Genomic DNA, 52,433 nt, shown 5'->3' on the forward strand with positions numbered 1-52,433 from the left:
CTGAGTGGAAATGGTCACGCATCCGGAAGCTAGTATCGTTAGAAAGATAGAGCCTATTATTAACTTAAGGTCTGAAATTTTCATATTTACTTAATAGGATTTGGGATTTCTCTTGGCCCGTAAATTTCTCTCTGCTTCTCGGAGATTTGATGCAAATGTTCGCTGCCTCGCTGCTCATCTATGCCATAATACCTTATTCTATCCCCGTCCTTCACAATAAAAACACAGCCATTTAATATAATTGCTACTATCACGAACAGAACAAACCTTACGATAAATCTTCTCTTTTTCATAACCCCTGCCCTCGCTATCTCAATACTCTTATAGAGCCTATCGGCTACTATTTGATAAATTAGTTTTTCTGATTCTTAAATAACAGCAGCCGAACCTCCATCCCGGCATGCTAAAAAAACTCTTCATCAGTATTATGTTTTTCTTCCTCCTGCCGTAGAGTCCTTAAGCGGCCAATTATCGGCTTAATCTCATTCCATGTTTTATCCGGAAGATACCGCTCGAGGGTCGCCAACTGGATTTTGCTTTCTAGCTCTTTAATATTCTGTTCAATTTCGGACAGAAGCTTCTTGTTTTCAGCGCAATCTTTCTTATGGCGTATCAGCTCTGCCTGTAATTCCTCGTTCCTTTTTTCATAGAAAACATACCTTTCATGCATACCTATCAACTCTTTACGCGCAGAAAATAAACAAAAACCCAGAATACCAGCACATACTACCAACAAAACAATAATTGTTAGCTTCATAATAATTAACCTGACCAACAAAATCGTAAAATACAAATAAAAAAAGCCATCTCGCACTCATGTGCAAGATGGCGGCCCGACCATCAAAAACCTCCAGAAAATTATTCTCTGGACCCTGAATATAATTATTGTTATGTAATCATCGCCTTATTGGTTCATATTATAACTTATTTTCTAAAATAAGCAACTTAAAAGGTAACGGTTTTATTTTTCCTGCCTTGGCTGCCTTCCCGTTTTAGGAAACATAGCCGTCCGCTTTATCCCAAATTGGATATTCAAAATGATTCTATAAAACATCATGAGATGACAAGGGACGCTTCATTGTGCACTGCTCCAAATTTTTAAAAGCCTATCCTCTAAGAATATACCCCTTAATTTTATCTCTATTCTTTAGCCTGGTTTATAACGCGATAAACAACAGCACCGATTACAGCGCCAATGATCGGAGCTACCCAAAACAGCCAAAGCTGAGAAACTGCCCAACCGCCAGCCAATAAAGCAACGCCTGTGCTGCGCGCGGGGTTAACTGAGGTATTGGTAACGGGAATACTGATCAAATGTATCAGGGTAAGACAAAGGCCGATGGCTATCGGAGCAAAACCCTGAGGCGCCTTCTTGTCAGTTACTCCCATAATTACAAACAGGAAAAACATCGTCATTACTATTTCAGTGGCAAACCCTGCCAATAATGAGTAGCCGCCGGGTGAATGCGGGCCGTAGCCATTAGAAGCGAAAGTTGAGTATATAAACCCGTCTTTACCGGTTGCTATAAGAAAAAGGACCCAGCCGGCAGCGATAGCACCTAAAACCTGCGCGAGAATATAAGGAGTTAATTTCTTTGCCGGAAAACGTCCGCCTGCCCATAGCCCGATTGAAACAGCAGGGTTAAGATGGCACCCTGAAATATGCCCGATAGCATAAGCCATGGTTAATACAGTTAAGCCGAATGCCAAAGATACGCCAAGCAAGCCTATACCTAAACCGGGAAATGCCGCGGCAAGCACTGCGCTTCCGCATCCTCCAAGCACAAGCCAGAATGTCCCGCAAAATTCAGCAAAAAATGCTTTCATGCATTCCTCCTTTGCTTAAACTGCTTGATCTTTTTTATTTGCCCCATTGCTTATTCAAACCTTTTGAAGCCTTATCAAGCTCTCCCTTTACTTTCTTGCTTTCTTTTTCCGCTTTTTCTTTAGCCTTTTTTGCCTTTTTCTCTGCGTCTTCCTTTGCCTTTTGTGCGGATTCCTTGGCCTTCTTTTTTGCTTCTTCAAGCTGTACCTTGCGTTCCTTTGCTGCTGCCTGTACTCTGGCGGCAAGCTCTTTACCCTTTAACCCTTCGATTTTAGCCTGATGCGCAGCCTGGGCGACAACACTCTTTGCTTCCTTTGCGCTAGCGCCGCTATCAACGAGTGTTTTAACCGAAGAACTTACGCTTGAAGCATCTGCTGCTGCGATAGTCCCGGAATCCTGCAGTTCTTTAGTTACTTGTTTAGCGACTTCCGAACTGCTCTGCGCATAAACAAACGTCATAAGGCCCATTACTAACCCAAATGCTAATATAATTCTTTTCATATCTTCCCCTTTTTTTAATTTGAAAACGTGCTTTTTAAATCTTCTTTTGCCTTTTCCAGGAACCCGCCGACAGCCTCCTCTGCCTCTTTTTTCATCTGGCTACCCACAGACTTGACGTCAAAATTTGCCAGGCCACCTATGCCTATACGGTTAAGGATCCTCTTTAAGACATCCCCTGCGACCCTGGAAGGATTGGTTACATCGTGGAATGTTTCATCTATATCAATATTAAATTCTTTGGACTTTGCGCCCACCGCGGGAAAATAGCCTTTATAGACGACCTTGCCGATCTTAAGCCGCAATTCGTCTATCTTTACTTCCGGAGGTTTTTCTCCTTGCGACTTGGGCAACAACAACGCCAGAGAGTTTACATTGAGTTTTCCTTTTTCGTTCAGAATAATATGACACTCGGTAATATCAATCTTCAGCTTGCGCAGGTGCACCTTGCTTTTAAATAAACCTAACAAATCAAAATCAACATAGACTTCCGGAATATCGGCTAAGAGCCTGTCGCTAAAATCGCCGGGATTATAAATCTTTAGCCCGGTTACTGAAATACCAGAACCCACCAATCCTATATTAATGCCTTTAACATCAACAGCCATCCCCGTGGCGGACTTGACTCCTTTTATAATAGCTATTCTTGCCAGTATGTTTCTGCCGATAACTAAACCGATAACTATGATTAAAACTATTGCTGCGATAATTATAATAAGCTTCTTCATCTTTCCTCCCTTCTCTTCTTAGCAATATAAGGGAATGGCCCTAATTCCCCTGCCTTGCTGCCCACTCTATTCTATCTCTTTTTTATCTTATAAAGCAATAAAAAATAGTAAAAATATAACCGTAACCTTTATTTCTGAATTTTGCTACCCCATGGCGCATGTGCCGCCGCCAAGTTTTGTCTTATACAATTTTTTATTATAAGGCAATTTCATTAGCAGCATACCCATAAGGCAGTTATCAGTCAATCCGGAAAAAACAAGTCCGCAGCTGACAAATACTGCAATAAAAATAAACGCCCAATGCACAAGCCATGATAAGAGTATGCCTGCCAAAACCAGACTGCCAGCAATAAGCCTGACCTGGCGCTCTAATGATATCCCGCCTTCGCCTTTAATAACAGAAAGCCCTTCTTTCTGCCAGCGCAACATGCCTCCTTGCATTACCTTTACGCCGTGAATACCTGATTGTATCAACATATCAGCAGCCATAGGGGAACGGTTGCCCGTGCGGCATAGAACAATAAAACTTTGCTTAGATTGGCTTAGCTCATTGATTTTAGCAGTAAGCATGTCTATGGGGATATTGATTGAATCCTTAATGTGCACCTGGCTGAATTCTAAAGCCGAGCGCACATCCAGCAATTTGACCTGCGGATCTTTTCCCGAAAGAGTTAAAGCATCTTTTGGAGAGATCATCTCCAATGCAGCAGCCTCTCCTCTTTGGTTTAAACGCACAATATTATCAATATTAAAAGGTTTAGGGATGACTTTTGCCCGCATATTCCTGGCAAATACCTCTTTATCTGTTTCTTTTAAGAAGGGATTTTCTTCCTTTTGTTTAGCTAAAGTGGATGAACGTTTTTCATGGTAGTCATGGCCGGGAAAAATGACAGTTTCTCCCGGAAGGTTTTTGAGGTTTTGTAATGTATCAAACATGGATTCAGGAGAACCGTTCTGGAAATCCGTGCGGCCGACACTGCCTATCAAAAGCACATCACCGGTAAATAACCTGTTTTCACCGTATAAACTTATAGCGTCATCCGTATGCCCGGGGGTATATATTACTTTAAGAGTGCTTGAACCTACGGAAACCTGGTCCCCATTTTTAAGGCGCTTGTCTGCCACTTCGGATATTGCTTTTTCATGCATCAATACCTGCGCGCCGGATTTCTTCTTAAAAACCGCGGCTAAGGAAAAATGGTCGGCATGCGTATGTGTGTCTATAATAAATTTGAGTTTGAGCTTATTTTTCCTTAAATACTGGCCATACTCATCCAACAAGCTTATGTGAGGGTCAATTATTAATGCCTCTTCTTTAGAGCTTATAACATATGAATAGCAGCTTCCGGCAATAAATTGTTTAAACATACTATTTCTCCTTGATAAAAATGTGACCGCCCCCTTTATTCGACACAGAAGGTGTCGCACTTGGCTTTCCAATAGGCCAATGTGCATTTTATGCCGTAGTAAGCAAGCCTTCAATCATCTAATAAGCCCCTACGGGGCGGGATGCCCCGACTCTTGCGGGCAGTGCTTCAAAACTAAACCTTTGGCGGGGCGCGGCCCCCACCCCGCGCCCCGCCTAGCGCTATCTTTTCAAAAAACTGGCGAAAATTTTAGGGATCGGCTAAACTTACAATTCTGCTTATAATATCAGTTAAGGTTTTGCTCCCTGCTTTTTGGCTTTTTGCGCACTCCATTAATTGATACAAAAAATACGGTTGTTTTTCGCCGATTTTTAGAGATTCTACTTCGGCTTTGCATATTTTATAAATTTCTTCGGACAACTCTTTTTTTAATTGTGCTGGCAAGTTTTCTTCAAAACATGCAAAAAGTTTTTCTACTCTAGTAGTAGGAAAATCTTCTTCTGTGACACCACCCAATTTTAAAAGAGCTCTATTATATTTGGTATTGCAATCTTTACTACTGCTTTCGCATTTTTTATCTCCATCAAATAAAAAATATACTGGAATATCGAGTTCACGAAATATAAGGACACACCTATCAATATTCGTTTTGCCTCCAATAGGTATTACGGTAATCCCTTTCCCTTCTAGGTCACCTGGATTTTTCAAGGTTCCAAATAAAACTGCTTTATCGGCTTCGCCTTCGACTATTACAACTGCATCTGCAAAAAAACCTTCATTAACATAAGGGGTCAAAAGTGAGATTAACCGCGCTTTTAATGATGCGGCGGTAAAACCTTCTTTCTGTTTTCCAAATATTTCTTCCAACTCTTTGGTTATTTTATCTAAATTCATCTTTTTGACTTTTGTTTCTGGAATTGCCCCTCCTGCAATATTCTTTCTGGCCCTTCTTATTTTTTCTACCCTATCTAAACCAATAAAATGAGGAGAGTGTGTTGAATAAATAATCTGCATCTCATAATCTCGCTCAGGAGAAGGTTGCGCTAGCTCCAACAATACTCTGGATATATGCCTTTGTCTAACTGGATGTTGATATAATTCTGGCTCTTCTATGGCGAGTATAAAATTAGGCCTTATTTCAACTATTTCTCCCTTTCGCTCTCCTTCTTCGTCTTTGGCTTCTTCTTCGGCTTGTTCTTTTTGCGAATCATCAACATGCCGAGCTATACTTAAATGTTGCAGCAACGTCATTATAAAGGCTCTTTGCAAACCATGCCCCTTTTTTGAAATATCTCCCTCAAAATTATCCTCAATCAATTTTACATATGCTTGCGGAAGCGGTATTTCTAAGTCTTCTTTTTCTTGCCAGTTTAATACTACGCCAGCTGATTGAACAAACTTTCTTAAAGTATCATTCAGTTCTTTCTGTAATTTTGGTAGTTCTGGTAATTTCTCAGGATTAGTTAATTCTTTATACTTTTTTATGGTCTCTTCCTTAAATGCTAATAGCTCGGGTTTTCGCTCAATTTCTTTCTTAACGACTAACTGTAAGAGCTCAGTTATTATATTCCCTTTGGTCTCGGTTGCATCTAAATTTGCATCTCTTACAGCTGGTATAAAAATGAACCTAGTAAATCTTTCAAGCTTTCCAACACCTACATTCCGAAAACCAAAAAATTGTCCATCATCTTTTATGCGCCTTAGCTTATCCAAATGCTCTTTTTCCCAAGCTGCCAAATTCGCCTCAATCCCATCTGCACTTGATACCGTTGGCAAAGTATTGAATTCAGGCGTACTTCTTAACTCATTATATTTGGTCCTTTTGTCTGATTTCTGAATAGCTGTTCTTATTTCTTGAAAGTCAGGATACTGTAGTTTTGATCCGTAATATCTTTCTTGTGAAGTAACTCCATTAAACCCAATCTCTTTTTCGATCGTCAAAGTTCCTCTATCAATATATGGCGCAAACTCCTCAAGCTCATATTCTGTTAATTTATAAAACTTAATTATAATTCTTATTGGTTTGCTTGTGTCTTTATTGTAAAAATCTTCCTCATTAACTGTTAACGACTTCACCGTGTTATAAAATAGGTTGAGGGCTTGCAAAAATGTTGATTTTCCCGAGCCATTCGGACCTATCAGAATAGTTAAATCCTCAAAAGTAAGTGTTTCCTCCCTTATAGATCTGTAATTTAATACTGAGATTTCTTCAATAATCATTTAGTTCCTTTATCCATAAAATCCTTTAACTGCCAATTTCTTAGTTTTTAACAATAACCTTCTGTTTCTTTTATCGCTTTGCTATATAAACAATAATCACAGTCTTTGCTATGTCCAGGCACCTTAGGGTTCATCAGGCATTTATGCATTTCAACTATTACAGGATCAATCCAAGAGCTATTTCCTTCATAAGAAATAATTTTAATGTTAAACTCAAGCTTTGCATCAAAACTTTCCTTGTTGGTATTTCCATTACAATATACAAAGTAACCGGTAGAAGAAACATTAAAATCGTTTTTCCTGAATAACCACTGATATATTTCCATTTGTCTTTTATAAGATACCTGCCAATCTGCATCTAAGTTTACCTCTTCCTCTTTGGACGTGCTCTTATAATCTACGATAAAAAGTTGGCCTTCTGATCCGGCCCAGACATCATCCACGGCTCCTGAAAGCAAAAGATTAGTTTGCGGATGTAAATATTCTATTCCGCCACGAAGAGCATCTCGCCAGAGATTTAACTTTTCATGTTGAAAAGGAACAGCCTTTATTCCATAGGTTTGCATAAGGGGGTGGGGCGTTTGTTTACTTCTATGCAAATCGAATTCTTTCTTAAGTAATTTATCCACCGCAGAATTCAAAGCAAAGGGAAATCCTGGAGGCTGCCCCACTCCTAGTCTTCTATCAAGATAAAAACAGCGTGGACAGTTAATAAATAGCTCGATTTTAGAACGGCTTATCTTGAATGGTAATTTATTAAGCGGATCAAATAGATTCCGCGTTCTTCTTCCAGAATAGTATTTTGACATTTTAAGCCTTTGAATAACCTATGAAACAAACTCGGCTGCTAACAAATCCTATTTTGTCTATAAACCTTATAAATATTTCTGCTGGCATAACTGCCCTTTGAATTAGCGGAACACAGCGCATCGTAGATATGTTGGGGTACGTTAAAATACTCATAAAGTGAACCGTCTTTAAACTCTATTTGCAAGATTGCACTATCAGAATCATATCCTATAGAAGCTAAAGTTGAGGAATTAACAGAAATCATATCCACCTTTCTTTCTCCTTTTTGATATGTTTTTCCTCTATGAGAACTGCTGCCATGAAACTATTTCTACTTTTTAAGAATTAGAAATATCTATGTATTAATTATTCCTTTTGAAAATCATTTACTATTGTAAAAATTAAAGCCACGGTTGCAGAAGCAGTAGCCTTAGAAATAGTGTATTTTTTACTCTTTTCTGCAGCTAAATGTACCGAGTTTCTAAATCGTCTAATTGCTGAAGCCAAATTACTGATCTCTTCTTTTAAAAAACCTTTTTTTTGACATATTTCAATTAGTTCTTCAAATCTTTTATTCTTCACATTTTCATTTTTATTATCTAGGAATAATCTTAGCAATTCCTCTATCACTCCACCAGCCAAAATTACAGCTGGTTTATTAAAATCATTTCTGGCTAAAAAATAGGCTTGTTCAACGTCTCTAAAAATAATTTCTCTTCTAAATTGGCTTTTAACAAAGTTAATATTTTTCCCAAATACACGCTTGCTTATTCCAAAGTCTTTTTTTATTCCATCCCAATAATTCTTATTTTCGGCTTGTTTCTTTTTTCTTGAAGATCGGGCATGCAGCCATGAAGAGCTCTCGGGTTGTGGGCCATCTTCACAATACCAACCTTCACTATAATCTAGATATTCTGAAGGACAATCAAGCCGATCAGTTATTGCTACTCGAAAGGAAATAGCATCTAAGTCTTTGTAACGCGCTGGGCTAAAATCAGAAACCCTACCTTCCCAACAGCCTTCTATCTTTCGAGTTTCACGATTTCTTTTTATAAATACCGTATTGGTATTGGCTACTAATTTCCCCTCATTCATAGGGTGACGGAACATTGATTTAGTAAAAAACGCTCTGTTATCTGGTAGCTGATCCCAATGACCCCGCCAATTTGTTACCATTATGTATTTCATATTGGCCCCTTCTTAAAATTAATCTTAATATAAATTAAGGCAACCTCCTATTCTAGAGAATCGCCTTATGTTTTAGTATTCAAACCCCCATTCCCCACCTCTTTGTGCTGGGAATTATTATACTACCATTCTAAGCAATATTAAGCTTTTTTCTTAGAAATTTATGTTAGATTTTGCCATTTATTGCGTCTATTACATTAAAGGTAGATAAACAATTTTCTTGACCTTTTTTACATTTCGTAGTACAATCGAAAAAGAATCGAAAGTAGAGACTAGATATGCTTACAAAACGCAAAAAACAAATATTAGACTTCCTGAAAGACTATATAAATAAACATCGCTATTCGCCCTCCCTAGAAGAAATAAAAAAACATTTCCGATTATCTTCTGTAGCCACGATTCATTACCATATACGCCAATTACAAGAGATGGGGTATTTAGACAAAATGAATAACCATCCTAGAACAATAGATGTCTCAATGGAACAAAAGTTAATACGAATTCCGATTCTTGGTACTATTGCGGCCGGGCAACCCATTGAGGTAATTGAAAACAAAGAAAGCATCGCCATCCCCCAAAGCAAAATTAATTCTAACGATGAATATTTTGCATTACGAGTAATTGGAAATAGCATGATAGATGAAAATATAAATGAAGGGGATATTATCTTAGTAAGAAGACAATCAGTAGCTGAAAATGGACAAAAGATAGTTGCGCTTATTGATAATTATAAAGCGACTCTAAAAAAATTCTATAAAGAAAGAGGACATATTAGACTTCAGCCTGCAAATAAATTCCTTGAGCCAATTATTATAGATAAGAAGAGCGAATTTGTTATACAAGGCGCAGTAGTTGATGTTATAAAGAATACTGCCTCCGAACCCCTAACTATTACACCTCCAATTAAAGATAAGCCCAAAAAACATGATAAATTGCCCTTAAACAAAATTATTTGTGGGGATGCCCTTGAAGAGATTAGAAAGATTCCGGATGAATCCTGTCATGTTATTATTGCTGATCCTCCTTATAATATTGGTAAAGATTTCGGCAATAACCTAGATAAAAGAGATTTGGGAGAATATATTGCATGGTGTAAAACTTGGATTAATGAATGCGCCAGAATAATGAAACCCCGCGCTACAATGTTTATCTATGGATTCAGCGAAATCTTAGCTTATTTATCTGTTGAGATTCCCCTAAACCGGAGATGGCTAATTTGGCATTATACTAATAAAAACGTGGCCTCTCTCCAATTCTGGCAAAGGAGCCATGAAGCAATTATCTCTTGCTGGAAAGATGATCCTGTTTTCAATAGGGATGATGTACGAGAACCTTATACTGAAGGATTCTTAAATGGAGCGGCTGGCAAAGTTAGGGCAGGAACCGCAGGACGATTTAGCCGAAATGGAAAAGAAACTATTTATAAAGCGCATGAAGCGGGAGCGTTGCCTAGAGATGTTATTAAAATCCCTGCATTAGCCGGAGGCGCTGGCATGACCGAACGATGGTTTTTATGCAAAACCTGTGATAACGTTTTTAAGCCAGATGCCCTTAAGAAACATATTAACCATGATATAATAAAACACCCAACACAAAAACCTTTGGAGCTCTCGGGAAAGCTAATTAAGTCATCGATACCTAAGAATGGCGGCATAGTATTGGCTCCTTTTGCCGGGGTAGGCTCGGAATGCGTAGCAGCTAAACAACTTGGACTAGCTTACATCGGAATTGAGCTTAATCCTGAGTATATTAGGATTGCAAATAAAAGGTTGGATAGTATTGAAGTGCAGGATACCCTCAAATTATTCTAATCGTAAAGCGCCTTCTCTTCTTCAAAAATTGTTGGCGTAAAAACTGTAAAACCATTTTTTAGAATCTTGATCTTCCCTGTATCTAACCAATCAGCCTTAAACTCACTATAAGCCTTTTTAAACCCACCCTTCTTTTTATTAGGATCTAGAAGCATGTCAAAATTTGGAACTTTGTAGACGATTTTAATAAATTTTCCATAAAGTTGCTTTTTGGGCTTCTTTTCCGCCCTTACCTCTCTGCTAAAAGTCTCTTTTTTAACCTGGTAATTCAACTTTTTCCCTTTATAAGTAACTCTAAAGTCAGCTCCTTGATGATCTAATTCTGAAGACATCTCTACAGATTTTTCTCCAAAAACCGCTTCGGCTACGTAACCAGCATGAATTTGAGTAATAATACTCGCCCAAGTACGGTAAATCCTCGCAGGCAGACCTTTATAAAAACAGGTTTTGCACATTTGGGTCTTATTACGAAACAATTCTAGATTCTTACGGTATAGTTTCCTATATTCTTCATAGAACTGCTCGTAAGAGATAACCTTTCTTTTATCCCAATATATCTTATAAAGCAAATCTAATGCCTGGATTTCTCTAGGTAAATCCATTTCAACTATTTTAATGGGCATGAATTTCTTACGATAGTTGCCCAAATCAACAATCTCTAAAAACTTTTCAAATTGCTCGTTGTCCATTTTAGCCATATTTTCTCACTATAATAATTCTTTTACAGAAACATTAAGCGCTTTTGCAAGCTTAGCGATATTCTTAAGCGCAACGTTTCTTTTCCCGCATTCAATCTGTCCAATATATGTCCGGTGTAAATCGGCTAATTCCGCAAGTTTCTCTTGGGAGAGATTCTTCTTGAGGCGATATTTACGCACCTTAGCACCAAATTGTTCTAGAATTAATGCCATATTCATCTTTCCTTTATTGACAATATTATATAATTATGTTATATTTAAGTCTACAGAATCCGAGTAACATTATTATAAACAAAAAATGTTCCCTCCCCTAAAATTTTCGCCAGTTTTTTGAAAAGATAGCGCCAGGCGGGGCGCGGGGTGGGGGCCGCGCCCCGCCCAAGCATTTTCTGAAGCACTGAACGCAAGAGGCGGGGCAAAGCGCCGTCCGTATAGTTTTAGCTTGTATCAGGCGCTGCGGCCGAGCTTCTTCCTAAAAAAATTTTGTTTTTAAGGGCTAAATTGAGCTAAAGCGAGGACGCACGCCGCGACCCTGGATTTTTTTATTGTTGTAGCGACGAGCCACGCCGAACACGCACTGCATTACCACGAAGCGAGCGGCCCAGCGAGCGCCATTGCCCGCTCAATGTGGGAGCGCCCCCCCAGGGCGCGGTGCATTTAAGCTGTTTCCTTAGAGGCCGGCTTTACCCCGGTATTAGAAAACAAAAACGGCAAGAGGCGGGGCAGAGTTTAGATATAGCAGCTGAGGTTCTTTCCGGGAAAATTTTGTTTGCAGGGCGCGGGGATAAGGAGATGTTTCAGGGCTTTACCCCGGGATGCACCTTGCCCAAAAGGATGGGCAAGTGCCCGGCTTTCTGCCGGGAGTTTCTCAGGGACGAAAATGCTTTCGATCTATCGGATACAAGGACCCCATTTCTAAATGGGGTCCCATAAGTTCCCCTGTGCGAACACCTAGATTGCTATAATACTTTTTACCTGAACCGGCTAACGGAACCCCGTCGCACGAGGAAGTTTCTCTTTTCTTATAAGCTTTTGTTCCAAACTTGCCACTAATCTCTTCTAAAGCTTTATTATTATAACACTCATCGGCTATTTTTTGTAACGTTTTATTCCATATTTCAGCATTTTGACCTCTACTAAAAGGACGACCGAATAACCCGATCTTGAGCTTGCCAATCCCTTTTTTCTTGTCAGCGATTTCGCAGATAACCGAATTAATTATTCTTGGTAAAATTGCCTGAATACGCTCCCTATTATTTTTATTCATCATATAAAAATCTTCAAATAACTGTAATGTCATAATGTAGTCATGAGCTGTCCCGGCCTGTACCTTTTCTGCTTGAATTTCTGATTTCAGTCTGTTTTCTTCTAAAACTAGCTCAGACTCATCTTGATTTAAAGTCCCTAGTTTCTCCTTAACCATATCGATTCCTGCCAGCCCTTTATCTGTGAGTATATCCACTAAATTTGCAATTTTTGTACGAATATCTTTTAGGCTTGCCTGAACTCTATCCAAATCTTCTTCCAAAATTCCTATTGTTGATGCAGTTGCCTGGTTTGCTTTTTTTACGATTTCGGCGATATTCTCCGGATCTAAATGTAAATTCCGCAGCACCTCGATGATTGCATCGTCTACAGCATCTGCAGCCAAAAGATTAACTTCTCCACAATCAATACCATTAGTCTTAAATGCTTTCATGCACATATAATAGGGATAATATTTACCGCCTTTACCGGTAGCCGGCCTTGTAATCATGGTCGACCCGCAATTACTACATTTAAGCAGGCTTTTGGTAAGGTAAACGTAATTACGATTTGAGCCATTGGGACCGTGATTGGTTGTTCTGTTTCTTTTTAAGACCGCTTGGATTGTTTTATGAACATCCTCACTCCTTATGGGTTCCCAGTTCCCGGTATAAATCTGACCATTGTGCTCCTGCTTTGCAATATAGCGAATATTCTGAAGAATACGCGATACTTGAGGTTTTGAATATGTTTTCCCATGTTTAGATTTATAACCTTTTTGGTGCAAAATATCAACAACCTTACCTGCACTTTTCACTCTCAGGTATAATTGATCAATAAATTCAACATGCTTTCTATAAACAGGATCGGGCACATAGGTAGTCTTACCATTAATATCTTTATTTGTTCGATAACCTAATGGTGGCGGACCTATTGGCCGGCCCTGATTAAGATGTCTTATAACAGTTTCTAAACTATATTGCGATATCCGTTCTGCTTGCCATTGGGCAAGATTAGCGTGATTACGCATAATCATCTGCCCGTCAGGCGTTGATGTATCTATATCAAGATCTAGACAGACAAGCGCAACCTCATTCTCGTTAAATTCAGCTGAAATATCTATATAGTCTCTTGTGTTTCTTGCTATACGATCCAGTTTTGTTACTACAACAACATCAATAAGCCTTAATTTAGCAAGTTCAAGGGCTTTAGCTAATCCTCTTCTGCCTTCACGCTTTGTTGCAGTGCGCCCTTTTCTCTGTCCGTCCGGGCCTTCGTTTTCTACGAATATATCGATAAGCTCCCATTTTTGAGGCGCATGCAGACTTGATTTAGACTTCACCCAATTCTTAAGGACTTCTTTCTGATGATCTAATGATTCGCCTATCTTCTGCGCCTGCTTGTCTGTTGAAACGCGGGCAATGCCAAAAACACGGACAACCTTTGCATCCTTAAAGCTATAAACAGTTGTAACTCTTCTCCAAGATATCTTTTCAGCCATAACCTCCCCTACTTTCGTTTGGGTAACATTATAGCATTTATTCTATTCATTGCAATCTTTTTTATTTCCATAAATATCTCTGCTGGTTTCCCGACATGACTCTGCCCAAAGCAATCCAAAGATTTCATTAAAATCTCTTATCCTGTCTTCGTCTGATAATTGCGTATAGGGATTACTTGGATTAACATACAGTTCAGGAGCAGAGCTGGCGTCACAGATTTCAATCTTAAAAGACCGAATCACTTTTCCAGCATGTTTTTTTTGTTTTATCTTATCAGACTTATCCACAGAATTCACAGCCTCATTTCTTTACTACTATTTCTTTAATATTTTCTTTAAAAGCTTTACAGGGGTTAGTTGACCCCCAAAAATAGGGGCTAATTCACCCCTTATGTGGGGGTAATTTGGCCCCTTCGATATTACGAGTTTTCCACAGCTGCCAGGTTGTGTGATTCGGATTTAAAGCAAGTCTGTTTTTACGGCCATCCTTGCTTTTGATAATGACCTTGGACTGAATAAGCAGATTGATCGTTCTTCTGACATTGCGCTTGTTGAGATTTGTCTCTTTTGCGATATAGCCGTAACTAAGAAGCTTGTTTTCTTTATGCCAGCCGCTGGTCATCCGGATTACAAAAATAATAACCCGGATCTCTGTGCCATTGAAAGGCGACCTGTAAATAGCGCGCAAAACATTATTAGAGATCTTTGTGTAGCCCCCAATATTCTGAAATAAAGTTTCTGTCATAGTAAAAGGCAACAAAAAAGGGGCTGGCATTCCTGAGAGTTTCCTCAGAAACACCAGCCCCTTGGTTCTTCAATAGGACTGTCTTACATTACTACCGAATTGTCAGATCCTGCTTCTTAAAAAATTATACACTATACTTCGATATTGTCAAGATTTTTTAGGAACAAGTCTAACAAGTTTAAATGCAGAAATCTTTTTATAATAAATTACTCGGCGTTAAATGAATCTTTCCTCCGGATTCTCCGTATCTCTTCCTTAAAGGGTGCAACATCTACGGCTTTCTCTTCTTTGATTAATACCGGGACTCCATCTTCAAAGTTTATTTTGATAGAGCCAAAAAAGCGCCCCTTAACCAATGAATCCAAATAATTATTTAATTTCTCCATTTATTTAGCCAAATCCTTCATAACCTCTTCTTCTGCTTTATATTAACCAATGTGCGGTTTTGCTACATAACGTTGTAATTCCGCACATTTTATGGTATACTTTAAGTAGAAATAAGTCAGAAAAAGGTTTAAGTCGATAATAGCAAACCATTCGAAAGAATGGGGCGCAAAGCTATAGAGCCTAACTTCCGGGGGATACCCGGGATAAGGCAGTCAGTTGCCGAAGTTAAACTTTTTTTCTTTTGTGCCCCATTCTTCTGAAAAGAGAAGCAGAATGGGGCGTTTTTGTCTTTAGTATCAGAAGGAGCTCTAATGAAACCTAAGTATGGAGTACTCATAGTCGATGATGATACGGCGCTTGCCCAGGATGCCAAGGAAAACCTTGAGCATGCAACAGAGGTTGATCTTGAGGTGGATATCTGTCCTGACAGCACCCAGGTAATCCCCTGCCTGAGCAAGAAAAGCAAACACTATGACGTAGTGCTCTTAGATATCAAAATGCCTAAATTAACCGGCGCAGAAGTTCTCCAGCTCATCAAAAAGAAATTCCCCGATATCCATGTTATTATCATTTCAGCTTACATGGATGAATACAACCAAGATGAATTCATCCGCCTGGGCGCTTATCATGTGTTTCAAAAACCATGCGACTTTCACAAAGTAAAAGAATTTATTAAACGCGCAATCGATGACATTGAAATAACCACTGTAAGAGTAAAGGGCCTTGACCTAAGAAGAGCTCTGTACCAGGTCTCTAAAGAAATTATCTTTAAAGCATTAAGGCGCAATGACTGGCACGTGGAGAAAACCTCAAAGGATCTTAATATCACGCGCTGGTGCCTGGACCGCTGGATGAAGAAACTCTATATCAAAAAACCGGCTCTTTAAAACTTTTGATATAGTATAACATGGGTTTTTGGTTTAAACTGATTTCGAGGAAAAACAGCAAAAATGCCTATGTGCGAAAATGCTACAAAGAAAGCGCTTTTTGAGCGAAAACGCACATTGCCTATGTTTAACGAGTTTGAGTTATGTAGCACTTTCGCACATTTTGATTTTTTAAAAAAAGATTAAAAATTATCTTGACAGGTTTTTAAAACCAGAGGTGAACCATGGAAGAGATTGATTTCAATAACATTAAACTGGACGATACCGATAAGAAGACTTTTGACGAGATAGAAAGGCTAACTGAGGCTAACAGTATAGGCGAAGCGCTAAGGTGTATTAACCACGCTGTAAACGGATATCTGCACAGGGCACTATTGGCGCTCGAGAATCTTCAGAATGGGATTTTGGATACTGAGGAAAAGCGTAAGGAAGCCTTTACGAAAGTCATTCAGAATTCTCTTAAGGCGTCACTTGCGGCCAAAGAACTAAGAAAGTTCTACAATCTCTAAGTTGATTATAGCTTGATAAAACATATATAAAAAGCAGTCCCGGAAGAGATTAATCCTCCGGGACTTTTACCGGATGTTGGCACCGGTCTCCCTCCGTGGCTGGTGGGAGTTTTATTCTATATGATCGCCGCTCTATTTACTAACTTATCAAGTTCATTAATATCCGGGGGTTTATTGACATAGTGGAAAATGTTTAAGGTTTTCGTTTTCTGTTCTACTTCCTTATCAAATGGATCAGCGCTCATCATTATGACTGTTAATTCCTGATTGAACTCCCGTATTTTTTGCAAAAGCTCCATTCCATTCATTTCCGGCATCCTTCTGTCAAGCAACATGATTTTAAAAGCTCCTTCTTTTATCATCGTAAGAGCCTGACTTCCAGATGAGACAACTGATACATCATAACCAAGATCATCATAATGGAATCGCATGAACTCTCGAACGCCTTCATTGTCATCAACCACTAAAAGCTTAGTTTTCTTATTCATTTAATTACCTCTTTTAGCTCAAACGCTATATCTGTCTCCCTTCTCTTTATTTTATCCTTGCATTCATATCCAACAATAAGTCTACCACCTCGGCAGCCACGGTGAATATAAAGAAATAAATTGCTCCCACTATAAGTGTAACCAACCCCATCCAACGCGGTGTTTCAGGTGTAGCCATACCAGCAAAGATGATCAAGGCGCTGATCACACCTAATACTAAACCTATCCAAGCTAATGTTTTAAAAACCTTTGGCGCTATTGATAATACTTTGTAATCTCCGTACATTTTACTGCCTCCTTTTCTGGTTAAAGCTTACTTAATAACACTCTCTCTGTTTTATCTATAACAGCTAAGCTCTGCATATTCTGCTCAGAGAAACGAACAGGAGTAATTGCCGGAAGGCTCCGCGCAAGCATTATGGTAGACAGATTATCCCGAGTATTAACGCCACTTGTTACGCTCAGCTCGTTCTTTGCATATTGCAGAGGCCTTTCGACATTTCTCGGCATAAGCAGATCACAGGTATATAACAGACTATCTTTGCTCGTTTCTTCTGCAGGGCTGCTGGAAATTTCTGTCAGCCGGATATCTCTTAAATCTACTCCCCCACTAAAATAATGCCTTGTGGTAATGATCATACCAAAAGGACTGCCGAAGGCTTCGGTTTCGCTGAATGAATACTGACCTTCTTTAATGGATTTAAGGTAGCTTTGGTAAATCTCATTAGGAGTTGAGGCATAATCGGTTTCTGTATCATCGAGTACTTTATAATTCACCGTTTGAAGGAGAGAATTATAGCCTGAACCGAACTTCCCCTTATACCAATGGGCCAAGATTAAAGCGTTATACACATCTCTTAAATCGGCGTAGCCATAGGCTTCATTAATGCGCTTATTCAGCTGTGGTAAGACTAATTCTTCCATAAGCTCTGAGGTAAAATCTTGCAGTTCTTTTTCTCTATTGTTCTTAAAAGTTATTCTCTGCGATATATAAGCCGGTTCAAGTTGTACTCTAAGGCTGCTTTTTGTAATGTAGAGTTGGTTTTGTTTCTCATAAACCTGGGCTAAATTGGGTACAATCCAGAGCCTTGTAACCAAAGGTATCTTATCTGCGGCGCCTAGTTCTTCTGCTTTTTGATATAACCTGCGCCAAAATTCCCTGCCCACTTGAGAGGATTGCGGATTTATGATATTGGCCACATCCTCTTTCAGCCTGTAATCGGCATTAAGCATAATCCTGCCTAAATCAGTGTCAGCCAAGCTCGCATTTATGATCCTGTCCGGCTCGTCAGGATTAAGATTAACCCAAAAAGCATCATCGTGCATGGTTAAAGCGATAAACAGATGCTCTAAGGATTTTTGTGCTGCCTTATTGATATCCACAATGCCTTCAAAATTACCGGCCCTCTTAGCTTTAATGGTCATCCGTAAATGATTAACTCCGCTTGAGGTATCAACCACCATAGAAGTAAGCTGCACTGCGCTTATTGCCTCCTGGTCTGTCTCCCCTTTAGAGACACTGGAAAACAGCGATAGGCCAGTTATTATCATCATAACAATTATCCTTTTCACCTTACACCATGCCTTCTAATTCTTTATTGGCTTTATCTAACTTGTCAAGGTACTGCGTATCAACCTTTGATTTTTCGATAGGCTTAAAGATAAGCTGCTTAATCTTGCCTTCATCATCCAGCTGGACTTTACCGGTTTCATCGGTCTTGGCAACAATATATTCCTTTAATTCCTTAGGCAGCTGCTCGTAGAATTTCGGCTCTTTGGCAAGACCGGCAACAATCAGGCCTAAGCTAGAGAGGGTTTTGGTTTCTTCTCCGCGCTTGACTAAGACATCAACCTTTTTGCCCCAATACCTGATATTATCTTCAAAGATAATCCTGATTGAGCCAGCTATTAGATACGGCTCAAGGCTCTTAATAATATAGTCCTGGGGGATATCCGGTATGGTAACTAAGCTCTTAAGCAAATCATCAGTTAAGCCTAAAATTTTGACAATCTTATCCCTATTCAAAGCTGGATCGATATTGATAAGTCTGACGCGTATGTTCTCTGGAATCTGTTTCTTTTCCTGCGCCTGATACAATGAAGCAAGCGCTTCTCTAAAGCCAAGTCCTTTTAGCTGAGGCGTGCCTTTTGAGGTATCGATAAGAGTATCGACATCAATTTCTAGCGTCATTCCGTCATAACCAATACAAAGCATATTAATAGCCTGAATTGCGCTGTTGCTTAAGACTAAATCATTATTCTCATTAACACTAAACAAGGCTCCAGCGAAAGGATCAGCCGTCTTTATTTTTAGCTTCTCTGTATTTTCCCTGTTAAATTTATCCTCAAGGACTTTTATGGCATCGCTGACTGCCTGGTTATCCGGTTCTTTCTCAAAGAGCAGCCTTAAAAACGGCAAGGCTTCAACAGCGCCAAATTTTGCTAAAGCAATGGCTGCATTATTTCTTATTTCCCGACTCGGGCTATATAAGGAATTGATAAGCTTAGAATCTACTTCTCTTAATAACATGACCAAGTCAGCATCGTTTAGCCTGATTTGCTGTTCTTGCTCAATAGACCTTGCTTTCTTGCTTGCCCAATCAACCCTGGGAAGATTACCCAGGTTAATAGTAGTGTTGATAGTACGGAATTCTTGCTCAATGCCCGGAGGCAAAGTCACGGAAGTCTTAAATAATAATCCCATAAACAGCCGTTCCAGCTCCTGATCTGCCGGATGAGAAAGCTTATAGAACGCTGAACCGACCTCATGAACGATAATCCTGAATAAGGCTACCAAAATCTGCTTATCTCTGTTTTTTATGCCCTGGTTTATCTCTTCAACAGTAACCGGCCTTCCCAATAAATCCTCAAGACAGGACCGCTGAATATAAAAGGTATTACCGCTAAGAGTCGCACCAAAGGTTGAACGTCCGTTGTCAATAATGTATATATTTAAAGTCCTGAGGTAATCTATCAGTTCGTTAGCGTGGTTGGGAAATATGCGCGAGAAAAATACTGTGAGTGCAACAAGAAAATCAGGATCCAGCGGCATACCCTTAATTTTTCCCAATTCATAAGATTCTTTTATTTCTCGTGCCATAGGAGGCGGAAAATCTCCAAACTTAGCCGGAAGATTAGTCGTATCTCTGAACATGTTGTCAAAGAATAATTTTCTTAAGCCCTCTATAACACTGTCTCTTGTATCAGGAAAATCAAGGCTAAAATTATTATTAGGCGCCTGGGGCTTCTTTTCTTGAGGCTTAGGCTGAGGAATAGGTTGAGGCGACGGGGTAACCGGCTTGGGTCTTTCCAGTTCTGGCTCATAGACCGGCGGTTCTTCTATTATAGGCCTTACTTGTTTTAGTTTTGGCTTATTAAAATCTAAAATCTCTTCTATTCTTTCATCAAAACGGCTTCCCTTGCCTTTTTCGCTTTTTCCAACAATTTTGATTTCATATTCTTCAGCTAAGCGGGAAACATCCTTAGCCAACTGCTCTGTCCACGGGATCCCTTTTCTTGCAGCGAGTTTCTTCGCTCCTAGAAGAATTGCCTCGTGGGCAAGCAGGACTGCGACTTCAAAAGTATAGAGCTGCTCGTAGGTAAGCTGGTCTATGTAGATTGAATTATTAGAAAGTCCGTTGTGAGCTATCTGATAGGCATTTTCATTGTTTACCAATAAGCCGGGAGGAGAATTATTGTGCGGTACTATCAAGACAATATTTGCTATCGAAAGTATCTCCGGAATATCAACTCTGCCTAATCTTGGAATTTGCACAGAAGGATATCTTTTTAACGACGAGATTACCCAGGCAATATCCTGTGCGTATTTTGCGCAGTTATCTTTCCAGCCGGATGCATCGCCCCAGATAAGGCTGCCCCTTCCTTCTCTTTGCGCTGCTGTAATAACCTCATTGACATCCATGTGTTCATCCGGGCTGAACATACCTTTTCCTTTAGCTGCGCCTGCAAAGTCAGACTTAATTCTATTGGCAAGCAGGTGTAAAGTTCGTTGCCAGCCATGCTCTCCGCCCTGATCGTAAAACTCTACTTCTTCAGGGATATTATGTTTTGCGCCAACGGAATAAACTTTTGCCCCGGGGATAATCATCCTGCGGTCTAATCCTGAAGGCCCGAAGTCGTCTCCCACAATAAGGATCTGTCGTGGTTGTATGTCCTGCGGAAGATAATTCCTGAACATTCCTACTGCCGCAGCTTTATCCACTCCTTTAGAAACTATATGTATAGTCCCTCCTCCAGAGACCAGTATATCTAACTGCCAGCTGCCGGGGATTCTGCGTTTAATTCTTTCTATTAATTCTTTTTTCTGATCCGCTGAAGTGCTTTCTTTGATGCCCAGAGTCAATGAAATATCCCTGTTATGAATAAAGGTAACACCCGGATCCTGGGTTAGAATGGGGCCTAAGACTGGAATATTGCCTTTTGGATTAACCACTTCTTTTATTGCGCTTCTTATGATTTCCTGCAATTCTTTTCTGTGCGCCTCTGTATCAAAAGGCGCTCTTCCCATGGTAGCGTCATCCAAAAGCACTGCCTTGAACTGCCCCTGTGTATAGAACTGCCATAGCTGGCTGCCTTCTGAAGGGCCGATATACAGGCTGCTCAACAGCTCTTCTGAATCTCCTGAGTTCTTAAGCAGGCTGCGCAGCGGTTCTATTAGATATGTTTTTGTCTCTTCCGTGCTTTGCGCGGTGATAATTGCAATCTTTATTTTTGCCTTTAAGAAACCTCTAAGCTGCTCAAGGATCTCCGGCGGTACAGTGCGCAGGGTGCGTGAAAGTGTCTTATCCAAATCGAATATCATTGCCTTCGGCAAGCCGGATGTGTTTGGAGCCTTTGGAATAATATCGTCTATCCCGCAGGAATATTTAAGCATTAAACCAATCCACAAATCTACGTGGTCAATAAGATTTTTTACCTTAACCTTCTCATGGGAATGATTACCCTCGTATGGAGAACGAATATGTAAACCAGCATTTGCATGATTTGGAAAATGGACAAAGTCACCCATACCTAAACCTTCTCTTGTCAGCTCTATTTTTCTACCTTTACTAACGGCAATTTCCCGAACCGTATTTATTATGTCACTGTAGGGCTTCTTCTGGCTGTCCTGACCAGACACTACAACAACGAACGAATTATCCGGATCAGGGATTGCATAATCTAACGGACCATCGGAAGTCAGCGAGAATAACACATTCTTAAACAACTCAGGATGACTTTCACCCAAGTGTCTCGCTCCTTCAAAAGGCGTTTCTTCTTCAGCAGTAATAATGAAAACAATTCTTCTGCGGTCTGCGCCTTTATCCCAATAGTTTGTCTTTATGAATCTTAATGCTTCAAACAACACCGTAAGTCCCGCTTTATCATCTGCTCCGAAAGAACGATCTTGCTTATGATAAAAACCCTTTATCTGATCAGAAATATTCATATCTTCTGGAGTTGAAGAGGGGATTGTATCCATATGAGCATTGATGATAAATCCCGGCTCTTTAGAGAACCTTCCTGTCCCGGGAAATTCTACAACCAGGTTCTTTGGTGTATCCGAGCTGCCGCACTGCGGGCCGCATTCAAGAACAACTCTTGCACCCATGGCTGTAAGGGCATCTTTTAACTGCTGCCTGATTGCCTCTTCGCTTCCTGTGGGACTTCTCTGACGGATCAGGCTGACAAAAGTATCTACGCTTTGGCTTCTGGCTTTTTCATGCAAATAGAGTGAACTTACTTCTTTAGAAATTGCCCTTGCCTTGGCTAACAAGGTGTCTGCCACCGGCTTTATTTCTTCGGCCTTTTTCAGCACTTCTATTTCTTTCTTTAGCTGCGCCTCTTCTTCTTTAAGCTCGGTTATGGTTTCCTGCAAAAGCCCTCTTTGCACATCTAAACCGCGAAGTACAAGCAAGAGCCTCTCGCGTTCTTCATTAAGCTTGGCTGCAGCAGCATTAATACCGTCTAATTCCTGACGTGCTTTATCCCTTTCAGCAACAAGACTGTCCAACTCAGCTTTTACCCCTGCTTTTTCCTGTTCAAGCCTTGAGAGCTCGGCTGCATGCTCTTGTTTCTTTCTAGCGAATTCTTCATCCAGGGCGTTGATCTGGGCTTGGATATCTTGTCTTTGAGCATCAAGCTGTTCCTGCAGCCTCTTCTGTTCTTCGCTTAGAACCTGCTGCTTTTGCTGCGCCTGAGCTTGAGTGGCTTCTTGTGTTTCTTGAACATGGCGCCTTGCTTCCTCAAGTTCTTGTTGTGTTCTATCAACATTTTCTTTTAACGCTGCCCTTTGAGCCTCTAAGCCGCGGATTTCTTCCTGAAGATTTTGTTTTTCTTTTCCAAGGCTTAATAATTCCTGCTTTTTGCTTTCTACATCCTGCTGAACTCCCTTTAAGCCTGTGGTTTCGGCCTTAAGCTTTTCTCTTTCTTCTCTTAAGCTGGTCAGCTCCTGAGTAAGATTTGTTATTTCTTCTTTTATAACTCTTGCTTTTTCCTCTGCCTCGCTTATAGATAACGACAGTTCTTTTTGTTTAGCCTTAATCTCATTTTGCAGCGCAGTTGTCTGTTGGGAGAGTTCATCTTTCTGTCGGATTAAACTTTCTATCTGCTGATCTAGCTGTGTTGTTTTAATTTGAGCTGCGCGCTCGGTTTCCTGTCTGGCCAAAGCGTCTTTTTCTGTTTCAAGGCTAGTAATAGCTTGCGTTAATTCCTGCATTTTTTGATTCAAGGCTGCTATTTCTTTCTGAAGACCATCTTTCCTAGTCTGAAAACTTGCAGCATCTTCTTCAAGCTGTTTTTTCTGTGCATTAAGAGCAGTTGTTTCTTCTTTTACTTTTCTTAAGTTTTCTTCTGCTTCCTGCAATTGCTTATTTAATGCCTCTATCTGAGCCTTAGCAGCTGAAGTATCCTGCAGAGCTGTTAACTCCTGGCGTGCTTTTTCTTTCTGCTGCTCCAAGACCTTCAGTTCTTCCTGATAAGCATCAATTTTTTGCTTTAAGCCCTGGATCGCCTGTTCATAATTAGTTCTTTCTTCTTTGAATCTGGCTGTTGCCTCTTCCTCCTGAGCTGCTGCCAAAGACAAACTCTGCCTCTTTGCTTCCAAATCTTTCTCAAGCTGGATAATTTCCTGTGTTAGTTTTTCTTTCTGCTGAGTTAATTCTTGAATCTGCTGTCCAGCTTGCGCGGACTTCTGGCTTCTTTCTTCTTCAAGCGCAGCAATTGTCTTTTCAAGACCTGCTATTTCTTCTTTAAGACTGGATACCTTTGTCTGTAATTGCGGAATAACTGCTGCATCCTGCGGCTCAACTGCTACTACATCGTCCGGTTTTTCTCCTGCACCCTCAAGTGCCTCAATAGGAAATGGAGTCTTTGGCAAAGGATAGTCTTGTTTGTTATATTCAATTTGTCCTTGCAGGACCTCGGGTTTCACTGCGTAAAGCTCAAATCCTTCAGGAGTAGTTTTTGTGCTAAGAAGATTAATGACTTTTAAATCCAAAATTGTGATGACTTCCTTAATCTTAGAGAGCCTGTATTTGGTTTGGGTGACATTATGGAACTTCTGGAAACGGGCCCATTCATAACGCTGGATAAAATCTATTGAGCGGGGAGTGTAGTTTATCGGTTCGCCCGGAAGATTAAAAGTATGGAGCAATTGATACCAGTCATTATCCCTTAAGAGCCAGGATATCCTCAAGCCATAGATATCATAAAGATGGCTTACTACAGAGAGCTTTTCTTCGCTAGTTAGTTCCTGCCATTCAGGATGTTTTATAATCTGCGTTAATTCTTTTTTGGCAAAACCTCTTTTTGAAGATGCGAGATTTGTCACTGTTAACGGTAATCCTAAGCCTTCCAGAAAAGCCTTCTGATTCCGCAAGGTATCAGGATTGCGTAACAATAAACTTCTGCCATGTCCATTTACGATATCAAGCCCCAGTTCATCATGCAGGAAACGGATTCTATCTTTTACATTGATTTTTTCAGAGCGAAGCAGACGCTGCATTTCTTTGGAAGGAAGCGCTTTTAAGAATTCAACTGACTTATCTATATCTGCATCGCTAATCTTTACTGTCTGAGTCTCGGGCCTTGGTGTGGTGGTAATAGTTTCGGCTTGGGAAGATAGAGTGGCGGATTCTTGTTCTTTCTGTGAAACTTGCGACTTTAATTCTACAATCCTTGCGTCCAGCTCTTCTATGATGTTATTTTTGACCTCTTTTGCCTGAACAAGCTCATCTTGAACTCTTTGGTGTTCTTCTCTTAAACGCCCTAATTCATCGGTTATCTTCTTTAACTCGTCTTCCTGTTTCTTGCTACCTGCTTCTAAATCAGCGGCCTGCGTTTTCTTCTGTTCAATTTCAGCAGCTAAATCTTCTTTTTCTTTTCGTTGAGAAGAAAGCTGCCTTTCTAAGTCATCTGCCTGCTGCTGCAATCCTTTAACCCTGTCAGAAAGATTCTTAAATCTTGACCATCTTCTCCATAAGATGATCCCGCCTGCTAATATTCCTATGCCGGTTAAGCCAAGCAGGATTATTCCTAATTTCCCCTGCCAGGGAAGACTAATCCAGATATTCTTTAATGTAGGTTCGGATTTTATTTTAGCCTCATCTAAAACTGTCTTTGCCTCGCTTATCTGTTGCCTTAAGCCTGATAAATTCTGCTGTAGTTTATCCTTATCCTGCGTTAACTGGTTAACGTTATTCTCAAGGACGCTCTTTTGAGACTGCAACTGCGTTAAATTTTGCTCCCCTTGTTTTTTCTGTGTCTCAAGCTGCCTGACTTCACCTTGAAGATTATCAATTTTCTGCTGGATGCGCGGGGGCTGGCTTTGTAAATGCTTTACTTCTTGGGCGGCTTTTTCTTTTTCAGCAAGAATTCTGTTTAATTCTTCCTGCGCTTGTTGCTGCTGCGCTTCAAGGGTAGCAATTTGACGTTCATAGTCAGCTTTCTTCTCTTGAAGCTGAGTAACTTCTTCAGGAAGTTTTTGTGTTTCCTTTAACTGCTGCAGTTGTTTTTGGGCACCGGCAAGCTGGGCTTTCAGATCAGATACTTCTATTTTAAGATTTGAATCTGTCTGGCGTATTTTATCCAGTTCAGCCTGTATAGATTTTATTTGCTCGCTGATCTGAGTTATAATCTGCTGTGTATCTGGAGCATTATCTTGAGCTTGGTCTACCTGCGCCGGTTTAGGTTTAGCCTCTTCTCTAGCCGGTGCTTTTTCTTGCGAAACAGCATCTTTGCCGGTTTCTTCCACAGAAACCTTTCCGCTTAAATCTAACGGTTTTTGTCCTTCAGGTACATCACTTAAACCAACCTTGGGATTAACCTGTGCAGTAGCAGGGCCAAGCCTGACCTTAGCTTCCGTTGCAAGCTCAACTCCTTCAGTATCACTTTTATTCTGTTTAACTTTTTCTCCCAAAGATGCCTTGGCAGATAAACTTATTGGGGCTTCTTCCTGAGGAACATCACTTAAGCCCACCTTCGGACTTATATCTCCAGTTAGAGGGCCTACACGCATGTTGCCTTGACTCCTGAGCTCAACTCCTTTGGGTGCCTTTTTAACTTCTGGTGTCTTGGCTGTTTCCTGTTTCTTTGCCTTCTCGCCTAATTCGATATTCCCGGAAACGCTTAACGACGCTTCATGTGGTTTAGGCTGGCTAAGAGCAACCTCTGTTCTACTGTGTATAGTCAGAGGTCCTATCCTTGAATTAAATGCAGTGGCGCAGCCACTGGAAAGCAGCAATGCAGCAGCCAATAGAAAGCCGGTGCAGAAGTTCCGGAAAGAATGCCCTTGCTTAGGAGTATTTTTCTTAACCGGCTGTGAATTTGCTTGAACTGGACTGCTTACAGGATTATTTTCCTGCGCGGGGGCTGGCTTCTCTAAAACCGTACCCTCTCCTGAATCAACGGGCTGTATTTCTTGTGTTTCTTTTGGTGTATTTCTTTGCCAGATATTCCTTAATAATAAGGTTTGTCTTGGATTATTTGGATCAACTCTTTTTAAAGAATAGTTCCAATGCGGGCTAAAAGTCTCCAGGTATTCATTGCGCGCTGCATAATTATCCCACAGGCCTAAAGCCTTTAAATGTTCAAAGCCGGTTGTCTTTTCTATTTCCTGTGCTGTAGCAGGATATTTCTGGTCAAAATGGTCGTGTATGGCATTGAAATTGGAAATAAAACTGCTCATTAAAACTTGGCTGAATCCTTGTGAGCTGGCATATTCAACTACCTTCTCTAATACTTTATCCGAAATCTCCTTTACTGAAACCGGCCAAGATCTTCCCCAAACAGGAAGCTGTATTGCATCAACAATTAGAACAGGTTCGCTATCTTTCTCGCCAACAATTGTATAAACATTACCTACCCATTTGTCATCCTGGATAACCCTAAAGACCAATAATCCGGGGTCAAACATAAACTGTGGGATAGTATTGTAGAAAGCCGAGCCGTTTATGGAAGTACAGTCTCCACTTGCCACACCTCTTAAAATATCATCAGCCGTTCTCTCAGAAAGCCTCAGTTCAAACTGGATGTCTTTTGCCTCGCGGATAACCTGCTGCTTGTTTGCCTGGAACGAAGTGCAGCGGTTAAACTGCCAGCGGATATCTTCAATCTCTTTTTGCAAAACCCTGTTCAAGGCATCTTTTAAGCTTGCATTCTCTTCAAGGGAAATAGTCTCCCCGCCGATATCTATGCGGAAAAATTCCTCAAGGACACTTAAGGCGCCAAGGTAGTTTTTCTCAGATAAGAGATCATTGACCTCGTCGAGTTTGGCTTTGCTTTGCAAAGAAACATAAGATAAAAGCAGTTGATAATATGTGTATAGATCAGTCGGCGTTGCGCCTTTATACAGTTCTTTCCTTAACAGGCGCGACCTTTCCTGATGTATTCTTTCTAATAACTCATCAGCAGTGCCTATTTGTGTCCTTCTAATCCTATTTAAATACTGCCCGATAAACTCCTCGGCGCGCCTGTCTTCTTCATAACGAATCTTCTCTTTAGGAACACTAAAAAAGTAGCTCTTGTTTTGAGGCTGATCAAAGTCATCCGTCAAGCTCAATTCTTTCGCTCTTTGCTTAAAGTTATGATAGAAGCTCTTATCCTTAAAGAAATCTATGATGGAACCATGTTTAATAAGACTAGAGTAAAGCAGGCCTAATGCTTTAACAGCCTGATTTCTTGAAATGCCTACTTCAAAAGGAATTCTGATATCGATATTCTTTGGAACAAGCTCACTGGATTCTGCAGATATCTTGGACAAGACTTGAGCAAGTTGTGTCCTTAAATCCTCCGGTAATTTATATTCTTGAAGAACGGGTCTTGGTAAATATTCGGTTTCATAGTATGAATCGCGGTCCGGTTTATGCGGGAAGAGTTTGTAAAAAATGTAACAAACTAATCCGATAAATCCAGCAACACCTGCTACAAATACTAAAGGCGTAAGCGGATTATAGAGCCAATCACCAGAAGAAAAATCCTGCGCCTGGGCTTTATTTGCAAAGAGAAGGCTTGAGAATATTCCTAAAGGAATAAAGGATGCTAATCTTACGCCCAAAGCAGGACTAGATCCCCTGCCGGTACCAAGACCTAATTCAACGCCTATATGCCCAAGCTCGTCCTTCTTCTCCCTAATCTTCATTCTTAATTCGCCCAACTCATATTCTATCTTTTGGGCTTCTGCGGTTTTCTGATCAGAAGCTTCTTTTAAAGCTAAAGCTACAGCATTTTTGCCTGAGTTGGCTGCTTCCTGGCCTCTTCTATTTAACTGAGTTAACTCTTCTCGCCTCTCTTTGGAAAGGCTGGCAAGGCGGGTTTCCTCGCTGGACATCTCGCCTAAGAGTTTTTCCAAATAATCCAAATCTTTCTGTCTCTGCTGAATTACTTGAGGAGTAGTTTTATCTAACTCAATCCTATAGCCAGAGACATCCTGGAAATCATTAGAGATAGAATTTCCATTTATTGTCTGGACAAATTCTTCGCTTACTCCTGCCTCGGAAAAGAATTCTGTCCCCCCTAATTTCTTAAGCTTAAATACCGCCGTTTCATTTTGGCCACTTTTTTCTCTCGCAGCTTTACGTAAGGCATCTTTTATTCCCCGCTGAGCCGGATCAGAGCTTATCAGCAAATAATCAAATCCCTGCGAACCCAGATAGTTCATAAATTCACGAACAAATCTTGCTGCAAATTCTTTTCTTATCTCTTCTTTCCCTTCTCCATTTGTCACTAAAAGGTGGCTTTCGTTAAGTTGAAACATATCTAAGAAGAGATAGAATTTACCGTTTTTGTCTTTAAACGCGAAAGTATAAATATTACCTACCCATCTATTCTCTTCAATCACTTTAAAAAGAAAACAAGCGGGATCCATAACAAAAGCTTGGGTGTCCAAGAAATGCGGATAGTCACCATCGGTATTTTTTGTGCAATCTTGGCTCACAAATCCTTTGAAGAAATCAGCTAAGGTCCCTCCGGATAAATGGAACTGCAATATCTGTTTTCCTTTCTCATCGAGTTTATTGTTTATCGTAGACTTCTTTTGTTCAATAAATTTTGATACAGAAGAATAAAACTTGGACTTTTCCTGTAACCATTTATTCTTTAAAATCAGTTCGCGAACACGTTGCCAATATTGCACAACTGTCCTTAGCTTGTTAAAGTCATCGGTTGCACTGTTTATCTGCGCCCTTAACTCGGCTGTCTCAGAAAAAGCAAGGATTTCCATTATTTTTAAAGTAAATACTGCCCGCTGCTGTTCGGAAAACTGCTGCCAATTTTGCACTTTGCCTAACAGTTGTTGAGCCATCTTTGAAACTGTATCTGAAGTGACAAACTCCTCTAGAGGTCTACCCTTAATTAATTCCCTTTTTGGCTCAATAAAGTTATCATAGAGATTAGGCCATTCCATGCGTAGATATTGAATGAGCTGCCTTAACGCCTGAACGGTATCGCTTATAGGCATTACCTGCGCTTCTTCTTCCCTAGACCACTTTACTATCTCACCTATACAGGATACCCTGAATTTCTCTCCTGGCTGATTGAACCCCGGCTTTAATCCCGTTGCCTCATCAAGAAAACGCCTATAATACGCAGGCTTTTGGCTTTCCGCGTAGCTGTAAACACCATCCCTCCCCATCTTCTCCATAGCTTTTCTTACAGGAGAAAATTCTTGGATAAAGCTTCTAATTGTATCCTCCCCGCCTACGGCCCTGATCAGCTCATCAAAACTTACAGCGTCTCTTAAACCTGCGAGGTTAGATGGCGCGCCTAATTTAACAATTTTCTGGCCAACAATATACTGGTAGGCTTTCTCAACGCGCTTATCTGTATCTATTGATGAATCAGTTAAAATATCCAAAAGGTCTGGTGTAATCAAAACCAGCTGACGATAAGCTTTGTAATATTGATTCAGAACCGCGGGAAGATGATTAAAGTCCCTATCCTTTCCTTTGCTCTTGTAATAATCAAATGTTGTAGCAATATCACGGCAGAAAACCTCTAATACCTCAGGCTTAAGTTCAGAAAGACTCCCAATCCAGAAAACAAATTCTCTTGGATTAATAGCGACATTAGCAATCTTATCTATAGTATTATTAAGCAAACTAATAGTGGCTGGCTTTGTAAAATTAGCAGTTTTATCTAAATTATCCCAAACAGCAGTTAATCTTTGCTGTTCTTCTGGATTGGTAGTAAATCTTGCAGATAGTTCACGCCTCTTTACTATGTAGTTCTTGAGTTCTTGGTATCCGGACAAAACCTGTTTTGTTCCTGCAGCCCACGTCTGTGCCTCAAAATTAACGCACATAGTAAGCCACCATACAAAGTCATTCTTCCTGTAAGGCTGATTGGCAAGTGTGTCAATGTCCTTTAGAATTTCCAAGATTACATCTTTTATTAAGCCGGCGCAGCTCGGTCTTTTTTCTTCTAACTTTGCCTTTAAGGAATCAATAATCCTGCCAAGATCATCTTTCTCCTGCTGGTTAGTACAGAGTTTATCAAGAGCCATTTCTTTGGCTTGCTTAAAACCAGCTAAGTCATTGAAATTATTGATTACCGCTTGAGCTCCTCCACCCCAAACACTAGCATTAAGTCCTATTAATTCGGTTAACCAATAGATAAATTCTTCTTTTGACCTGCACGTTTTGGTTAATTCCGACAGAATATTCTTAAGTAAATCTGAACTATTGCTATCTTCAAGCATACCTGGAAGATGGCGAATACTTTTTTGTGAAAGTTGGTTTTTCAGATTATCGATATCTGAGAGGAATTTCTGGCGGCTTGAATCATCCTGGGTAAACTTAGCTGCAGCATTTTCTTTTGCTTGCTTAAAGCCAGCTTGAACAATGATTACATTTAGCGCCCCTGCCGGCCCATAGCCATTAACGCCTTTCCAGAAATTATCATCGAATGCCTTAAGGAAATTTATATATTCAAAGAATTCTGTTAGGTTACGAGAAACTTCAGTAACCTTAGGAATAATAGTCATAAGTATATAAACATCTGCAGTAACACCTCTTCTTTTTAATTCTTGCCGCAAGCTGTCAACTGTCTGGAACAGTTGGGATGTTTCTTGGGAATTATGGCAAAACTTTCCTGAAGCTTCCTCTTTAGCACGCACATAAGCAATTAGATTCTGTAATAGCCTAAGAAATTCTCCTGAAGACCATGACTGTTTTTCAAACTGCATAACTTCATTTATCCAGAATAAAAATTCATCTAAATTGCGTGAGGCTTTGTTAATTTCGGCTAATGCTTTTTTGAGGATGCCGGGATAATTTAATCCGTCTCTTTCCAGTTTCTGTATAAGGCCGTTTATAGCAGCTCTGGCTCTTGCAGCTGCTTCTTGGTTAGTACCGAACTTATTTAATGATTCCTCTTGAGCACAGTCAAATTCTCTTAGATCGGTAAAGACTGCTAAAACCTGCCTTTGCCCTTGGTCTAAGATATTCTTAGGCAAACTTACAACTAAAGTTAGCCAATGCCAAAACTCATCCCTATTTCTGGATTGCTCAGTGATTTGCGGAAGGATATCTTTAATTAAACCTACAGCATTGTTTGCGCCTTTCTGGGTAAGTTTTTCTTTTTCTCTATCAATACCGTCAAAAATAACCTTTTGCTCCTGGGCAGTGGTGGCAAATTTTGTTGCAGCAACGCGCGATACCCTTTTATATTCTCCGATATCTCCGTAAATCCGTGTCTTCTCGGACTTCCAGTTACCGAATTTGAATAGCCGGGCAATCTTTTCTTCTTGTCCTGCTTCCATCCAAGAGCGAAAGATCTTCTCCAGGTATTCCTTGGACATGCGCGCGTATACGGGGGCCACGCTGCTTATGTCTCTATCTGAGAGCTCATCCGAAAGCAAGAGATTAACTTTTTGCAGTTTTCGGTAAGTAAGAGGGAATGTTAAGAAACGGTAGACAGTTTTTACCACACTGGTAACCTTTTCGCTTACCCAAACACCTGCGACACTTAAACCAGCACCCAGAAGTGGAGCAACTACTATTTCCCCAATCCAAACTACATATCCTAAGGTTGCTGGCTTGTCAGACGTACCTAGCTCCCAATGATGACCGTAGGGAACGTAATATAGGAATATACCTCCTAAGATCCAAGCAACCACGGCGCCTAACCAGGCAACCGCAGTCAAATTGTCGTCATAAGAAAGCTGCCCTATCCAGCCACGTTCTTTCTCAATCTTTAAGGATTCGCTTAATGTCTTAGCATATTCTAGGTCCTGCGGTCTTTGAGATTTAGAGATGTTTCCTGTTTGCTGCAGAATTGCATTTAATTCTTCCGTAACTGAAGAGTCTGGCTTTATTTCCTGGGCACGCTGGAATGCCCTTACCGCTTCTAACAACTGTCCCTTCTTATGCAAGGATCTGCCTAAGTTAGCCAAAACTATCTGGTCATTTGCATCAAGCTCGAGTGAACGCTTATAGCTTTCAATGGCTTTTACATCATCGCCCTTTTCAACATAAACCACACCTAAATTATTATAGGTGGTGCTGTTATTTGGCGTTATTTCCAGGGATTTTCTGTAAGATGTTATAGCGTCATCAAAGCGCCTCTTCTTTCTTTGGCATTCAGCTAAAAGATTGTAATCAACCGCGTTCTTGGAGTTTAGTTTTATGGCCTGATTAATTAAACTTATAGCCTCATCAATATTGCCTTTCTTAAACTCTGAATTTGCTCTCCAATACAACCTTTCATGGGAAATCCCTTTGCCAACTTTGCCGCCAAGAATTCCGCTGACAATTGAAACCGGCCAGGCGATAAGCAGGGTTGCCAGGATCGGCCAGTCTGCCTCTTTAGGATTGGTAAAGACCTCCTGAATCTTTGGGGTCAAATTAACAAAGTAGGCATAATAGCCTGCAACTAATGAACCAACGGCCGCGGTCATACCCAAGGTTTTACCGGCCGTTGTGTTAAACCATTTGTTGAGAATTTTCTTGGTAATATAAAGAGGGGGACCGAATAATACCGTAAATACTGCAACCACTCCTATGGAAAGCGGATCCAAGGCGTATAAGGTTGTTCCACCGGTCTCACCTAATTCCCTGCGCAATGAGTTAATCTGTTCTTCGTATCTTGCTTTCTCCTGCTCAAGACGGCCAAGCTTTTCTTTAACTTTCCTAAGTTTTGAAGTTAAACCGTCTACTGCCGGCTGCAAGGCTTCGATAACAATCCTATCGTTCTGTCTTTTTGCCTCTTCCAGGCCCTCACTTAATTCCCTAAGATCGGTTTGAACCTTAGCAATTGTTCCTTCCTGTTCTCTGAATTTAACCAAGAATTGGTTATAATCATCAGTCAAGGCCTTAAGCCTTGCCCTCTTGCTTTCTGCTTCTCCCATATTAGGAGCGGGCAGCGCTCTTGCTTGCGGTGCCGGAGGCAGTTCAGAGATGCTTTCTTCTTCTGTAACGACAACCTGACCCTCTATGACATCTTCCGGCAAGTTCCTGGCTAATTCTGCCTGGATTTCTCTTCTTACATCGCCTTCGGTTACTTCTATATCTTGAGAGGCTTTTTTTGCCAGATATAAAAGCACGCGCCTGGCTATTTCAGGATTTAGGTATAATGATTTGTTTAGGGCAACTTTGGAATATCCGGTCATCATCTCAGGGAATGCCGGTATCTGCGACATACGGCGTTCTATAGTATTTATCCATTCCTGTACTAAAGGATCATTCTCAATTTGAGGATTATTGGTAAGAATCCACTTTAAATAACGAGGCAATCGCCCATATCTTTCGTTTATCTCTTCGCTAACATAAAGAGTCTGTTCTTCCGTACTTGGAGCATGAAAGCGGATCATGTGCTGAATTTGATTTTCAATAATACGCTGGAATTCTCTTTCCAGTTCTGCTATATAGCCATCCGTTAAGAGCCGGTAAAGCGCCTCATCAGAAAGTCCTTCGTATTGATCCAGCGCTTGCTCGGTAACCCTATCTCGGGCATTGTCAATAGCCCGTTCAAAATCACGCAAAACTTTTTCATCCGTGCCATCCATCATCCGCTGCATATTTTCTAATATATGGATTACCTTATCTCTATCTGAGGTATCCTGATTAAGCATGGATAGGGGCATGGGTAAAGGCAGTTCACCAGGACCCACAGGCCTAAAGCTCCTGGCTAAAGCGTCCTTTGAGCCTTGAGCAATGGAACCGCTTAACTGCTGGATGCGGTTTTCTAACTCTTGGCGCATGGTAACGGGCAAATTATGATTCGGCTGTATACCTTGAGGGTTGCTGATTATGCTTGCCACCGGCCTTGCAACTTGAGGCCTGCTGAAAGTTGTTACTATGGTAGGCTCAATTACAACCGGAGCCACTTCCTGAACAGGAGTCTTTCCCTTCGAAGAAATCTTCTTAATGATGCGATAGGCAAAATATCCAATTGTGCCTGCTATCGCTAAGAAAATAGTCACGCCATGGGTAAATACATCGCTAAATGAGGCGAATATCTTAGAAGACGCAGAATTATCTTGGCCTAAAGCTGTTGTAGAAAAATACAAACTTAGCGTAAAAACACTTATCGCTGTTAAGAAAGGCCGTAAATTTATCTTAATCTTGGGTATCGCAAAGCGAGGGATACTAGCTTTAATTTCAGGCTTTGCTTTTATTGCAGCGGGCTTTTCTTGCGCCGCAGGCGCAGAAAAAGTTACTGTTGGCTCCTGTTTGCCTCCTGCTATTCTCTGTTCTATGAACTTTGCTTCCTTGGCTTTTGGTTTTAAAGATGCAGCAAAGCTTGCGAATTTCTCTAACAGCGTTCCGGAATTTCCGGCTGCCTTTGGCTTAATCTCTGCTCCAGTGAGCACCGCGTTAAAAGCTTCTGCAATATCGATTCCCTGGGCTAAGAATCTTAAAAACTTCCAGGAATTTTCTTTATTATTTGTTTTTACAGACAGCCCATAGGCTACGCAGCCTATAACTTTGCCGTATTTGTAATTCTCAAGACCTGACTTGTATTCAGCCATCAAGTCAGCTATCCCCGGCGTATCCTGCGGCCTTGCGCCTGATTTTAAAGCTGCTGCCAGTTCTTCCGCTTTATCCGCGGTGTCCTTTGCGTTGGCAGCAAGGAATTGTTCAGGATTAGTTTGCAGTTCAAGTAGCCTTAGGAAACCAACTGCGCTAGCAAGATAAGCGCCTTCACCGTCATTTATATATCTGCCGTAGCTTCTAAGGTAATGAGTGGTTTCGTGTGCGATTATTTCTTTAAGATAATCATCTGAAAGATGTTCTCTTAAGGCGACAACTATCTTTTTATATTCCGGTTCAACGGAACCGCCGTGCTGATAATCCAATGTTTGAGAGTGATATAAAGATTTGCTTGAGAAATGGTTTAGAAGCTTGCCGCCCACAGCGTAAAACAATAACGGGCCAAAGGTGCCAAGCTGGATAAATACTTTCGCTACAGATGGATCGAATGCTCCGGTAAAGAAATACCATACCACCATTTCTAATAAGCAGGCAAATCCGAAGAACGCAGGGATACCTGACAAGGCAAGCAGCATATTTCTATTTGCTGTTTTGACCCAGCCGCGTATCTCTTCCTGTGTGTATTTTCTGAAAGGAATGGTATTACTGACTATCTCATCAACCTTATGCTGCGAGATCTCCGGGACCATCCTTCTAGAAACATAGGAAACCTCTTCTTTAATCATATTCCTTTGAGCGGCACTAAACTCAAAAGATACTATTTTGTTCTCGCTTCCTTTATCAAACGAAGAGGCAGCTAAAGGCGAATAAAGATAGAGCGCTACAGCAACTATCCCTGTGGAAATATTCTTGATATTTACTACGCTCTTTATCTTCCCTGTCATAGATAATATAAGCTGAGCAAATCTCTCAACCAAACCAGGGCCTTGCTGGATAGTCGGGGCTTGTTTTATAGGATTCTCCTGCTTTGGTATAGTGGCAGGTACTGTTTCTTCTAGCTGGACAGGTTTATTAATAGGCGAGATTTCCTCTAAGGCGAGGCTTACTGCTTTCTGATCTTCCTCAGATAACTGTAATCTATCTAACTGCGTCTGGAGCTCTTTAACCGAATAATATCTGGATGCCCTGGCAATCCAGTAATTCACCAAGAGTCTCCGAGCTTCCGGATCAGAAATACTGTTTATAATCTGCAAGGTATCAGGATCATTTAAGATATCCTGAAGCGGGAGCCTCTTATCCTTAAGAAGGGCAAAGTAGGTATTTTCCTTCTCCTGGCTTGATTTGATGCTAGGCGCAACCACAACATAAGAGATATCTTTTTCTTTTAGGATTGAAGTGAGGCCTTGGGTATGGAAACCACCGGCAACTATAATGACTGAATTTGAGCTGTAATCGCGGTTTAGACGGTTTAAAGAATTGCTGACTATGGCATTATCCCTGTCGTGGGCAAGACTGTAGAATTTGTCTAATGAGGCTATCTCGCTGTCCCCGGGAAGTGAATTTACGGCAGAGGAATTTGTATATCTTCTTAAAAGACTAGCTATGGCCTTAGAATTAAAAACCTCACGGTTACCTTTAAAGTATTCATAATCCTTAGGCGATAAGTTTATATTTGAAAGCCCTTTTATGATCCTGATTATTGAAGAAAGTTGCTCTATATCCCTTTCTGCTGAGGTAGCAGTAAGCTTATCTTTTACTGCTTCAGCGAAAGCATCAATTTCTTCAAAGACCTTGGAATTATCCAGGTTCTCAGAAACGGATAAATACTTAATATAGGTAAAGAGATTATTATAGGTGCTTACCGGAATACCTGCTTCTTTGGTTAGTTTCTCAAGGTAGGAATAATATTCAACCGGTGTGACTTTATTTGCCTTAAAATCAAGGCTGTTTTTAACCAGCTCTTCAAGGTCTTGCTTGGAAAGCGCCTTAGTGAGTGAATCAATTAAATCCTGGCGCTCGGCTTCAGCTTTATCAAAGTTAATTTTATGCTCAAGTTCTTGGAGATTAATGATTCGGGAAAGATTAGGAAATTTTGATAAATCAACGTTTTGTATTATAGACGCTATATTAAGGTAAGAGATATATTCCTCTAAAGAGATTCTCCCCAGCCTGAAATCTTCAGTTCTGCCGGTAAATTCCCTCAAGTCCTTGGAGTAATATTTATTTTTTAAGGTATCAATTACATCCTCAACTACCTTTAACGACCGGCCGAGCGAATCTGAAAAACTCTGGTTCTCCTTAAAGGTGTTTAAGTGGCTGGCGTAAAGCTCTCTATCCTCTGCGCCGAATACCTTCGGCGGTTCATTCTCGGTAATTAAAAGATAGTCTGTCCCTGAAATAAAGGATTTGGAGAGGAAATATTTGGCGATTTTTTCCCTTACCTTTTTGTCTTTAGGGAAAGACCTGAAAAAATCAGCGTCAAAATCCCCAAAACCGCCTTCAACTGAAACTAGATTAATTTTGTATTTGTCTTTTAGGTATTTTACGAGGCTTGCTTCATTAGTCTGCGCTTCCACATTTGCGTGGGCATCCTGGATATGGATAACCAGCTTATGCGGATTGTATTTTGAGGTATAGGATTCTTTGATTACACCGAGCTCTTGGGGGATTTCAACGGAAGGAGAATCTTGCGAGGCGCGCTTGTTCTTGTTGCTGAAGACCTCTCCTGCGCCTGCCCAGGTTAGGTCATAAGAAAAGAATGTAACTATCAAGACAATACAAATTGTCCTGATAAATATTCTTAATTTAGTATGCTTCTGCCAGTCCAACATCCTTTTAGTCTCATTTTTTCACTCTCGCAGGATTTGGACTTTGTTAAAGTGCTTAAGAACTGCTCAAATAAAAAGCCGAACTGATCCGACCCAAGACCTTTCGTTTCAGTCCGGCACATTCCTTATTTTAAGGAATCCGTGGCAATGCCGTAACTCTTGAAAAATTGTTAAGCAGGTCCTCCTCCCGCTTAACAAGAAAAATCTATGTTTCTTTCTTCGCAAGCGAAGATAATTTTTGCACTATATCAACAAGCCGCTCTTTATGTTTTAAGACCGCTTTTAAGATATCCGTTGTTTCGGCGAGGCGTTCTTTCTCACTCTTCTTTTTATTTAGGCCTTCCTCTTCATCAAGTGTGTAGAGTTCGCATTTATTGATGATATCGCTTGAAATATTTGAGAGATCATGAGCAAGGCGCCTTAAAGAAGTATCTTCTCCCGGCTCCTTAGACATTATTACTTCGAATTTGACTGCCTTTGGATAACTGCGCTCTAATACTTTTTTAATAAGAACTTCCAGCGTATGAATATCTACCGGCTTATGTACAAAATCTACTATACCTAAATCAGCTATATCCTGCATTTCTTGTTCAGACAGGACTGCGCCTGTGACCATGGCTACTTTTGTGTCTTTATCGGTTTCACGCAAGATTCGTAAGACATCCTTACCCTCTAGGTTGCCCTCAAGCTTCATGTCCAAAATAACCAAATCGGGTTTATTCTCTTTAATTAATCTAAGCGCTTCCTCTCCGGTACTCGCGGCAGAAACCGTAAAGTTACGCCGCGAAAAATGATTAACCAAAGACTCGCGTATATCAACTTCATCATCCACAACTAATAATTTTGGCTTTTCTTCCATCTCGCCTTTTATTATACTGCATTTTCTCATAATTGGAACTGATTTTGACTTTAAGTCCATGGGCAAATAAGCTTATGATTAATAATCTTGCAAAAACGGAATATGCTGCATAAGCCGCAGTGCTGCGGCACAACAGTATTTTTTAATTGCCGGGTATAATGCGAATTCACCTGGACAACCAAAGTGTCGAATTCCTCTTTTGAATGGTTTTCTTTTTTAATCAGGGCTTCAATTATTTCCATAATTTATAAGGTTAGAGAAGTTAAATAAATCTAAGATGCTGCGGTCCACCGTTGTGATCCTGTCTTCTCTTTTCTCGCGAATCACTCTAAAGCTCCCTCCGCATTCGCACTTCAATACTTTTGGCGCCGCGGTATAACCCTCTTCGCCACAGATTTTGCATTTGACTTTTACCATCGCATCTTTCCTTTCTCCGTGGCAAAAAGAAAAATTTAAAGCGACCTAGAGGCTCCTGCGAGAGATTAGGGAATTTAATATCTCTTTTGGCAAGATATTATCCCCTGGTACATCCCCCAGGTCGCCAATTTGCTCGCGCGAATTCTGCTTAGGCATAATCCTTATGGAACCGGCCAAACCGATTAAGAAAGGAAGATGCTTTGTAGCTTCGCATGTATCATGAATCAATTTGTGTATGTCCATCTTTCTCCTTGTTTGTTATTTTCGCCAACATTGAGTCAAGGGCGCTAAGAGGAACAGGTTTTTGCATAAACTCTGAAATATTTAATCCACTGAATTGCGGATCCTTTTGAATATCTAAAGGGTAACCGGATATCATAATAACTTTAACCGATGTATTAAACTGCCTGACTATTTTCAATAGATCTGCTCCGCTCATGCCAGGCAAGTTCATGTCTAGAATCATTAGATCTGGATTCTGTTCTTTAATAACAGTGATTGCTTCTTCCGGAGCATTTGCGACCAAAGCATCGTAGCCTTTACGTTTTAAATGAGAAGCGGTGTATTCGCAGACTTCTTTCTCATCATCCACAATTAAAAGTTTTAATTTAGCTTGATCCATTTTGGCTCCTTTAAGTACCTTTTTTAACTTACAGCAGAAGTATAACACACACTTTATCATTTGTCAAGGTTTACTGATAAATATGATAAATAGATATAAATATCTGCTATACATAGTGTTATAAGATAATACTACAAAAGGTGCAAATATTATTTAACATATATTTTATCTTTATACAATAAATGATAAAATTTCTCTTGACAAAACAGGTTCTTAAAGATAGAATTAAATTGGAGGATTTAAAGGTGAAAATTCACGAAAAGATAAGATTATTGATTGATGAAAATAGGCTAAACCTTGCTGTCTTGCATAGAAAGGTTAAAGAGTTATTTGGAGACGAAGCCATTACGTATTTAACTCTTTACAGGACTGTGCATGGACTCACAAAAATAAGGGAATCCTCTCTCTTCCAAATCGCCGCTTCTTTGGACATAGCTCCTATAGAAATAAAAAAAGGAACTGATGAGGATATTGAAGTTGACCGCTATGAGTATTCCAAAAATGCCTATTTTGATGTCTTGACTAAAGACGTGGATTTCCTGCCCATAAAGTTAGTGTTACATCCTAAAGCAAAAACGCTTACTGAGCAGGATCCAATTGAGAAAGGGAATTTTATAAAATGGGTTTACCCGCAGCGCGGAGAGATTACCTGCGTAATTACTACTGAAAACGGGATAGAAAGACACGAACTCCAGAAAACCTCCAAGCCTTTCTGGTTCAAAAGCACCTACCCTCACTATTTTGAAAATACTTCAAAAAGAAAATCAACCTGCCTGGTTATACAGTCTCCTAAATACAGATAGCATTATATAGGTAAGGATTTAAGGCACTACCGGATGGTATTTGTTTATGGCTTTAAGCTTCTCCTGGATTTTCGCCATGAGTAACTTTAAAGCAAGTGGTTTGGGAATATATTCGGCACCTAAGTCCTGGATTTCTTTTGAAACTTCGGCACTATCCCACTTTGTGATCACAAAAACAATCACATCTGGAACTATTTTTTTTGCTTCTTTCAAAACTTCTAAGCCTGAAATCCCTGGCATCTTATAATCCAAAAGCATAAGGTCGCAGCCATTTTCTTTTAGATGCGTCAAGGCCTCGTAACCGTTGGAAGCCTCATAAAGCTCACAATGGAGCCTTTCTGAGATAAATTTATTCAGGGTTTGACGCAATCCATCTTCATCATCTGCAATAATAATCTTTGGTATATTCATAACATCCTCCGGCTTATCAAACTTACTTATAAATCAGCTTAGCCACCACTCCCTCAAGCTCAAGCATATTAAAAGGTTTCTTGATATAATTATTTGCTCCGAGATCCTGCGCTTCCTTACGCGTCGATTCATCGCCAAGAGCAGTGAACATTACCACAGGCGTTTGCTTGTCATTTTCTCTTATGCGCTTTAGCACTTCTAAGCCGTTTATGCCAGGAAGTTTGATATCCAAAAGTACGACATCCGGCTTGTCCTTTTCAAAACTTACAAGGCCGTCTTCTCCGGTAAAACTGGCCAAAATATGACAGCCTCTTGTCTTGAAGAAACCTTTCAAATAAACAACCGTCTCTCTATCATCATCAATAATCAACAATTTTGCCATAGTTATTGAATCTTCCTTTTAATCAAGTAGTCAAGGATATCGGAAACTTTCCTTATTTTTTCTGCATCCTCATCGGGTATCTCGATTCCGTACGCCTCTTCCAAAGCCATAACCAACTCTACGCTGTCTAAGCTATCCATCCCGAGTTCTTCGGTTAAATCAGAATCGATTTTAACCTTGTCCTTATCCACCCCTAATTGCTCGGAGATAATGGAACTTACCTTAAGAAATGTAGTTTCGTTATATGGGCTCATTTTGCAAAAAGTTTGTTTTCAATACAAGTTTCGATAATCCTGGCTTTTAATTTCTCTATGTGCCTACGCCTGCCCTGGGGGCTGAAATCATCAAGCTGCATTTCCGGCACATCCTTCATCTCTTCATAAAGCTGATCCAGTTTATCCTTGTGTTCCTGCTCTAAGACATCCCTTCTTGAATGGACAATGAGAGCCTTGACTATGCCCTTTCCCTGTAACTCTAAAATCTCATCAGAAAGATCAAATGTACCTGAACCTAATTCATCAGTCTTTTTTAGTGGTACAACCATAGCCAGAATCACTATATCCGGCTTAAATTCTTTGATATTCTCCCTTGCCTCTTCCTGGGTGTAAATGAAACGCGTTTCAAGCTGCGCCTTGCCAGTCTGGATTAAATCATCCAAAGGGACAAGCGGCAAAGAAGGCTTAGAGTCTTCTATAAAAAGGATCCTAGCTTTAATAACATGGCCTCCTATTTCTTCGGCTTTTGCCCTCCATGACCAAGAAGGCGGCCTTTTTACCTCTAGAAGCTCTCTCATCCGCTTGATAATCGCATCTAAGCGCACTGGTTTTACAAAAAAACCGTCTACTCCCAATTCTTTAGCCCTTTGCAAGAATGTATCCGCATAACCAGTAATAACCATGATCCTGGTTTTGGGGCTATGCTGTTTTATAGCCTTGATTACTTCTATACCGTCAACCTTAGGCATCCTCATATCCAAAAGCACAAGGTCGATATTGTTCTCTTTAATTATCTTAATCGCTTCATCGCCGTCAAATGCAGAAAACATCTGGTGGCCCCTATTTGTTAATACTTCGCTTAAGGTCTCGTTTATTTCCTTCTCATCGTCTACTACTAAAATCTTCCTTGTTTCAGCCATCCTTACTCCTTTCCATCCTAAAGGTATTGATTCCTCGACTGTAATGTCTCTTTTATTTTATTTAATTCACCAGCGGCCTCCTGCGCTTTGGTTTCAATAATCTTCAGACCTTTTGTAAACTCATCTTTCAAATTTCCTGGTAGATCCGTACGGTCTTTAATTATATCTAGTAAATATCCAGACACAGCGCAAACGCCATTAAGCTGGTTTGCAGCTTCATGGTTCAAATCAGGAATCTTACGAACCTCTTTATTCTCTTCCATTATACCTTATTTCATTACCGACCATATCAAAGATACAACCCAGCCTAAGCCGGTCCACCCTAAAAGAAAATTCAGTAAAAACACTGCAAGTTTATTCTTATGGTTTCTTAATACCGCAACTAAAGTCGGTAGAAAGTATAACACAATAGCCAAAATAATCAGCGATAGTTCCGGCAAACCAAAGCTTTGAAATAACATATTTAGATCTCTCTGTATAGCTTATGTTTTATACAAGCTCTCTTTAATGAGTCGCTTAATTTTTCTAAGATCTCTTTATCCGGAAGCATATATTTAGGATCCAGGGGCGTAGCTACATATGCAAGTCCCCTTTTAATCAAGTTATCCGCCTCCTCCCATTTCATGGCTGGATCGCCAAAAAGGATAATTTCTTTGGGCGGATAAGGAAAATCCATTAGGCTTGCCGCAAATTCTCCGAAAAGCCCCACGAGGGCAACGTCAAAAAGAATAATGTCCGGCTGAAAATGATGAATGGAATCAAGATGTTTGGCGTCTTCAACCATGCCAAACCATTTTATTTCGTATTCCGCCTGGGTACATTCCTTGTTTGAGAAATATTCCTCCAGTAAACCAACCAGCATTTCCCTGGGTTCGATAAGCAGTATTTTTGCCTTAGGGATAATTTTGTCTTCCGGGAGATCCTTTTCGTTTACTACCGGTTCTTTATCTAGGGTAGCTGTAGTCTTAGACCCTATGGTCGGGGCTGCGCCTTTACTGAACAGCGCTTCAATCTTTTCTTTAATGTCACTGACCAGAACTGGCTTTACAAAGAAACCGTCTGAGCCTATCTGATCTACTTTTTTCTTATATTGCGAGTCATAGCCAGTAGTTACCACGACAAACATACCAGGGTAATCTTTACGGATGGTTTTTAATACCTCTAAACCGTCTATGCCGGGAAGCTTCATATCAAGAAGTACAAGATCAGGAGCAGAATCCTTGAGTCGTGCGAGTGCGGTCTCCCCGTCAAAAGCCTGTAAAACCTGGTATCCTCTTAATTGCAGCATACCCGCCAAGGTTTCGGTAACAAGCTTCTCATCGTCAACAATTAATATCTTTTTAGGCATAGTTTTTAATCTTTAAGGTTATTTTCAACCACCTCATCAAGCGTGCTCATTGTAAGAGGCTTGTTCAGAAAAGTTTCTACTCCCATGGTAATTGCTTCTTCTTTAACTTTATCCTCAAGCGCACCTGTTGAGATAATCACCTTAACAGTAGAGCCAGATTCTCTAATCTTTTTTAAAACATCGAGGCCGGTCATCGGGCCTTCTAACTTATAATCAAGAAGCGCTAAGTCCGGCTGCTTCTCCAACAATAATTTTACCGCTTCTTCTCCCGAAGAACAAGAATATACTTCCAGGCCCCTTCTTTGAAAATGGCTTTTGAGAACCTCTGTTACTTCTGCTTCATCATCAACAATGAATAATTTTTTCATTGTCTGTTGTTGGAGACAGTTTTTGCTGCTTGAGCAATAAACTCTTTTAGTTTGGCCAAAGGAATCGGCTTTACCAGAAAATAATCCGCCCCTTGTTGAAAAGATTTTTCCTTAGTCGTTTCCACGTCAAATCCGGTTAATACAATCACGCATATTTTTGGATTAAATGCTTTCGCTTCTCTTAATACCTGTAGACCTGACATATCTTTTAAATTAAGGTCTAAGATGATAATCTGCGGATTTTGTTCCTTAATTAGATCTATTGCCGCTTGCCCTGTCGCTGCCTTTAACACCGCATAGCCCTGATTAGCCAAGTTATCAGCCATTTCATTCAAAATAAGCTCGTAATCTTCTACGATCAAGAGTTTAAGCATTATTTTTGCTTTCCTTAGTTTTTAATAAAGGTAACTCTATGGTAAAAGTTGTTCCTTGTCCGTATTCAGAGGCAAAATCAATCTTCCCCTTATGGGCAAGAATAAATTTCTTTACAACAAATAGACCAACGCCATGACCTCCTTTGCCGTACCCTTGTAGCCCTGTGGGTTTGCTACTGTAATAACCGGCGAATATCTTTCTTTTGTCTTCCTCTTTTATACCTATGCCATTGTCAGTAATGCTTATGATAAGATAGTTATCTTTTACAAAGGCTTTTAATTCTATATGGGGAGCATAGGAATCGTTTTCAGGCCATTTAAGTTCAGGATTTCTCACTCTGATTTTGTCAATCTTTTCATATACAGCATCAAAAGAGTTATCTACCAAGTTGAATACGCAGTCTCTTATTTGGGCGTCTGAGCCAAATACCGAAGGCAAGTTTTTATCAATTTGACAGGAAATATCAACTGGTGGACGTTTGCCTTCGATTTTATCCTGAGAGTGTTTCATTTCTACAAGCTCGAGGCTTGAATTAATAATTGAAGATGGATCGAATTCCTCAAAGTTCGGTGGCGTAGTTCCGGTCAGACTCATTATTCCTTTGGTTATCTCGCCTCCATACTGACACTCATCGGAGATTTTTTTAAGCTTAGGAAGAGATTTCTGCAGGATCTGCTTTGCTTCCGCATCTGAAAGATCGCAAACATTCCTCTCTCCGAGCATATCGAAAATACCGTCACAGGTCATAGATATGGCATAGAGCCGGTTGTTAAACTGGTGCCCGGCGCCGAAGGATACGTCCGAAACAGCCTGTTCTCTGGAAGATTCAACTATTCTGTCTTCTTCCCCTTGCCAGAATGAAGCATTCTCGATAGCAAGCGCTGCCTGATTGGAAAGTACTTGAAGCACGTTAATTTCTTCCTTGGTGAAGGTTTCATCGTTTCTTGATCCGCCAAGAATAAGAAAACCAACCAATTCAAGACGAAGAAGGATGGGAATAACAATATTGGCTTTAAATTTTATCAATTCGTTTTCGAGAGGCACAAGGGCATGGTTTGTTGTTGAAACGATCTTATGCTTAATTTCTCCATATTCAATCGCTATTTTTTCTGTAAAGAGCTTATCAGCTAAGACAGAATCAAAGGGAATATTTTTAGGTAAACCATCTATTTTCGGAACAGCATAATAGGAAACCAGATTGAACTGTTTACCTTTAAGAGGATCATTCTCTAGAAGATAAAAGGCAGCATGCTTTAATTGCAAGATTTTTAAAACATTATGAACAATCAATCCCAGCAAGGTTCTAATCCTAGTAAAGCGCATCATGTAGGAAGAAAGCTCTCGGAGATTATCCTGACGTTTGCGTTTTTCTGCAAGAAGACGAGCTTCCACACGACTAGTTAAATATATAAAAATAAATGGTCCTACTGTAGCCAAAATAAAGAAAATAATTAAAGGACACCAGAACCAACTATTTCCAAATAAACTTATTAGCACATTTTTCCCAAAACCCGTAATTGCAAAAGGTATGCCTAAAACCAATAGATAGACGGATATGAAAACTCCAATTCGACTCAAAGCAACATTAGGATCTACCAAGCGATAACGAAATACAGCATATGCTACAATTCCTATATAGAAACTAATCATTATATTAAAATAAGGAGGCAGATGGATGCTATACCACATAGGCCAGTTTGTGGCGCCTCCAGCGAAACCGAGCATAGCCGATATAGTAAAATATTTAATTTGCGTTCGTTTAATATCAACGCTTTCCCGAAGTTTAACTATTAACCAATAGAATCCATATAAACATTGCCAAAACCAAAAAATCAAATAGAGATGAAAGAAAAAAGTTGGGGTTGGCCAAAAACCAAGATTATAGCGAGGAGCAAGACCAGTGTATAATCTTGAGGTAAGATTTAATATAATAAAAAATATATTGATAAGAAGAAGCACTCGCAGAAGTTTTCTTTTTTCCTCAATTAACCCTAGAAAATAGAAAACAAAGTATAGGTAGGTAATATTTATTAAAATTATACCCACAAATAACACTTTAAACCATAATAAAGCCTGTGATTCTTCTTTAGCTAATTGCCAAAAGAAATAACCAAAACTATAAAGAGCAACACTTAAATTTAGGTTAAAGAAACTGCGATTCAGTGGGTTTTTTATATTCTTAATAACGATAAGAATTGAAACCGCAAGACAGGTAATAAAGTTTATTGCCCCTGTAAATCCTAAAAATGACATTATTTTAGACCTTTTGAATTGTTATAAATAATATTATATTACTTGGCTCTCTAGAAATCTTTATATCGAAACCATCTATCTCGCTTTTAACTATTAGATTTAACAGATGATTCTCTTCTCGCGGATAGAAACTCCAATCACACCACCAATCAGGCGGTAAAGGTTTATATTTGCTTACATCTTTATGTGCGATAATTAATCTACCCTTAGAATTTAACAAGTTAAAACAAAAGCTTATTAAATTTTTTAAAACTCTATCAGGGAGATAATCGGCTAATCCTATACTATAGATTAAATCATACTTACCTAAGATCTCAGAATACTTGCTATTTTGATTAATGTAATCTAATACGTTGTGCTGAAAAAAATGAAGGGGTACCTTGTTAACAACTTCGTTTAAGGACTCTTCTGAAAATTTTAGGGCTTCTTCATCTTGATCAACTAATGAAAAGGAAACATTGTTCTTGAGCAACAATTTTGAGTCAGATAGCACCTCCTTTATTTCTCGACAAGAACCACAAGCTATATTTAAAATTCTAATCTTTGGTAAATGTACTTCCTTAATGATAAAATCCCTTAATATTTTCCCCATTTCATTTTCTCGGTTTCTTACTGCTACAGCATAAGCATTACTTAATAAATATTTATCATAACAATATCCTAAAGCCGATGATAGAGGCTTGTTATCATAAATTATTTCTATTAATTTATAATCCCCAGGATAGCCTCTGGGTTTCTCAAAAGCATGCTTAACGATCTCTGCCTTATAAACCCATGGCCCACAAATCTCCCTGAAAGCCTTCTTAACCTTCTTAATCAGTATTTTATTATTTAACTGATTTTCTAATTCGTCCCCTTTTTGCACGATATTATCGTTAATAGTAACTATCTCCTTATAAATTTTCTCTTTGTCTTCACCCTGTTCTAAAGATTGTGCCATTTTGACTAATTTATTCATATAATCTTTAAAATCTACATTCCAGAAATTAGAAATCAAATCCTGAGTCTTTTTATCACCTACCTTATTTAATAGCGATTTAAGACTATTTTTGATTAAAATGGTACGAAGGTTTTCTAAATCCTTCTCCTTTAGTCTTATAAAACATGCCCCATAAGTAAATTTACCATCAGAAAGTAAATGCTTGTTCCATATTACCTTAAATTCCGTATCAATATATTCTTCTGCAGAAAGTTTTATTTTAGCCTTAGCCCTAGTTAAAAGTAATGGTTTTTGTAAAATGAATTTAAACCCGACCTCGCTTAAGTCAACAGTTGTACCAATAAATTCTGGACTTATTTGTATCGGAAGTTCTGCGTCAATCCTAGGAAAAATCCTTTTTTCTGATTCTCTGTATTTCATTAGCTATCTCTCCTTCTATTTATAGTTTAAATGATTGCAGTATTATCTTGAAACAACATCTGTTTTCCTGCGTCCTTTTTCATGGGTATAATACCTTTCCTTCTCGGCCATCCATTTATCAATCGAGTCTTTATTGAACCGCCATATCCTACCTACTTTTGCCGCTGGGATACGATGTTTAGAGAGAAGGACGTATACCATAGGTTTCGAAAGCTTAACATAACGACACACTTCCTCAAGAGTCATAAATTTTTCTTCCATATCTACCTCTCTTCTATCGGTAAAGATGCGTCATAATTCGATTATTACCGTATATCAGCAGATATAATATCAAACTATCTTAAATAAGTCAAAGAATTTCTCTTTCTTGCTATTATACGGCGAATTGCAACTCTAATTGCGACAAAATTTTAATTCCCGATCAAAGCTGTTACTTTGCAAGTACTCAGCAGCCACCTGCTTAGGCGTCTTATACGCCAGAATTTTTCTTGGATAAGCGTTCATCCAACCTTCTATGTCTTTAATCTGTGACTCCTTAAAGTCGGCGATATCCGTGCCTTTGGGGATAAATCTACGGATCATCCGGTTGTGATTCTCATTCGTGCCGCGTTCCCAAGAACTAAATGAATGAGCAAAGTAGATTGTTGTTCTGCGTCTTTTATCAAAAATGCTGATTTCCAGCGATCTCCAGTCTAAAAATTCAGCACCATTATCAAAGGTTATAGACTTAAACTTACTTTTGAAGCCTTGGCTGTATTTACGCTCCAGTTCATCAATCGCTGCTTTTATCGCCTCCTGCGAAGCCTGCGCCACTTTTATAATAATTTCTTCGCGGCTCTTTCGCTCGGTCAGCGTGATAAGGCTAGTTTTTGATCTCCTGGGCCCTTTTATCGTATCGCCTTCCCAATGCCCATAATCACGGCGCTTTTCAACCGCCAAGGGCCGCTTCTCGATGCTTCGACACATCCGGTTCGTCCGACTCACCCTACCGACTGGACGATACTTTCGGCGTTTCTTGTTGCGCTTCTGCCATAAATCCTTATTGCTTATGCCCGAAAAAATCCCTTTATCTATATAGTTATACAACGTCTTTGTGCAGATCATTCCGGTAAACTTTCGTCCGCTAACCTTAATCTCACCGATAACCGCGTCAGGAGAGAATCGTTCATCTATCAGTTTCACCCGAATGTATTCTTCCAGTTCTTTATCTCTGCCGATCTTTAATGACCGTTCTTTGTTACGCCCTCGCTTTTCATACTCTGCCTGCCCTACATGAGCCCGATATGTTATTTTCTCTGACAAATCATACTGTAGCCGCGCTACTGCGCCTCGCCCGATCTCCCGGTATATCGTCGCTTTGTTCCGGCGAAGCAATTTTGCGATCTCTGCTACTTTTTTACGGTCTGCCAACAATACTTCAATCTTGTAACGCTCTGACTCCTTTAAATGCGCATACCTCTTCTTTGTGCTACAATAGTCTCGCTCCATAGATCTCCTGTTCTTTGTTTGTGTGAGAACTTACAAAGTAACAGTTTTTCTTTGATCTGTGGAGCTTTTTTTAACTCTTCTTGTCGCACTTCAGTTTACAATCTTTATTCTTGCTATTATACTGAGCAATACTTTAAAATCTTTGACGGTTAATTCATCTGCTACCTTCAACCCGCAATCATATCGCAAAAAATGATGGAGTCTGATTATTCTTTTTGTTTCCGTAATCAAAGATTTTGGAACTTTTCTATATCTCATTGTGCCACCTCCTAATATAACTGACGCAGAAAGTAGCCAAATCTAACAAGAAATTATGCTATTTTATCTGCTTCCAATAGCTCCTTTCCCATAATAAAGCTAAACCCATACCCCAATTCCATCTGACATAATATCTTCCCGTCAAACCAATGGCAGTCTTCTCCATCGCTTACAACTTTAATTTTATCTTTCAGGTAGTGCTTGGCTATAATCAGAAAAGTTATCACTGCTAGATCGTACGGCCGAAAAGCAGTTTTCGTACAGTCAAAATATCTGCCGTTTTTTGGTTCGCTGTAATCGGACAGGTTTAATATTCTATCAAATAGAAAAGTCTCGTAAGAACAATCCCCATCACAAACCCGCTTCTCTATCTCGGCTCCTGCAAACCAATGTCCTTTCTGCGCGTCTTCTATAAAAGGATTGGCGATTCCACCGGCATTCTTTGTGGGCCAGGGAATAGTAATTGCTTCATTCTTTGGGTGGCCGCACTTAGATAAGCCGTTAAACCATACCCTATCATAATTAATTACCGGCTGACCCTCACCATGCCCGTTTGCTAAAATAACGCCTGCTTCCTGCATCTTAGGCAAAACTTTCCTGAAATCATCCACTATATTAACAAAATCTTTCTGATCAATTTCCCTTTCCCTGTACCAATAATGAGTGTATCCCATTTGTCTTATCTCCTTTTACCTAATGCAGGAAAAATAGCAGTTCCTGCAATCATCATTGTTATTTTCGCTTGAGCATTTCTCGCAAACTGGCCTTTTATCCAAAGAAGCCATGGACCGTAACAGCAGCTTTTCAACTATCACAGTCATTGGTTTTCCTTGCGATTGCTTTAACCTGTAAAGCGTCTTGATCATTGTCTCGCTTAACACCGGACTATACATTCTGCGCTCACCTCCTTCGGCTCGTCGGCAACCTCAACCCACAATACGCCGTCGATTACTATCCAATCCTGGACTTCGCTCCAAGTTATTTCTTTGGTTAATTTGTCTCTTTGTATCCACATTTTTAGACCTCCTCGTTAGGGAACATCATCGTGATGACACCTCCCTCGTTTACTACCCAAACCTCTACCCCTGCAAACCAGAAAACCTGCAGGCGAAGTTGATTTGTATCATCTTCTTTTCTCGCGTCAACCTGCTGCCAGATTCTCTCGATCTGACCCATGGTCAACTTCTCGGTTACTTGATCTGTAATCTTTTTAATTTCCTGCATTAGAAATCACCTCCCTCGTCAAGCAAATCCTTATGCTTTTCAACAAAGGCTTCCAAGCTTTCAGAGCCGTTTGGCTTAATGCCTTTAGCCATAAGCTTATAAACGTTCTTCATTAGATTTCTTTCTTCCCAGAGAGCGGATAGGCCAAATGCCTGCTCCGGAAGATCCTCTTGATACGTTCTGTATTGAGAATTACGCGGCTTTGAATACCTTTCCATACAGGCATCCGCGCGCAGCACCCCATCCTCAAATTTTTCGTTTTTCTTTAATACTTCTTTTTTTACTTGGCTCATGTAAGCCTCCTTTCTTTTGACGCCTAAAAATCCAAGCCCAATGATTTGAAGTGATTTTTAAGGCAACCCAAAAAATCACGGTCTTTTGTCAAGAAAACAGGTATGCCCGAAAGCAAACGACGCAAGGAGTGAGCTTTCCTGGGAGTCCTTGAGAAAAATTGAGACTCCCCGAAGGGGCAGAATACTTCTGATACCTTGCATCTTGAGGCAGACCACAAGTGCAAGGTAGAGGCGAATTATTCTCAAGGATTTTCTTGCACAAAAGTCAATCTTGGGCTATTTTTACGGCGGAGAAGAAGAAAGAGGCGTAACTTGAAGACAAGGAAAAACAGGAAGAAAATTTGAGGATGGACAAAAAGCGCGGAACCGTGGAAAAACTGAATTCCCAACTATCCGCTCTCTTCTTGAGCTTTGCTTTTATTTAGGCTGGTTTAAGATTTTCTTATTCTCAAACCCTTTTGCCCGGTATTCAATTATGTGGTAATGAATTGAGCCTTCCACATCAACGTACCCAAGCGTTATATCAGCCATTTTGATATCGCTGTCCAAAGCTAAATCATCGAAGTTTTTAATCTGCTTATGCAATTCTTTTAACCAGTTATCGACTTTCATATTTTCCGTCCTTTCCTTTAACGAATTCTTTAAAAATAACTTTAACCCCCAAGCACTTAACGCTCGCGGCGGGCGGTGGCCTAAGAGGCACCTTTTTCAACAACCCCCTCGAAGGCTACCGCACGCCCGTCCCAAACAAAACC

The 52,433-nt window shown here is 40.0% G+C and carries 48 protein-coding genes and 1 riboswitch (1 of these 49 running past the window's edge); of the genes, 4 read left to right on the plus strand and 44 right to left on the minus strand.

Annotation, left to right across the window (positions count from 1 at the left end):
* The 11 genes from C4533_05015 to C4533_05065 form a co-directional block, all read right to left on the minus strand.
* Positions 1 to 84: the 5' end (the start) of a LysM peptidoglycan-binding domain-containing protein gene (locus tag C4533_05015; GenBank protein RJP29160.1), read on the minus strand. The gene continues 666 nt to the left of window position 1, outside the view; 84 of the gene's 750 nt are visible here — the first part of the coding sequence; the start codon lies at positions 82 to 84; its stop codon lies off the left edge, out of view.
* 2 nt (positions 85 to 86) lie between these two features.
* Positions 87 to 293 carry a hypothetical protein gene (locus tag C4533_05020; protein ID RJP29161.1) on the minus strand — a complete coding sequence of 69 codons (207 nt, stop codon included), beginning with the start codon at positions 291 to 293 and terminating at the stop codon, positions 87 to 89.
* A gap of 110 nt (positions 294 to 403) precedes the next feature.
* On the minus strand, positions 404 to 814 hold the full coding sequence (locus C4533_05025) for a hypothetical protein (GenBank protein ID RJP29162.1): 411 nt from the start codon (positions 812 to 814) through the stop codon (positions 404 to 406).
* A 326-nt stretch (positions 815 to 1,140) separates the two neighbouring features.
* A complete protein-coding gene (locus tag C4533_05030; GenBank protein ID RJP29163.1) occupies positions 1,141 to 1,827 on the minus strand; it encodes an aquaporin Z in 687 nt (228 codons plus the stop codon).
* Between the two features lie 34 nt (positions 1,828 to 1,861).
* Complete coding sequence (locus C4533_05035; GenBank protein RJP29164.1) at positions 1,862 to 2,326, minus strand: hypothetical protein; 465 nt, start codon at positions 2,324 to 2,326, stop codon at positions 1,862 to 1,864.
* A 14-nt stretch (positions 2,327 to 2,340) separates the two neighbouring features.
* Positions 2,341 to 3,051 carry a hypothetical protein gene (locus tag C4533_05040; protein ID RJP29165.1) on the minus strand — a complete coding sequence of 237 codons (711 nt, stop codon included), beginning with the start codon at positions 3,049 to 3,051 and terminating at the stop codon, positions 2,341 to 2,343.
* A gap of 144 nt (positions 3,052 to 3,195) precedes the next feature.
* Positions 3,196 to 4,506 (minus strand): MBL fold metallo-hydrolase, encoded by a 1,311-nt coding sequence (locus C4533_05045; GenBank protein ID RJP29166.1) that lies wholly within the window; start codon positions 4,504 to 4,506, stop codon positions 3,196 to 3,198.
* 161 nt (positions 4,507 to 4,667) lie between these two features.
* Positions 4,668 to 6,638, minus strand: coding sequence for a DUF2813 domain-containing protein (locus C4533_05050; protein ID RJP29167.1), 1,971 nt, complete (start codon positions 6,636 to 6,638; stop codon positions 4,668 to 4,670).
* A 47-nt stretch (positions 6,639 to 6,685) separates the two neighbouring features.
* Entirely contained in the window at positions 6,686 to 7,447 is a 762-nt protein-coding gene (locus C4533_05055; protein ID RJP29168.1) for a hypothetical protein, read from the minus strand.
* Between the two features lie 38 nt (positions 7,448 to 7,485).
* On the minus strand, positions 7,486 to 7,698 hold the full coding sequence (locus C4533_05060) for a KTSC domain-containing protein (protein ID RJP29169.1): 213 nt from the start codon (positions 7,696 to 7,698) through the stop codon (positions 7,486 to 7,488).
* A 95-nt stretch (positions 7,699 to 7,793) separates the two neighbouring features.
* Positions 7,794 to 8,615, minus strand: coding sequence for a hypothetical protein (locus C4533_05065; protein ID RJP29170.1), 822 nt, complete (start codon positions 8,613 to 8,615; stop codon positions 7,794 to 7,796).
* A 278-nt stretch (positions 8,616 to 8,893) separates the two neighbouring features.
* Between C4533_05065 and lexA the strand changes: the two genes are divergently transcribed.
* Entirely contained in the window at positions 8,894 to 10,426 is a 1,533-nt protein-coding gene (lexA, locus tag C4533_05070; protein RJP29171.1) for a transcriptional repressor LexA, read from the plus strand.
* On the opposite strand, the gene C4533_05075 is transcribed toward lexA, so the two are convergent.
* From C4533_05075 to C4533_05100, 6 genes are all read right to left on the minus strand, one after another.
* Positions 10,423 to 11,124 (minus strand): TaqI family restriction endonuclease, encoded by a 702-nt coding sequence (locus C4533_05075; protein ID RJP29172.1) that lies wholly within the window; start codon positions 11,122 to 11,124, stop codon positions 10,423 to 10,425. The two genes, lexA and C4533_05075, sit on opposite strands and share 4 nt — an antisense overlap.
* A 9-nt stretch (positions 11,125 to 11,133) precedes the next feature.
* A complete protein-coding gene (locus C4533_05080; protein RJP29173.1) occupies positions 11,134 to 11,343 on the minus strand; it encodes an XRE family transcriptional regulator in 210 nt (69 codons plus the stop codon).
* A gap of 649 nt (positions 11,344 to 11,992) precedes the next feature.
* Positions 11,993 to 13,870 (minus strand): hypothetical protein, encoded by a 1,878-nt coding sequence (locus tag C4533_05085; protein RJP29174.1) that lies wholly within the window; start codon positions 13,868 to 13,870, stop codon positions 11,993 to 11,995.
* 42 nt (positions 13,871 to 13,912) lie between these two features.
* Positions 13,913 to 14,167, minus strand: a complete 255-nt coding sequence (locus C4533_05090; GenBank protein RJP29175.1) for a hypothetical protein — start codon at positions 14,165 to 14,167, stop codon at positions 13,913 to 13,915.
* 85 nt (positions 14,168 to 14,252) lie between these two features.
* Entirely contained in the window at positions 14,253 to 14,645 is a 393-nt protein-coding gene (locus tag C4533_05095; GenBank protein ID RJP29176.1) for a hypothetical protein, read from the minus strand.
* Positions 14,646 to 14,821: 176 nt separating this feature from the next.
* Positions 14,822 to 15,001 (minus strand): hypothetical protein, encoded by a 180-nt coding sequence (locus C4533_05100; protein RJP29177.1) that lies wholly within the window; start codon positions 14,999 to 15,001, stop codon positions 14,822 to 14,824.
* Positions 15,002 to 15,132: 131 nt separating this feature from the next.
* A riboswitch (cyclic di-GMP riboswitch) is annotated at positions 15,133 to 15,226 on the plus strand.
* A gap of 87 nt (positions 15,227 to 15,313) precedes the next feature.
* Between C4533_05100 and C4533_05105 the strand changes: the two genes are divergently transcribed.
* Together C4533_05105 and C4533_05110 are read left to right on the plus strand one after the other, a co-directional pair.
* Positions 15,314 to 15,889, plus strand: coding sequence for a response regulator (locus tag C4533_05105; protein RJP29178.1), 576 nt, complete (start codon positions 15,314 to 15,316; stop codon positions 15,887 to 15,889).
* A 224-nt stretch (positions 15,890 to 16,113) separates the two neighbouring features.
* On the plus strand, positions 16,114 to 16,398 hold the full coding sequence (locus tag C4533_05110; protein ID RJP29179.1) for a hypothetical protein: 285 nt from the start codon (positions 16,114 to 16,116) through the stop codon (positions 16,396 to 16,398).
* A gap of 116 nt (positions 16,399 to 16,514) precedes the next feature.
* Here C4533_05110 and C4533_05115 read toward each other — a convergent pair whose 3' ends face one another.
* The 9 genes from C4533_05115 to C4533_05155 all read right to left on the minus strand — a co-directional run bounded on the left by C4533_05115 (position 16,515) and on the right by C4533_05155 (position 40,040).
* Positions 16,515 to 16,886 carry a response regulator gene (locus C4533_05115; GenBank protein RJP29180.1) on the minus strand — a complete coding sequence of 124 codons (372 nt, stop codon included), beginning with the start codon at positions 16,884 to 16,886 and terminating at the stop codon, positions 16,515 to 16,517.
* 46 nt (positions 16,887 to 16,932) lie between these two features.
* The gene (locus tag C4533_05120) at positions 16,933 to 17,172 is read right to left on the minus strand and encodes a hypothetical protein (protein RJP29181.1); all 240 of its coding nucleotides are present in this window, start codon (positions 17,170 to 17,172) and stop codon (positions 16,933 to 16,935) included.
* A gap of 20 nt (positions 17,173 to 17,192) precedes the next feature.
* The gene (locus C4533_05125) at positions 17,193 to 18,440 is read right to left on the minus strand and encodes a hypothetical protein (protein RJP29182.1); all 1,248 of its coding nucleotides are present in this window, start codon (positions 18,438 to 18,440) and stop codon (positions 17,193 to 17,195) included.
* A gap of 19 nt (positions 18,441 to 18,459) precedes the next feature.
* On the minus strand, positions 18,460 to 38,085 hold the full coding sequence (locus C4533_05130; GenBank protein RJP29183.1) for a M20/M25/M40 family metallo-hydrolase: 19,626 nt from the start codon (positions 38,083 to 38,085) through the stop codon (positions 18,460 to 18,462).
* Between the two features lie 202 nt (positions 38,086 to 38,287).
* Positions 38,288 to 39,001: a response regulator gene (locus C4533_05135; protein RJP29184.1), complete on the minus strand. Its 714-nt coding sequence runs from the start codon at positions 38,999 to 39,001 to the stop codon at positions 38,288 to 38,290.
* Entirely contained in the window at positions 38,992 to 39,183 is a 192-nt protein-coding gene (locus C4533_05140; protein ID RJP29185.1) for a hypothetical protein, read from the minus strand. The genes C4533_05135 and C4533_05140 overlap by 10 nt, the downstream gene beginning before the upstream one ends.
* A complete protein-coding gene (locus C4533_05145) occupies positions 39,170 to 39,358 on the minus strand; it encodes a hypothetical protein (GenBank protein RJP29186.1) in 189 nt (62 codons plus the stop codon). Before C4533_05145 ends, C4533_05140 begins: the two co-directional genes overlap by 14 nt.
* Before the next feature lie 45 nt (positions 39,359 to 39,403).
* Positions 39,404 to 39,601, minus strand: a complete 198-nt coding sequence (locus tag C4533_05150; GenBank protein ID RJP29187.1) for a hypothetical protein — start codon at positions 39,599 to 39,601, stop codon at positions 39,404 to 39,406.
* Positions 39,576 to 40,040 carry a response regulator gene (locus C4533_05155; GenBank protein RJP29188.1) on the minus strand — a complete coding sequence of 155 codons (465 nt, stop codon included), beginning with the start codon at positions 40,038 to 40,040 and terminating at the stop codon, positions 39,576 to 39,578. Before C4533_05155 ends, C4533_05150 begins: the two co-directional genes overlap by 26 nt.
* A 122-nt stretch (positions 40,041 to 40,162) precedes the next feature.
* Between C4533_05155 and C4533_05160 the strand changes: the two genes are divergently transcribed.
* On the plus strand, positions 40,163 to 40,783 hold the full coding sequence (locus tag C4533_05160) for a hypothetical protein (protein RJP29189.1): 621 nt from the start codon (positions 40,163 to 40,165) through the stop codon (positions 40,781 to 40,783).
* Between the two features lie 18 nt (positions 40,784 to 40,801).
* Here the strand turns inward: C4533_05160 and C4533_05165 are convergent, their stop codons facing one another.
* The 18 genes from C4533_05165 to C4533_05250 all read right to left on the minus strand — a co-directional run bounded on the left by C4533_05165 (position 40,802) and on the right by C4533_05250 (position 52,290).
* The gene (locus tag C4533_05165) at positions 40,802 to 41,194 is read right to left on the minus strand and encodes a response regulator (protein ID RJP29190.1); all 393 of its coding nucleotides are present in this window, start codon (positions 41,192 to 41,194) and stop codon (positions 40,802 to 40,804) included.
* Between the two features lie 22 nt (positions 41,195 to 41,216).
* Positions 41,217 to 41,576, minus strand: a complete 360-nt coding sequence (locus C4533_05170) for a response regulator (GenBank protein ID RJP29191.1) — start codon at positions 41,574 to 41,576, stop codon at positions 41,217 to 41,219.
* A gap of 2 nt (positions 41,577 to 41,578) precedes the next feature.
* Positions 41,579 to 41,830: an acyl carrier protein gene (acpP, locus tag C4533_05175; GenBank protein ID RJP29192.1), complete on the minus strand. Its 252-nt coding sequence runs from the start codon at positions 41,828 to 41,830 to the stop codon at positions 41,579 to 41,581.
* Positions 41,827 to 42,711: a response regulator gene (locus C4533_05180; protein ID RJP29193.1), complete on the minus strand. Its 885-nt coding sequence runs from the start codon at positions 42,709 to 42,711 to the stop codon at positions 41,827 to 41,829. Before C4533_05180 ends, acpP begins: the two co-directional genes overlap by 4 nt.
* A gap of 17 nt (positions 42,712 to 42,728) precedes the next feature.
* Entirely contained in the window at positions 42,729 to 42,974 is a 246-nt protein-coding gene (locus C4533_05185; GenBank protein ID RJP29194.1) for a hypothetical protein, read from the minus strand.
* A 6-nt stretch (positions 42,975 to 42,980) separates the two neighbouring features.
* Positions 42,981 to 43,172 carry a superinfection immunity protein gene (locus C4533_05190; protein RJP29195.1) on the minus strand — a complete coding sequence of 64 codons (192 nt, stop codon included), beginning with the start codon at positions 43,170 to 43,172 and terminating at the stop codon, positions 42,981 to 42,983.
* Between the two features lie 2 nt (positions 43,173 to 43,174).
* Positions 43,175 to 44,059, minus strand: a complete 885-nt coding sequence (locus C4533_05195; protein RJP29196.1) for a response regulator — start codon at positions 44,057 to 44,059, stop codon at positions 43,175 to 43,177.
* 5 nt (positions 44,060 to 44,064) lie between these two features.
* Complete coding sequence (locus tag C4533_05200; GenBank protein ID RJP29197.1) at positions 44,065 to 44,427, minus strand: response regulator; 363 nt, start codon at positions 44,425 to 44,427, stop codon at positions 44,065 to 44,067.
* Positions 44,424 to 44,801, minus strand: a complete 378-nt coding sequence (locus C4533_05205; protein RJP29198.1) for a response regulator — start codon at positions 44,799 to 44,801, stop codon at positions 44,424 to 44,426. Before C4533_05205 ends, C4533_05200 begins: the two co-directional genes overlap by 4 nt.
* The gene (locus tag C4533_05210) at positions 44,794 to 47,055 is read right to left on the minus strand and encodes a GAF domain-containing protein (protein ID RJP29199.1); all 2,262 of its coding nucleotides are present in this window, start codon (positions 47,053 to 47,055) and stop codon (positions 44,794 to 44,796) included. Before C4533_05210 ends, C4533_05205 begins: the two co-directional genes overlap by 8 nt.
* A gap of 4 nt (positions 47,056 to 47,059) precedes the next feature.
* A complete protein-coding gene (locus tag C4533_05215; protein RJP29200.1) occupies positions 47,060 to 48,415 on the minus strand; it encodes a hypothetical protein in 1,356 nt (451 codons plus the stop codon).
* Between the two features lie 42 nt (positions 48,416 to 48,457).
* Positions 48,458 to 48,676: a DNA-binding protein gene (locus C4533_05220; protein ID RJP29201.1), complete on the minus strand. Its 219-nt coding sequence runs from the start codon at positions 48,674 to 48,676 to the stop codon at positions 48,458 to 48,460.
* A 132-nt stretch (positions 48,677 to 48,808) separates the two neighbouring features.
* Entirely contained in the window at positions 48,809 to 49,903 is a 1,095-nt protein-coding gene (locus tag C4533_05225) for an IS30 family transposase (GenBank protein ID RJP29202.1), read from the minus strand.
* A 311-nt stretch (positions 49,904 to 50,214) separates the two neighbouring features.
* Positions 50,215 to 50,835, minus strand: a complete 621-nt coding sequence (locus tag C4533_05230) for a hypothetical protein (protein ID RJP29203.1) — start codon at positions 50,833 to 50,835, stop codon at positions 50,215 to 50,217.
* Between the two features lie 15 nt (positions 50,836 to 50,850).
* Complete coding sequence (locus tag C4533_05235) at positions 50,851 to 51,042, minus strand: hypothetical protein (protein RJP29204.1); 192 nt, start codon at positions 51,040 to 51,042, stop codon at positions 50,851 to 50,853.
* 136 nt (positions 51,043 to 51,178) lie between these two features.
* Positions 51,179 to 51,385 (minus strand): hypothetical protein, encoded by a 207-nt coding sequence (locus tag C4533_05240; GenBank protein RJP29205.1) that lies wholly within the window; start codon positions 51,383 to 51,385, stop codon positions 51,179 to 51,181.
* Positions 51,385 to 51,678, minus strand: a complete 294-nt coding sequence (locus C4533_05245) for a hypothetical protein (protein RJP29206.1) — start codon at positions 51,676 to 51,678, stop codon at positions 51,385 to 51,387. The genes C4533_05240 and C4533_05245 overlap by 1 nt, the downstream gene beginning before the upstream one ends.
* A 417-nt stretch (positions 51,679 to 52,095) precedes the next feature.
* On the minus strand, positions 52,096 to 52,290 hold the full coding sequence (locus C4533_05250; protein ID RJP29207.1) for a hypothetical protein: 195 nt from the start codon (positions 52,288 to 52,290) through the stop codon (positions 52,096 to 52,098).
* Between the last annotated feature and the right edge of the window lie 143 nt (positions 52,291 to 52,433).

The organism is Candidatus Omnitrophota bacterium (assembly GCA_003598025.1).
Taxonomy (GTDB): domain Bacteria; phylum Omnitrophota; class Gorgyraeia; order Gygaellales; family Profunditerraquicolaceae; genus Profunditerraquicola.

What these genes read in the sequence shown, in the direction of transcription:
- C4533_05250 (RJP29207.1), bottom strand. Translation starts at nt 52,290, where the DNA reads ATGAAAGTCGATAACTGGTTAAAAGAATTGCATAAGCAGATTAAAAAC.
- C4533_05180 (RJP29193.1), bottom strand. Translation starts at nt 42,711, where the DNA reads ATGGCTGAAACAAGGAAGATTTTAGTAGTAGACGATGAGAAGGAAATA.
- C4533_05130 (RJP29183.1), bottom strand. Translation starts at nt 38,085, where the DNA reads ATGTTGGACTGGCAGAAGCATACTAAATTAAGAATATTTATCAGGACA.
- C4533_05045 (RJP29166.1), bottom strand. Translation starts at nt 4,506, where the DNA reads ATGCACATTGGCCTATTGGAAAGCCAAGTGCGACACCTTCTGTGTCGA.
- acpP (RJP29192.1), bottom strand. Translation starts at nt 41,830, where the DNA reads ATGAGCCCATATAACGAAACTACATTTCTTAAGGTAAGTTCCATTATC.
- C4533_05030 (RJP29163.1), bottom strand. Translation starts at nt 1,827, where the DNA reads ATGAAAGCATTTTTTGCTGAATTTTGCGGGACATTCTGGCTTGTGCTT.
- C4533_05020 (RJP29161.1), bottom strand. Translation starts at nt 293, where the DNA reads ATGAAAAAGAGAAGATTTATCGTAAGGTTTGTTCTGTTCGTGATAGTA.
- C4533_05110 (RJP29179.1), top strand. Translation starts at nt 16,114, where the DNA reads ATGGAAGAGATTGATTTCAATAACATTAAACTGGACGATACCGATAAG.
- C4533_05155 (RJP29188.1), bottom strand. Translation starts at nt 40,040, where the DNA reads ATGATAAAGTGTGTGTTATACTTCTGCTGTAAGTTAAAAAAGGTACTT.
- C4533_05200 (RJP29197.1), bottom strand. Translation starts at nt 44,427, where the DNA reads ATGAAAAAATTATTCATTGTTGATGATGAAGCAGAAGTAACAGAGGTT.
- C4533_05120 (RJP29181.1), bottom strand. Translation starts at nt 17,172, where the DNA reads ATGTACGGAGATTACAAAGTATTATCAATAGCGCCAAAGGTTTTTAAA.
- C4533_05125 (RJP29182.1), bottom strand. Translation starts at nt 18,440, where the DNA reads ATGATGATAATAACTGGCCTATCGCTGTTTTCCAGTGTCTCTAAAGGG.
- C4533_05085 (RJP29174.1), bottom strand. Translation starts at nt 13,870, where the DNA reads ATGGCTGAAAAGATATCTTGGAGAAGAGTTACAACTGTTTATAGCTTT.
- C4533_05170 (RJP29191.1), bottom strand. Translation starts at nt 41,576, where the DNA reads ATGGCAAAATTGTTGATTATTGATGATGATAGAGAGACGGTTGTTTAT.
- C4533_05150 (RJP29187.1), bottom strand. Translation starts at nt 39,601, where the DNA reads ATGGACATACACAAATTGATTCATGATACATGCGAAGCTACAAAGCAT.
- C4533_05205 (RJP29198.1), bottom strand. Translation starts at nt 44,801, where the DNA reads ATGCTTAAACTCTTGATCGTAGAAGATTACGAGCTTATTTTGAATGAA.
- C4533_05160 (RJP29189.1), top strand. Translation starts at nt 40,163, where the DNA reads ATGATAAAATTTCTCTTGACAAAACAGGTTCTTAAAGATAGAATTAAA.
- C4533_05135 (RJP29184.1), bottom strand. Translation starts at nt 39,001, where the DNA reads ATGGACTTAAAGTCAAAATCAGTTCCAATTATGAGAAAATGCAGTATA.
- C4533_05050 (RJP29167.1), bottom strand. Translation starts at nt 6,638, where the DNA reads ATGATTATTGAAGAAATCTCAGTATTAAATTACAGATCTATAAGGGAG.
- C4533_05230 (RJP29203.1), bottom strand. Translation starts at nt 50,835, where the DNA reads ATGGGATACACTCATTATTGGTACAGGGAAAGGGAAATTGATCAGAAA.
- C4533_05220 (RJP29201.1), bottom strand. Translation starts at nt 48,676, where the DNA reads ATGGAAGAAAAATTTATGACTCTTGAGGAAGTGTGTCGTTATGTTAAG.
- C4533_05080 (RJP29173.1), bottom strand. Translation starts at nt 11,343, where the DNA reads ATGAATATGGCATTAATTCTAGAACAATTTGGTGCTAAGGTGCGTAAA.
- C4533_05095 (RJP29176.1), bottom strand. Translation starts at nt 14,645, where the DNA reads ATGCCAGCCCCTTTTTTGTTGCCTTTTACTATGACAGAAACTTTATTT.
- C4533_05100 (RJP29177.1), bottom strand. Translation starts at nt 15,001, where the DNA reads ATGGAGAAATTAAATAATTATTTGGATTCATTGGTTAAGGGGCGCTTT.
- C4533_05185 (RJP29194.1), bottom strand. Translation starts at nt 42,974, where the DNA reads ATGGAAGAGAATAAAGAGGTTCGTAAGATTCCTGATTTGAACCATGAA.
- C4533_05145 (RJP29186.1), bottom strand. Translation starts at nt 39,358, where the DNA reads ATGGTAAAAGTCAAATGCAAAATCTGTGGCGAAGAGGGTTATACCGCG.
- C4533_05140 (RJP29185.1), bottom strand. Translation starts at nt 39,183, where the DNA reads ATGGAAATAATTGAAGCCCTGATTAAAAAAGAAAACCATTCAAAAGAG.
- C4533_05115 (RJP29180.1), bottom strand. Translation starts at nt 16,886, where the DNA reads ATGAATAAGAAAACTAAGCTTTTAGTGGTTGATGACAATGAAGGCGTT.
- C4533_05035 (RJP29164.1), bottom strand. Translation starts at nt 2,326, where the DNA reads ATGAAAAGAATTATATTAGCATTTGGGTTAGTAATGGGCCTTATGACG.
- C4533_05165 (RJP29190.1), bottom strand. Translation starts at nt 41,194, where the DNA reads ATGAATATACCAAAGATTATTATTGCAGATGATGAAGATGGATTGCGT.
- C4533_05190 (RJP29195.1), bottom strand. Translation starts at nt 43,172, where the DNA reads ATGTTATTTCAAAGCTTTGGTTTGCCGGAACTATCGCTGATTATTTTG.
- C4533_05195 (RJP29196.1), bottom strand. Translation starts at nt 44,059, where the DNA reads ATGCCTAAAAAGATATTAATTGTTGACGATGAGAAGCTTGTTACCGAA.
- C4533_05245 (RJP29206.1), bottom strand. Translation starts at nt 51,678, where the DNA reads ATGAGCCAAGTAAAAAAAGAAGTATTAAAGAAAAACGAAAAATTTGAG.
- C4533_05105 (RJP29178.1), top strand. Translation starts at nt 15,314, where the DNA reads ATGAAACCTAAGTATGGAGTACTCATAGTCGATGATGATACGGCGCTT.
- C4533_05065 (RJP29170.1), bottom strand. Translation starts at nt 8,615, where the DNA reads ATGAAATACATAATGGTAACAAATTGGCGGGGTCATTGGGATCAGCTA.
- C4533_05075 (RJP29172.1), bottom strand. Translation starts at nt 11,124, where the DNA reads ATGGCTAAAATGGACAACGAGCAATTTGAAAAGTTTTTAGAGATTGTT.
- C4533_05055 (RJP29168.1), bottom strand. Translation starts at nt 7,447, where the DNA reads ATGTCAAAATACTATTCTGGAAGAAGAACGCGGAATCTATTTGATCCG.
- C4533_05225 (RJP29202.1), bottom strand. Translation starts at nt 49,903, where the DNA reads ATGGAGCGAGACTATTGTAGCACAAAGAAGAGGTATGCGCATTTAAAG.
- lexA (RJP29171.1), top strand. Translation starts at nt 8,894, where the DNA reads ATGCTTACAAAACGCAAAAAACAAATATTAGACTTCCTGAAAGACTAT.
- C4533_05210 (RJP29199.1), bottom strand. Translation starts at nt 47,055, where the DNA reads ATGTCATTTTTAGGATTTACAGGGGCAATAAACTTTATTACCTGTCTT.
- C4533_05215 (RJP29200.1), bottom strand. Translation starts at nt 48,415, where the DNA reads ATGAAATACAGAGAATCAGAAAAAAGGATTTTTCCTAGGATTGACGCA.
- C4533_05040 (RJP29165.1), bottom strand. Translation starts at nt 3,051, where the DNA reads ATGAAGAAGCTTATTATAATTATCGCAGCAATAGTTTTAATCATAGTT.
- C4533_05240 (RJP29205.1), bottom strand. Translation starts at nt 51,385, where the DNA reads ATGCAGGAAATTAAAAAGATTACAGATCAAGTAACCGAGAAGTTGACC.